A 57,671-nucleotide genomic window follows, 5' to 3' on the forward strand; every position below is an offset into this window, starting at 1 on the left:
TGTTCAAATGGCGATTCAGCGTTTAATTGGTTTTGGGAAAAAAGAAGAGTTTAAGGAAATTTTGGCAATTTTAAGAAAGCAGAATCCTGATAGGATAAGGGTTCTGTGAAATTTGTCGTGTACAGAGGAAATATTTAGTTAAAATTCGGACTTAGCCGATTCAGATGGCAAAAAATCTCAATATTCATACCTTAAAGGTAAAAACCCATACCCTGTAGGTATGAAATAAAAACGATAAAATCCGACATATTACCGATAGAGACATTCGATATGTAGTGATCTACATAAAGCACTGTGTTTAATGCAAATAATACTTATTTCTCAGTTGCTCTATTTCATTCGAGTGGGACAACAGCGATCCAACGTTTCACTTTTTATTTTCAAGTGGATGATTTCTTAGATATAAGTTTCGAGTAAACAGCAATAAAATTCATAATGGGAAAATAGCGCCCTCATTCATCGTTATGGATTATGAACATTTATAATGAATGACGCGTATGCTTAATACACGTACATTGATGACTGACGCGTATGCTTAATACACGTACATTGATGACTGACGTATAAACAAAAACAGCTAAACGTCTTCACCCTCATTCAGTTCACCCCATGGCTGAAGCTCTTAAACTACGCATTGTAATCATTGCAACAACCACAAATAGAAGCATAATCAGGGCCATATTGATCAGCGCTGACCATACTAAAAAGTTCAAAAACACTCCAGCCATTAGACCACAGGCAAATTGCATACTTCCCATGATTGCACTGGCTGTGCCAGCTCGTGAGCCTTGTTCAGACATCGCCAATGCCATGGCATTTGGCCCAGTGAAGCCGATTGAAGCAACACATAAGAACATGCCAAACATTACAACAACGATAGATGAAAGATAAAATAGCCCCGCCACCAATAAGATCAGCACACCACATAATTGAAGTGCATTACCCAAGTGCAATCGATGGCGAACATCCAGTCGATTTGCAAGTTTCTTATTGAGGGTCGAAAACACCATAATCCCTAAAGCATTCGCACCAAATACGTAAGCAAATTGCTGTTGGCTCAGACCATAACCATCCATCAAAATGGCAGATGAGCCACTGATATAACAAAATAAAATTGCGCCAGAAAAACAGCCTGTGAGCATCGGTTTACGGAAGCTTTCGTCCTGTAAAATCGCACTATATAAGCCTAAGACTTGTTTCAAACTTAATTTTAAGCGCCGCTCAACAGGTAGGGTTTCTTGAAAGAAAAAATGTACGCAGAAAAGACAAAAAATACCGACAAGCACCAATACCGCAAATATGTATTGCCATTCAAACACCTGCAAAACCCATGCGCCTAAAGTAGGTGCAATGATTGGTGCAATTGTTGTCACGATCATCATGCTGGCAAAAGCTTGAGCAGAAGCTTGCATACTTAAGCGATCACGAATTGCAGCACGGGCAATCACTACACCGACACAGCCACCCAACGCTTGCAAAACACGAGCAGCGATCAAACTCCATTCACTATTGGCAAAGACACACAGAAAACCGGCACAAATATATAAAACCAAACCGAAATATAGCGGTGTTTTACGCCCAATACGGTCGCTGACTGGCCCATAAATTAACTGCCCAATCGCCAAACCCAAGAAATACGCTGGAAGACTATTGGCCACTTGTTGTGTCGTGACACCAAAATCGTCAGCCATTTGAGGTAAAGCCGGCAAATACATATCGATTGAAAGTGGCCCCAAAGCAGTCAGCAACGCCAACAAGACGATCCAGCATTGAGAAAATTCCTTTTGTGATTCGACGCTTTTCATAAGAATAATTCATTTATTGCAAGCAAGTTTTGCAGACAAGTTTACACTGCACATAGTATTATTTCTTGGCTTCAATGTGAAAATTCACACGATACACATTGCTTACTGCCCCATCGCTTTAGCAAAGGAAAAATTTTGAACGCCTGGCTCGCACGACTGAAACAAGCAACCTATAACACGACCTTTATGTATAACTTGCGCATGGTCATTGCCTTCGCAGGAACAGCCTTTGTCCCATATTTTTTAGATCAGCAATTGATGACCATTCCCCTCACCTTGGGTGTGGTTGCCGCTGGCCTAAGTGATATCGATGACCGCTTTTCAGTCCGCGTGCTCAATCAAATTTATACTTATATTGGGTTCTTTGTTACTGCGGTATCCATTTATCTGTTGTTCCCGCATCCGATCTTATTTGCATTGGGCCTGATTGTGTCTTGTATCGGTTGGATTCTTTTGGGTTCATTGGGGCGTCGCTACGCCACCATTTCTTATGGCTGTTTGGTGATCTCCGTGTATTCCATGCTTGGGGTTGAACTTTTTGAAAATTGGTATACACAAGCAGGTTTATTGGTCATCGGTGCGATGTGGTACGGACTGCTTTCGACTTTGAGCTTTCTGCTGTTTCCTGTGCGTCAAGTTCAGGACAAATTGGCCCAAAGCTATTCGTCTCTAGGTGACTTCTTATTTGCAAAATCTAACTTGTTTGATGTCGATATGACACCGGAAAGTTACCAGCAAAGTTTGATTGAGCTGTCGCTCGAAAATGGCAAATTAATTGGCATTTTCAACGATATGAAAACGGCCTTATTAACGCGTTTAAAAGGCGACCGTGGACAAAAAGATACACGTCGTAGCCTACAATATTATTTTGTCGCGCAAGACATCCATGAACGTGCCGATTCCGCGCATATTGATTATCAAAAATTGACCCGTATTTTTGAACATAGTGATATTTTATTTCGCTTTCAACGTGTGCTTTCGATTCAAGGTAAAGCCTGTAAAGATTTAAGTATCAGCATCTTACAGCGAAAACCTTATCATCATAATCAACGTTTTAAACATGCGTTCCACAATCTAAAATTGTCACTCGAAAAGCTGCGTGAAGAACAAAAATACGACGAAGTTTGGATCAATTCTTTATTTGCTTTATACCAAAATCTAAAAGGCATTGATGCACAATTACGTAACGTCGAAACTGAGCGTTATATTGACCGACAAGCCCTGATTGAAAATCGTTTAAAAGATGATGATTTAAAAGGTTGGGATGACATCGTCATTCGATTTAAACAACATTTGAGTCCTGAATCGGTGCTGTTCCGTCATGCTGTGCGTTTATCGACCGTGTTATTTATTGGTTATATCTTTGTCCAAGTGACCAATATCAGTTATGGCTATTGGATTTTATTGACCGCCCTGTTTGTCAGCCAGCCGAACTTTAACGCCACCAAGCGCCGTCTCTATTTACGTATCATTGGCACCTTGGTCGGGATTATTTTAGGTTATGCAATTTTATATTTTGTCCCTTCTGTCGAAGGTCAGTTATTACTGCTCATTTTAAGTGGCGTACTGTTTTTTGAATTACGCAGTAAGCAATATGCACAAGCTACTGCATTTATTACCATTTTGGCGCTGATCAACTTTAACTTAGATGGCATGGGTTTTGCCGCAGCTATGCCGCGTATGATTGATACACTGATTGGTTGTGCCTTGGCATGGTTTGGTGTGAGTTTCATTTTCCCAGATTGGAAATTCCGTCGCCTGCCTCGAACCATCAGCCGTTCGATTCAAGCGCAGTGTGATTATTTGGCCGAAGTGGTTGAACAATACAAATCTGGTCGTAATAACGGGTTGAATTATCGTGTGGTCCGTCGTGCAGCCCATAATACCGATGCAGAAGTGGCTTCACTGATTTCCACTTTAGCCACCGAACCCGATACCGATCCGACTCAAAAAGCTTTAGCCTTTGAGTTTTTGTGCCTCAATCATACCTTTATTAGTTATATCGCAGCCTTGGGTGCACACCGTGAAAAAATTCAAGATCAACAAGTCTTAACCTTATTGGATAAAGCCACGGATGACATTCAAGGTGCATTGCTGCGTGACGAAGTTCCAGACTTATCTGCGCAAAATATGTTGCAAGAAATCCGTCAGCGTTTGTCACAAAACAGTGAGGAAGATCAAAAATCCTTGATTGTGCTACAACAGCTTTCTTTGATGTTTAACGTGTTGAACCAATTTAGCCAATTGAAACAAAATCTCAGTCATGAGCATGATCAAGCATCGACGGAACTGGCTTCACTATAATTTGGATGATTTTGGAACAATATACTCACTGAATTGGTATAAATAATGCTAAACTTTTTACAGTTTTAAATCTGTTACTTTCACTATGACCGCAAAAAATTTATATGCCTACACGCTAGAGCCAGTGGCTTATGAAATTTCTGAAGAAGAACAACGTTATGCTCAACTTGTTCTGTCTCGCAGTAACTTCAAAATTGGCAAAAAAGCATGGCTAATTATGGGTGCAATTCTTGCACTGGCACTCTTGGGCCTCATCTTTATTAAGAACTATTCAACAGTATTTTGCTGGGTAGCTATTGTCTGTGTTGTGATTTACTTCCTTGTGCGTAAATTCGGTATCGAATGGTATGCGAAACGCAAACTGAATGAAGTCCCTGTACAAGAAATCAAAGGCATTCGTATGGGTGTTCAGCCGCATGGGATCTCTATGCAGCAACGTATGGGCGCAAACATGGGGACGATGACTGTCGGTTGGAAAGACATTCATGAATGGTATGACACCAAAGACTTCATCCTTTTAAACTTTAAAGTGAAGGGTCAAGACGGTGCATACATCTTGCCTAAACGTATGGATAGCAAGAAGTTTCCATTTTCGACCATTCGTAAGCACTTAAATGAAACTGTAGGCCCAGCTAAAGCTATTTAAGCCAAACCGACATTTGTGTATAAAAAACCTCCGCTTTTTGGAGGTTTTTTTATCTGTTTAATTTTCGAATGATCATTGATAATTACAATAATGAGAATGAATATTACTTACTTTTTCCACATTCTCTACTACATCATCGTTTATAATTCGTCGCAATTCAGCAACCTTTTATCAATATTAAATCCATCATGTTTAAGAAAACCCTTTTCCAGATTCACTGGTTCTTGGGGATTAGTGCCGGCTTAATACTCTCGCTCATGGGGGTTACAGGTGCCATTTATTCCTATGAACAGCAAATACTTAAAGCAATCAATCAGGACAGTTATGTGGTTCAGGCTCAACAGCAGCCTAAACTAACTCCTGCTGAGCTTTATCAGCACTTTAGTCAGTCTGATCCTGACATGAAAATTAACAGCATCTCTATTGCCTCAGATGCTACCGCCTCAAGTACCGTGAATATTGTCAAAGAAGGTGCTCGTCGTGGCTATAACATGATGGTTAACCCCTATACAGCCGAAGTTTTACCTGAAATCAAAGGTCAAAAATTCTTCCAGTTTGTACAGCAGCTACACCGTAATTTAACTGTTGGCCCTGTAGGTAAACAAATTACGGGCGCATGTACACTCATGCTGATTTATTTTGTGTTGAGTGGTTTATATCTGCGCTGGCCAAAAAGACATTCTGTCAAACAATGGCTTGCAGTTAAACCAAAACTCAAAGGGCGTAATTTCCTGTGGGATCTACATGCTGTCGTCGGCACATGGGTGATTATTTTCTATCTCATTTTGGCATGTACAGGCCTGTACTGGTCTTATGACTGGTGGCGTAATGGCATGTTTAAAGTCATGGGCGTTGAACGTCCACAACCCCAATTGCAAGAAGGTCCAAAACCGAATGGACAACCTGCTGAACAGGCTGGTGAAAAGCAAAGTGGTGAAAAACAAGCCACTGAGGCAGGACAAACTCGTGGTGAACATCAAGCACGTTCTGAAAGAAATCCTGCAACGTCAGGTCCCTCTGAACACGGCTCGCAAGAAAATAAACATGGTGCTGAAGGTCGCGGAGAAATACGTGGTCTAAAACCAGAACAAGTGAAAATTGCTCTAACACAAAGTTGGAACGGCTTTAATCAAAATATTGGTCGTGAATACTCAAGTGTCACTTTTAATATTCCGAAAAAAGCCAATGGTGAATTAGAAATTAACTTTGTGGATGCCGTCCCTCAACATGAACGTGCGCGCAACAAAGCGACTTATAACTACAAAACGTCTGCTCTCACCGATATCGAGTTATACGAAGATAAAAAGCTAAATGAAAAAATCATGACCAGCATGTTACCTGTGCATCGTGGTAGTTTCTTCGGACCGATTTATCAGTTCTTTGTGGTTATTGCATCCCTCATGATGCCGCTGTTCTTTGTCACTGGATGGATGCTCTATCTCAAACGTCGTAAACAGAAAAAACTGACACAGCAAGCTCGTCAAAGCTTAGCACCTGTTGCCATCGACCCAAACGCACAGCCTTGGTTAATTTGCTATGCATCACAAACAGGTCAGTCTGAACAATTGGCATGGCGTACAGCAACAAGCTTACAAGAGGCTCGTCAGCCCGTCACAGTGAAAGCTGTTCAGCAACTTTCTGCTGATGACTTAACGCAAGCCACTCAGGTTTTATTTGTTGCAAGTACTTATGGCACTGGCGAAGCACCTGACCTCGCTTCAAGCTTTGAACGTAAACTGATGACACAAAGCCTCGATTTGAGTCATGTTCAGTTTGCCGTATTAGCTTTAGGTTCAGAAGAATATCCTGATACTTTCTGTAGCTTTGGTCATGCGATTCATCGCTGGATGCAAAGTAATGCTGCGAAGCCCCTGTTTGACACAATTGAAGTCAATAATGGCGACACCCAAGCCATTCAAGCATGGAATAGCGCTTTAGCCAAAGCGACTAAACTTGAACTTCAGCACATGCAAATTGAAAAAACTTTTGATGCATGGACATTGACCAAACGTGATCTACTCAACCCGAACAGTTTAGGTGCCCCTGCATTTAATATTGAGTTAAAACCTCAACATGAAGCCAACTGGCAAGCGGGTGATATTGCAGAGATTCAGCCGGGTAATAGTGCTGAACGTGTTGCAAACTTCATGCAAAAGTACCAAATTCAAAGTCAACAAGTGGTTGATTCTACTCAGCAACGCATTGAAGATGCATTATGGGATCGTAACCTAAATACGGATGTTGAACCATTTGCCAATCTTGATCATTTGCTCGAACAGCTTCCACCGCTTCCAACTCGCGAATACTCCATTGCCAGTATTCCAAGTCAGCAAGTATTACGCTTAGTGGTACGTCAGCAGTCCAATGCGGATGGTGAGCTTGGTTTAGGCTCTGGTTGGTTAACACAACATGCAGCGATCAACAGCACACTACAACTGCGTATTCGTACCAATGAATCATTCCATCTGATTGCAGATAATCGTCCTGTGATTTGTATTGGTAACGGTACAGGTATTGCTGGTTTACTCAGCTTATTACATACACGCGTTCGTCAGGACTATACGCAAAACTGGCTGATTTTTGGTGAGCGCCAACGCGCACATGATTTCTTCTATCAAGACATCATTGAAGCATGGCAAAACACGGGCTTAGTTCAACGCATAGACCTCACCTTCTCTCGTGATCAAGCGGAGAAACGCTATGTGCATCATGAGCTACGTGATCAAGCGGCCCTATTAAAATCATGGGTAGAACAAGGTGCCGTGATTTACGTCTGCGGTAGTATCAATGGTATGGCAACGGACGTTGACCACGCATTGATTGATATACTAGGTGAGGATGTCGTGGCTGAACTGCGTCAAGCTGGGCGTTACCGCCGTGATGTTTATTAAGTAAGATGTTTTCCAATAAATAGTCCCAACTCAAAACCAGACCTCGTGTCTGGTTTTTTTCACGCTATACTTAGGCCAAATACGGATACTGCTTTAATTTTTTGAATGAAAAGAATACTACTGATTTGTGTAGGCTTGCTACTCTGTGTAGATGCCATTTGGTTGCTTACATTAGATAAAATTCATTTAGGCATTCTTTTACCCTTAGTCATTGGGTGTATTTTTATTTTATCCGGACTATTTTCAACCCAAATCCACAATATTTTAGATCAATACCCTAAACTCAAAAGGCTCTGGCGTGCTACATGGTGGTTGTTTTGGCTTTGGCTATTGAGCCTTTTAATGTTTTTTGCGTATTTACACTTCAATAGCCAGCAATCCAAGCCATTTACTTCCGTCCAAGCCATCATCGTTTTGGGTAGCGGTATTGAAAATGGTCAACCCTCTCCGACCTTAAAGGCGCGTCTCGATGCCGCAGCACCGTATGCCTTGCAACAACCCAATACTATTATGATCATGACCGGTGGTTTAGGCTTTAATGAAAAAATGACCGAATCTTCCGTCATGAAACGCTATTTACTTCAACACTATGACATTTCAGCCGCACATCTATATGAAGAAAATAAAAGTACCAGTACAGAACTCAACCTGATCAACAGTAAATTGATTTTAAAACAACATCAAATTTCGCCTGATGCACCTATAGCCATTGCCAGTAGTGACTTTCATCTCCCACGTGCAAAAGCAATTGCACGAAAGTTAGGCTATACACAAGTGTATACCATTGCAGCACCAACACCGCTGTACATCCGCTACAACTCTTGGTTACGTGAATATTTTGCCTTTTTGAGCGGTTTTGTACTCAATGAATATTAAAAAAACCCTTGTCCGACTAATGAACAAGGGCTTTTTTATGCTGTAAATAAACCATTAATTTAAACGAATACTACGTGGCAAAGGAATTTTAAGGTTTTCAAAGACTTCTGGGCGCTGTTGATAAACTTGATATAAATAATTTTTAATATCTAACAGCATCTTTTCAGGTGCAACCAAAATATTTTGTCCTTCTGGGGTTAAATCTAAAGATACTGTAGTGCTCTCGCTGCGTAAAAACGGAATGACTTTTTCGATAAAGTCTTTTAATGAAATTTCCTGAATTTCATAATTGGACCAATTGTCTTTAATTAATAAACGTGCCAAACCACGGTTTTGCCAAATGGCGAAGGAACGTTGACCTGTAGGTGTCGCACAAAGTGCCCAACCATCTTGATATAACGCAATCACGCCACCTTGAGCGACCATATTTTCAATAAATTGTTTATAGGTTTCTTGAGGATTGTAATTTGTAGTTTGAGTTTTAGACGCTGCCTTGCGCTGATATGGATTTCTCATAGATCACATACAATATTAAAATTATTATAGAGCGGATTCTATGTAAATCAGAAAATTTAGGCAAGCTTTTGGGGAAAGAAGTTTCTATAGAAGAATATGGTGGGCGCTGACGGGATCGAACCGCCGACATTCTGCTTGTAAGGCAGACGCTCTACCAACTGAGCTAAGCGCCCTGAGCGAAGAGTAACAAAGCGAAGCTTTGTCTGAGCGCAAGAGAAAAATCGAAGATTTTTCTAAAGGCATTCTCTTGAACAGAGATTTTTAAGATAAATGGCGCAGCGGACGGGACTCGAACCCGCGACCCCCGGCGTGACAGGCCGGTATTCTAACCAACTGAACTACCGCTGCATCACGTAGTTTCTTTCGAAACACAACCTATATCTTAAAAGATATGGTGGGCGCTGACGGGATCGAACCGCCGACATTCTGCTTGTAAGGCAGACGCTCTACCAACTGAGCTAAGCGCCCTCAAAGGGTACAACAATTATATTCTTTGTAATGGCGCAGCGGACGGGACTCGAACCCGCGACCCCCGGCGTGACAGGCCGGTATTCTAACCAACTGAACTACCGCTGCATCGCAAAAAATATGGTGGGCGCTGACGGGATCGAACCGCCGACATTCTGCTTGTAAGGCAGACGCTCTACCAACTGAGCTAAGCGCCCTCAAAAGGTCTATCATGTAAATGGCGCAGCGGACGGGACTCGAACCCGCGACCCCCGGCGTGACAGGCCGGTATTCTAACCAACTGAACTACCGCTGCACTTACACAATGTCGCTATTGTGGTTCAAACGAATTAAGATTTAAAGTGGCGCAGCGGACGGGACTCGAACCCGCGACCCCCGGCGTGACAGGCCGGTATTCTAACCAACTGAACTACCGCTGCACTCTAAATATCTTAACGCTGAAAAGGTTTGGTGGGCGCTGACGGGATCGAACCGCCGACATTCTGCTTGTAAGGCAGACGCTCTACCAACTGAGCTAAGCGCCCTTTTCAAAACATGTTCATCGTTTGATGAGGTGCATTATAGAGAATCCTCACGGTCTGTCAAACGCTTTTCTAACTCTTTTCCACTTTTTCTGTTTGAGTGATTAAAAAATAAGTTATATTGCGGAAAAATCAGTATTTTTGAACATTTTTTAGCTATAAACCTGTAAATTTATTACTAAAAATATGACTTATATTCTGCATCATTCACATAAAAAACAGTTTTTCGCGTGGACTCATAACTAATCATTCAGCGAACCGACGATTAATTCACCACACACACTGCATTCTAAAACACATTAGTGTACAAAATACATTCAAACCTGATTTTCTGTTAGTTTACGAGCATTATTTCTGACAAAAAATGCCTTTAAAACTCACTTTAATTTTTCAAATCTTTATTTTGATGCCATGAAATTCGGTTTTCATGGCTTGTGCTTTTAACGACGTGTTCAATGTTCAGTGATGTAAACCAGCGCATTTAATGGAATCAGTTGATAAAGTTCTATAACATCGCTGTTTCGCATGCGAATACAACCATGTGACATCGGTATACCCATAGGCTCTCTATCTGGTGTGCCATGAATATAAATATAACGTTGATAAGTATCACAGCCCTCACCTGCATTAAAGCCGGGTTCTAAACCACTGAGCCATAATATTCGAGATAAAATCCAATCCCGATCAGGGTGTGATGCAGCAAGTTGCTCGTCGTAAACCTCTCCGGTCCACTGACGTGCTTTAAAAACTGCATTTTGAGGATGTTGTCCACCAAACTTTTCAGCCACTTGATGCCAGCCTCGTGGCGTCTTTCCACTATTTTCCTGCTCACCAATGCCATTTTTACCCGATGAAATGAGGTAAAACTTATTCAGTTTCGGCAAAGTTAAAGTTTGATCTTTCAAGTTAATCAGGATATCTGCTTGATCTTGGGTATATTCAGACATGCTCTTGCTCTTTCTGCTTATCTTTATCTTGTGGTTGTGTCTGCGGCGATGTTTCAATAGTTCTAATCTTATTTTGCTCTGGTCGAGTCCATAACCAAATGCCAACAACCAACATGGTTAAGTCAGTGAAAATCTTGACGGCAATCGGTGCTGATGTAAAAAGCATAATCATACCACTCACAAACATCATGATCGATGCAAACCATTTTGCTTTGCGTGGGACTGTGCCATTTTCGCGCCAAGCGCGTAAGGTTGGTCCATATTTAGGATGATTCAACAACCAAGCATCCATTTGAGGCCAACCTTTTGAAGCCGCCCATGCCGCTAATATTAAGAAGACTGTCGTGGGCATTCCCGGCAATAAAGCCCCTATAAAGCCTAAAATGACAAAGACAACCACTAAGCTTCGCCAAAACAACGTCTTCATACCGCTACCCTGAACTTTCAATTCAGGTAGTATAAGATGTTTTTAACAATTATCCGTTGTTATTCTGCATTATTCAAAAGGTTTCAATATGGCTGTAACCCCGACAACGTCGTCTTATTTTGAGCCATGGTTGCAATTTAAACAGCCCTTAGTTCGCCAATTAGCTTTCTGTATTGCAAGCCCAAATATTCTGCAGCAAATTCCCAATGAACTCGAAATCCGCTATCCCTTTCATTTTCATCCAAGCGAGCTTTGGCATAAATATTTTCAAGCCTATCTTCCCCGTTTAAAACAACTCGAACAATACCCAAGTGAATTAGTAGAATTTTTACAAAAATTAAAAAGTACTCGCCTTGGTTTACGTTTCGAAATGTTTATGTGGTTTTGGCTTCTCGATCACCCATACCATCCCTACCAGTTACTCGGACATAGCATTCAAAAAATTGATGGCCCTCGTACAGTAGGTGAACTCGACTTTGTTTTAAAAAATACTGAAAGTGGTGAAGTTGAACATTGGGAAGTGGCTTTAAAATACTATCTAGCAGAGCGCGATTTTCAATTACCCTATTGGTATGGCTTAAATCGTAGTGATACTTTGGCTCGAAAGCTTAATCATTTTACCCAAAAACAATTCCAATTTGATGAAGCACTTGGGCAGCAGATTCAACAGCGCTATTGCGTTTTAAAGGGCCAATTATATTTACCTATTCAGCGTACCAGCACATTGCCAAACTGGGTCAATCCTGCGCGTAGAATAGGTCAATGGGGACATGTCATTCCCTCAAAAAGTCAAGGTTACTATCGCCTACAACGACATGAATGGATTTGCGTGCAGCAGCAACCGACAAGTACAACCGCACATTGGTGGACAGATGGTTTATATAAAAAAGACAGTGATGAAAGCTATTATATGTATAGACAGCCACGCTTGGTTTTGCCGCAAACAATTTAAGACTCAATGCACCATTTAGTAGAAATTTACATTTATTTACTCAACCACCGTAAAAACCACCTACTGTTTGATACGGCTATTTTTTAATCTAAATCTCACAACAGAATAATTTAATCCTCTAAAAATTATTCTTTCATAATGGAGATTACATTCAATGAAAAAAATTTTAGCTGCATCACTTATGGTTGCTTTCGTATTGACAGGTTGTAATACAGTAAAAGGTGTTGGTAAAGACGTATCTAAAGCTGGAGATGCTGTAACCAATACTGCTGAGAAAACTTCGGAAGAAATTCGCCGCAATTAATTTCTTTCCCAAGAATTTATAAAACAGCCCTATTTTTTAAATAGGGTTTTTTCACGTCTAAATTTCCCTTCGCTTGTCGATTCGCCTATTATATTGCGACATTTTTGACTTCTGTATTTAGCATGACCTCAACAGCAACTCTTGATCTCAGCCTAGAATTACTGCGCCAACCTTCGGTAACACCGATTGACCATACCTGCCAAAATATTATGGCAGATCGTTTAGCCAAGATTGGCTTTAACATTGAAAATATGCGTTTTGATGATGTAGATAATCTTTGGGCACGTAAAGGGACTGAAGCACCAGTATTTTGTTTTGCAGGTCATACTGATGTTGTACCTACGGGTAACTTGGATGCATGGGGTTCTGACCCATTTCTTCCTGAAATTCGCGACGGTAAACTGTATGGTCGTGGCAGCGCAGATATGAAAACAGCGTTGGCAGCTATGGTTGTAGCTTCAGAACGTTTTGTTGCAAAGCATCCAAATCATAAAGGCTCTATTGCATTTCTCATTACCTCTGACGAAGAAGGTCCTTCGATCAACGGGACCGTCAAAGTTGTTGAAACTTTAGAAGCGCGTAATGAAAAAATGACTTGGTGTTTGGTGGGTGAACCATCTAGCACCAACACACTTGGCGATATTGTTAAAAATGGTCGTCGTGGTTCACTAAATGCCAATTTAACCGTTAAAGGTAAACAAGGTCACGTTGCTTACCCACATCTTGCGATCAATCCAATCCATACTGCGTCAAAAGCACTGGCTGAACTTTGCGATACCGTGTGGGACAATGGTAACGAATACTTCCCTGCAACGTCGTTCCAGATTTCCAATATCAATGCGGGTACAGGTGCAACCAACGTTGTTCCGGGCACGATGAATTTACTCTTTAACTTCCGTTATTCAACAGAAGTAACGGCAGATGAACTCAAAGCACGTACTTTGGAAATTTTAGATCGTCATGGCGTTGAATATGACATCTCGTGGACGTTATCTGGTTTGCCATTCCTAACCCCTGTAGGTGAGTTAGTGAATGCCGCACGTGATGCCATTCGAGAAGTTACTGGGACTGAAACTGAACTTTCGACCAGTGGTGGTACTTCTGATGGTCGATTCATAGCACCAACAGGTGCGCAGGTGCTTGAACTGGGTGTTTTGAATGCCACGATTCACCAAATCAATGAACACGTCAATGTGGCAGAATTGGAACCACTTTCTGAAATTTACGAAAAGATTTTAGAAAACCTATTGGCTTAAATATTCCCTGTATAGTCAAAAAAAGGAACTCCATTGAGTTCCTTTTTTTATATCTCGTTTTTGCAAATATTAAGCCGATTGAAGCCCAATGCTGTTTTGAATATTGGCTAAATTTGGAATATGAAATACCTGATCGGCCATGCGTACATATTGGAAAATATTGGCATCTTTCACGACTTTTTCTTCATCAACCACTTCAGAAATACGCAGACGAATGGTTTTCGGCATTTCATTACACATCAGTGCAAAACGCTGCCCAACATCATCACCTTCAATCACCAAAGCCACACCCTGATTTTTGGCAGGATCATTGACTGAGAAAACAGGCAATTTCAATTCATGCCATTCAACAAAAGGAACCTTGGTTGCACTATCAAGCGCTGATAGCACAATATTTTGTGGCAACAACATTGGCTCTTTACCATGACAATCAATGATATACGCATCGATAAACCCGGTAGATACCGTAATGAGATGTTGCAGTTCCTGTTGATCAATTTTATCGCTGACAATCTGAGAAACAGTATTTTGGCTCATAGATTACCCCTGCTTTTCTGCAATTAAAGCTTCAATATTGGCAAGCAATTCAGCTTCTTGGAATGGTTTACCCATATAGTGAGTCACACCTAAGCTAAATGCACGCTCACGATGTTTTTCACCTGTACGCGATGTAATCATAATGATTGGCAAGTCACGGTGAATGTCGTGGTGACGGACTAAGTTAGTCACTTCGAAACCATCCATACGTGGCATTTCAATATCGAGTAGCATCAAGTCTGGACGGACATTTTCAAGCTGCTCAATTGCATCCACACCATCTTTCGCTGTCACAATGTCATAACCTTGACGTTCAAGTAAGCGTGAAGTCACTTTACGTACAGTTACCGAGTCATCGACAATCATCACTAAACGACGCGCATTGGCTTGACGGCCCAAATCACGCTGTTCAGCTGAATGTTTAACACGCTGCGTAGTTTGAATTTGACGTGCAATATTTTGCCCATCCAAAATCAAACATACATGACCATCACCTAGAATCGTGGCACCTGCAATCGCGGCCACACTGGTAAATTGTTGACCAATTGGTTTCACCACGATTTGAGAACGTGAACCCACCAGCTGATCGACCAATAAAGCAATGGTTTGACCACTGTTGCCTTTTATTAGCAATACAGGCAATGAATGACCGACATTATTTAAACGTGGAATTGGCTGATTACCTACAAACTCTGATAAATACCGTAGTTTGTAATTGGTGTTGTCAATTTTAAACACGTCATCCTTACTATTGAAGTAAGTTTCGAGTGCCGTAGGTGCAATACGGACAATACGTTCAATTTGCGCTAATGAAATCGCATATTGCTGATCGCCCGCTTTCACCATCAAGGCATCGCTGACTGCTACTGTCGTTGGTACACGAATGGTAAAGGTCGTCCCTTTACCTAACTCAGACTCAACGGAAACATGACCACCCAAGGCTTTAATTTCACTTTGCACCACATCCAGACCAACACCACGACCCGAAATTTGCGTTACCGCTTGTGCCGTTGAGAAACCTGGATGGAAGATCAATTGCAAGATTTCTTGTTTATCGAGGAACTGATCCGCTTTGATTAAACCAAGTTTTAAGGCTTTGTCTTTAATTTTGGTTTCATCAATCCCTTTACCATCATCACTGAAAGACACCAGTACATCAGTACCCTGACGACTAATGTTCAAGACGATGCTACCCACTTCTGGCTTTTTCAAAGCCAAACGGTCAGCAGTATCTTCTAAACCATGGTCGACCGCATTACGCAGCATATGTTCAAATGGTGTCACCAAACGCTCTAAGATCGTACGGTCCAATTCACCTTCTGTATTTTGAACAATCAATTCTGCAGGACGGTTCAAGGTCGAAGAGGTTTGACGCACAATACGTTGTAAACGTGGTAACAAACGATCAAATGGCACCAAACGGGTACGCATCAGACTTTCTTGAATTTCTGACTGAATACGAGATTGTTGTAATAACAAACCTTCCGCATCACGGATTTTTTCTGCCAAAGTACTCTTGAAGTCAACCAAATCCGACGCAGATTCGGCTAGAGATTTTGACAATTGGTTAATCGATGAATATTGGTCCATCTCCAATGGGTCGAAATCCGCATAGCGTGAATTTTCAGAACCATGTTTGGCAATAATTTGTGACTCAAGCTCACCATCCATTCGACGTAACTGGTCAGCAAGTCGCTTAATTGCTAACTCCATTTCATTCAAGGTATTGCCTAGCTGACCTAAGTCCATTTCAATACGTGAACGGTTAATCGAGTTTTCGCCTGATAAGTCAATCATCTTCTCGACGAGATCAGCCGAGATACGAATCATCTCATTGCTGTTATCAGAAGAATTGGCTTCAGTCCACTCACCCAACATCGATGGCGGTTCAACACCATCACCCTGAATATATTCAAAGCCTTTGCTGACGATACCTTGTTCCAATTCTGCAACACGGTTTGGCAGTTGAACCGTAACATCCACATATTGAATGGACTCTAAGCTCAATTTGATGCTGTCAAAATTACTATAGTCGTGGTTGAAGATCGCTTCTTTTAACCATGCCAACGTCGTTTTGAGTAAGCCGTCATATGCATTTGAGTTGAAATGATGAACCGCGAAATGCTCAAACGTCGTCTCAAGTTGATACGCAATTGCGGCAACAGGTTCATTTTCAACCATCCGCGCACCACCCTTAATACTGTGGGCAGCACGTTGTAATTGAAGCAATACGTTACGGTCACTACGTTGTTCAGTCCATTGATTTAATAATTGAACGGCTTGTTCAAGAATTTCCTCGGACTCTTCAAGGAAGGTTTCTTCCATGACAGAACGTAGATCGTCATCTGGATGCTCAACATGTTCAGCAACCGCATGTTCAAGATGTTCAACAGCGGACTCAGTGTGAGCAGTCGTTTGAGCTTCAACCACTGCTTCTGCTGCGTCTTCAGCAACATCCATCGGCTCTGACACCGATACATCTGGTTCTACTGCTGTTTGTTCAGTTTCAGCAGAAATAGGGGCCGAAGCCAATGCAATAGCTTCTGAACGCTCTCCTGCCACAATTGACTGAATATTCTTGAGAATATCGATCACATTATTCGCAGGGTAGTCGATCCCTTGGTCACGAATGGTTTGAATACGATCTGAAATATCATCCTGCACCAAACGAATAATTTGAATTAACGCAGGCGTAATCGAAATTTGCTGACGAATAATGCGCTCATAAATCGACTCCAATTCATGCGAAATTAAACCCACATGAGACGCGGCAATCATATTTGCACCACCTTTTAGGGTATGCAAATAGCGCATTAAATTATTCAAAGCTGAAGTATTGGTCTGATCACTTGTCCAAGTACTGAGGTCTTGATCAATCCCCACCAATAATTCTTCTGCCTCTTCAATAAAGATCCCTAAAAGATCTTCATCAAAGTCATTATTCGCATCCGCCGCTTGCATCTGTTGATGATCAAGTTGAATACGCTGACTTAATTGTGCAAAGTCTACTGCTGTTGTATTTGCAACAGCGGCTTTATCTTCTACTGTGGCAACAGGTTCAGCAACTACATGGGCTTCTGGTGTTGTCGTCGCTGCAACTGCTTCAATGTCTTGTTGTACAAATGCAGTCAGCTCATTTAAGAAACGCTGAACCTCTTCACTTAACACTACACGCTGACCCGCAGCTAAAGTGTCAAATAAGTGAATGAACTCTTGATGTGCTTGCGCAAATAACTCATAACCATAATTAGCATGGAGTAATTCAGGCTTTTCAATTAAAGACTGATACGCTGCACGCAGTTGAGTTGTGAAATCATGGATTCCAACAGACGCACGATTATCCGTATGTTCGATCAACTCTAAAGCTTGTTGACTGAGCTGTTGAATATAGTCTGGGAATTCAGCAAGGGCCCGTTTATCAAACTCAAATTCAGCATCCAATAACTGATCAATATTTAATTCGATTAGTTTAGAAACCAAACCTTGTGGATTATCTTCAGGCGCCAATTGATCTTGGCTAGCAAAACCATAATCATCCCAAGCAGCGTTGAAGGTTTCATAAATAGATGCAAGATTTGCCTTATCTCCTGAACGTAGCACGTGTAAATAATCACGAACAAATTCAGCATATTGAATCAATAACGCAGTTTCTTTCGAGCTCGATACGATTTCGTCTTGCAATAAGGTTTTGAATAAGTTTTCAACTTTTGAACTGGCTTCAAAAATCTCTTCGATTTGCGCCATCGACGAACTACCACGCAAGGTGTGTAGCGCGCGAATCAAGCCATTATAATCTTGTGATTTACTGTCATCAGATTGGAGGAACTGATCAATCGTTTGTAGATGTTCTTCAGCTTCTTCAATAAAAATGCTCACTGTCTCTTCGACCAGTGATGCATCTGCATCCACTTGTTCAGGAGCAGGTTCTGATTCAACAACCGCATCAATCGTGTTTTCAAGCACTTCTACAGGTGCTGTAGCTTCAACATCAGTCAGTTCTAAACCAGTGACACCATCTTCAGATTTTAATTGATCTGCCAGTTTTAATAATTCTTCGAGTGCAGGCTCAAGGCTGATATTTTGTTGTAATTGTTGCCCCATTAAAACCAATGGACGTAAGTCTACATCCAATTCGGCAACATTTTTAAACCGTGGATAGAGTTTATATTGATAAACATTTAAAACCGTTTGTGCAAACTTTTGAACGGTCGGCGTTAACTGTACTGAACCCGCAATAACACGATTCAGCGTATCTTCAACTGCCCATGCAGTTTCACCCGCCGATTTTGCCCCGACCATACGACCTGAACCTTTCAGGGTATGGAAATGACGACGAATCGTCGTTAAAGTGTCTTTATCTTTTGGATTTTCCAACCAAGTTGTAAATAAACCCGCCAGCTCTTCAAAGATTTCTTCTATTTCTTCAACAAAAATCTCTAAAATTTCTGCATCTTGATCAAGATAACTATCTTCAGGAAGCGTAGTTGTTTCAACTAAATTTTTTAATATTTCTTTCATAGCTAAGGCTTCTTATGTTTTGCCACCAAGAAGGTTGCTCAAACTTAATTGTAACCATCACCTAAGACTTAACTGTGACGTTAAGTTCACCTTATCGATGTGTTATCTGTAATCGGTGCAGTACCCTAGCCGCAGCTAAGGTACTCCAGGTTTGCGCCTGACTTACTCTGGGAGTTTAAAGTCAGATACAGATTCACGTAATGATTCAGCCATGTTCGCCAATTCAGATACCGAACGTGCAGTATCAAATGTTGCACTGGTGGTTTGCGAGGTAATTTCTTGTACAACGTTCATCGTTGTCGCAATATGACCTGCTGAAGCAGACTGAAGTTTTGCAGCATCCGAAATGTTTGCAATCAGTTTCGCCAAGTTACCCGATACAGACTGAATTTCATCCAGTGCTACGCCGGCATCCTTAGACAAGTTCGCACCACGTACAACTTCCGAAGTCGTTTGTTCCATTGAAATTACGGCTTCGTTGGTATCCGTTTGAATGGTTTTTACCAAGCCTTCAATCTGTTTGGTTGCAGACGCTGAACGTTCCGCAAGACGCTGTACCTCATCCGCTACCACGGCGAAACCACGACCTGCTTCACCCGCCATCGACGCCTGAATTGCTGCGTTTAATGCCAAGATGTTTGTTTGGTCGGCAATATCGTTAATCAGTGCGACAATGTTACCAATCTCTTGAGAAGACTCACCCAAACGTTTAATACGTTTAGACGTTTCTTGAATCTGCTCACGAATCGTGTCCATACCTTCAATTGAACGGTTTACGACATCTGCACCGTTTGCAGCAATTTGTACAGAACGTTCTGCTACAACAGCTGATTCTTCAGCGTTCGAAGATACTTGGTCAATCGACATTGCCATTTCGTTAATCGCTGCAGATGCACCAGCAATCTCTTGCGCCTGATGTTCAGATGCTTCTGCAAGCTGGTTGGTAATACCCTGCGTATTCGCCGTATATTGCGCAACTTCTTGAGAAGTTTCTGTAATACGCGATACAAGGTCACGTAATTGGTCGATTGCGAAGTTAATCGAGTCGGCAATCGCACCAGTAAAGTCTTCAGATACCGTCGCGTATGAACGTAAGTCACCGTCTGCAAGATCGGCAATTTCATCGAGTAAACGTAAAATCGCGTTCTGGTTACGGTCATATTCTTCTTGAAGACGGGTTACACGGAATTTATCCGATTGACCACGTAAAGAAAGAAGTTTGAATACACAGATCAAGAAGGCAGTTAAAGCAAGAATCAACATTACCGCAGGTAAAATGGTTTTCAGACCTGTGCTAGAAGACAATTGATTTAAGTTGTCCAACAATTTGTCTGACTCAGCAAAAATTTGTGAAGATGCTTTACGTACGTTCACAATTTGCGTTGAGTTTTTCAAAATTGTCGCAGCCGCTGATTTTAATACATCGTCATATTCAGATTTAATGCCTTCAAGTGACTCACGTAATTCAGGGCTTTCAATACGTTGTACACCAAGCTCTGTACTACCATCCAATTGGGCATTTAAGTACAAACCGAAGGTTTCAGTATCGGCACTGAAGTCATCTGCAGACTCACGTGAGCTATCAGAACCTGAAAGCACCGAACTGATCGAACGTAAAATACGTTCTGCAATGAATACCTGGTTTTTCGCAATCACCACCTGGTTCGAAGGCATGTCTTGACGTGCCATTTGGTCGACCATCAAGTTGTATTCCGCCTGAATCCCCGGAATGGTTTCACCAATCGCGATGTTCGTGTCGTATAATTTATTAATGATTTTTTGTTGTGAAGTAATCAAGTCAATACTTTTTGAAACTTCAGCCCACTGCGTATCTACAGATTTCAGCGCATCTGTATTTGCATGAATGTCTTTTACAGTTTCTAAGTTTTCTTTGAACGAATCTTGAGAGGCAATTAATTTTTTCATTGCATCTTCAGTACCTGATGCAGTTGCCTCAGTTGCTTGACGCGAAATTGTTTGCGAAAGAAGACGGAGTTCACCCAAACTTTGCGTTAATTGGTTACCGCGAGGAACGCTATAGAATAGGTATAATAAAATAATCGTTGCCAGTACTAATGAACCAATCGCACCATAAATAAATGGTTTGGATTTTTCACTATCACCAAAAACTCGAGATAATTGATCTGTCTGTGATTGCAGTTTTGCCAGAAAAGCATTACCGCCTTTACGACCACTGGTGCTTTCACCCGTATTTTTCTTTTTAAGTTTAAAGCCCATTCAGCTTCTCCCCGATTACGCCTTCTTTCGTTCGTGCGCGACAATTAATTTATAAATTTTATAGATGCGTTCATGTATTTTGGATTTTGCAGTAAACGACTGAAGAGAAATACATTCCACTGCTGGTTATGCTGGTGGAAATACCCCTGACAATATTCCTGCAAATTTCGATCCAACTCATTATCTTTAGAAAAATAACTTTTCTTATTAAAGTGTTGAATACCCAAAACTTGATCGACTATCAAACCGACATAATGGTCATTATGACTAATACATAAAACTTTTTGAGTGGGTGAAAAACTACTTCGATGACCGGTTATATATTGTGCTAGGTCAGACAAAGAAAGTAAGCGTCCCCGAATATTGGCTAATCCCATCACCCAAGGTTGGGTATTGGGAACTGGCGTATATTTTGGTGGGTAGATCACTTCAGCTACTTCACCTAAAGGAGCAACGTAATATTGCCCCATCATCTCAAAAGCAATGCCTGACCATCGGTTTACTTCATTTTCAGTGGAAACGTAGTTTTTGTTTCCTCGTTTTGCGATTCGAAGTAATTCGATAAATCCATTTGCTGCCATAGAGCTTTATCCTGCATTGAGGTGTTGCTTAATCACATCAATTAATTGTTTTTCGTCTACAGGTTTAGTCAGATAATCAGAAGCACCTTGGCGTTTACCCCAAACACGGTCAGTTGCCTGATCTTTGGTACTTACAATGACAATTGGGATATGTTTGGTGGTCGCACCACGTGCAATTTGACGTGTTGCTTGGAATCCATTCACACCCGGCATTACCACATCCATTAAGACCAAATCAGGTAACTCAGCTTGAGCCATTGTCACACCATCTGCCCCATTTGAAGCTTCAATCACTTCAAAACCGTGTTTACCTAAAATTTCTTTAAAACGGAATGTTTCTGTTGGTGAATCATCAACGATTAGGATACGTGCCATGCTTTTTCCCCAAAAAATAAAAAATCTAATTAAGCTGTAACGTGATTACGGATTGCATTCAGCAATTCATCTTTACTGAATGGCTTAGTCAAGTATTCATCAGAACCTACAACACGACCCTTCGCCTGATCAAATAAACCATCTTTACTTGAAAGCATAATCACAGGAATATTTTGATAATTTTGAGAGTTTTTAATCAGGGCACAAGTTTGATAGCCATCAAGACGTGGCATCATAATATCGACAAATACGATATCTGGATTCGCATCTGCAATTTTTGAAAGTGCTTCAAAACCATCTACAGCAGTGACTACTTCACATCCTTCACGCTGAAGCAGCGTTTCGGCCGTACGACGAATGGTTTTTGAATCATCAATTACCATGACTTTTAGATTTTGGAATTTATCGTCCATTTATTGACCCTACCCATTGAGGATGTACAAACAATTAAGTTAGCAGCATTATTATTTACAAGTTATGAACATTTTTAACATATCTTTACTTGCGTTTTCAATGAACATTTTCTGCGCAAACACACAAGATTTCTTGTTTTTATTAACTGCTTCACACTTTCCGATGACCAACGATTTTTTTTTAACTTGGAATAGTATTTAATTGTCTTAATTAAGCATATTATAGCAAGATTATTACTTTAAAATAAGTAATTTAGTCAACTTTAAACTGGGGAGTACAAGGTTGAGTCCGCTTACAAAAAAAATTCACTTGATTGGCCTTAAACATTTCTCAAAAAAAATCATTCTGACGACTTGTTTACTGGCTTATACCCCGCTTTTATTTGCTGCACCAACCAATATACAGCAACCACAAAAGGCGACTTGGTATCGTTACTATGACAGTAAAGGTGTAGCAAACATTAGTACCAATGTGACACCAAATCACATCCGCTATGGTTATGAAGCACTTGATCAAAATATGCAAGTGATTAAACGTAACCGCCCCTACAATGCTGAAGCTGACATTAGACAAGCTCCTCAGCGTGCTGCCCAAGCACGTCAGCAAGCGTCAGATATCAAACTTAAAAAAGCCTATACCAATAGCCGAACTGCAGCCATTAAAAAGCGTGATGCACTGACTGGTATACGTAAACAGATCATGTTTGAACAAGAACAATTAAAACAATTACAAAATGATCGTGTATTATTTGTTCGCCAAGAACGTGAACATTTTCGAAAAGGTGAAACCGTTCCGGCAAAATTAAAAACAATGTTGGATAATAATCAAAAAAATATGGTAGCGAAAAAAGAATACATTCAATCGTTACAAACTCGCTATCGAAATACAGAAGCTGAATACGACAGAATTATTACGCGTTTAAAAGCGATGGAATAAACTTGTTATTCAATTGCTTTTGTAGACCGCTGATATAAGGACCATTATGCACTCTGCACAGCAATCATCCCCATTTTTAAAGCTTAGCCTGCTTTGCATAAGCCTGACTTTGGCTGCATGTCAAAAAGAAGATCCGCAGCAAAGTGTTAAACCAGAAAATAAGATTGAATTGATTCAACAAGATCTGGTCACGATCGAACAAGGCAACGCCATTTCAAAAACAGCCTTTACAGGTACCATTCGGGCGGTCAATCAGAGCAGTATTCAAGCCCAAGTCACTGCGACTGCAACCAATGTTAATGCAGAAGTCGGACAACGTGTCAGCAAAGGCCAAGTGTTGGTGCGTTTAAATAATCAAGACAATGCCGCACGTCTTGCTCAATCTCAAGCAAACCTTGCATCAACGCAAGCTCAAGCCAATCAAGCCAAACTGATGATGGAACGTAAACAGCGTTTGCTGAATCAAGGCTTTATTTCCAAAGTAGAGTTTGAACAAAGTCGTGTCGATTACCAAGCTCAAATGGAAAATGTTCGTGCCCAACAAGCTAATGTCGATATTGCGCGAAAAGCCAGTCAAGATGGTACCATTTATAGCCCTATCCAAGGCGTGATTACCAAACGTGATGTTGAACCGGGACAAACGGTTGCTGCCGGACAAACCCTTTTTGAAATCGTCAATCCAGACCAATTAGAAATTCAAGCCAAATTACCAAGTGATCAGCAAGCTGCACTGAAAATTGGACAAAAGATTGGATATAGCATCCAAGGTAATAGCAATTTACTCACAGCACAAATTAGCCGGATTTCACCGATTGCCGATCAAGCCAGTCGTCAAATTGAATTTTTTGCAGCCCCAAATGAAACTATTACTTCATTAAGTATTGGTGCTTTTGTCGAAGGTCACATCTTAGGCACGGATAATATTTCAGGCCAAAAAATTCCACTCGATACCATTCAAAGTCTAAAAGACCAACCTTACGTCTGGGTCATTCGTCAAAATAAAATTGCCAAAGTACCTGTACAAATTTTGAATCAGAGTTATAGCAATAACACCGCGATTGTTCAGGGCTTACAAAATAGTGATCTGATCAGCCGAATTAAATTTAATGATTCAGATATCAAACAAGATGTAAGTATCAGCCAAAATTAAAAGAATAAGGCAGGACATTTGTTATGTGGTTAACCCGAATTAGTGTGAAATATCCTGTTTTCACCATTATGATGATGTTCTGTCTGATGGTACTAGGACTCGCATCTTGGCAACGTATGGGTGTTGAAGAGTTTCCTGATGTCGACTTCCCTTTTGTTGTTGTCTACACCAACTATCCGGGTGCTTCTCCTGAGTCTGTCGAATCTGAAATCACCAAGAAACTTGAAGATCAGATCAATACCATTTCAGGCCTCAAGCAAGTCATTTCTCAATCCAGTGAAGGTTTATCCACGGTTATTGTCGAATTTAATCTAGATGTCTCGTCCTCTGTAGCTGCACAAGATATTCGAGATAAAATTGCACCAGTAACCGCACAATTTCGTGATGAAATTGATGACCCCATCGTAGAACGTTATGACCCTACTGCCAGTGCGATTATGTCGATTGTTTTTGAATCGAAGGACATGTCTTTACGTGATTTGAGTTCCTATCTCAATCAACGGATTGTGCCACAACTCAGAACAGTTCCCGGTGTCGGTACGGTCAATTTATTGGGTGATGCACAGCGTCAAATTCGTATTCAAGTAAATCCGCAAAAATTACAAAGTTTCGGGATTGGGATAGACCAAGTTATAAACACCCTAAAATCTGAAAATATTGAAGTTCCGGGGGGGACTTTAAAACAAAAGAACTCAGAATTGGTGGTCGAAATTAAATCTCGGGTTATTCACCCAAACTCATTCGGTGATTTAGTGGTTGCCAATAAAAATGGCGCGCCGATTTATCTCAAACAAATTGCCGAAATAGAAGATAGCCAAGCTGAAATGGAGTCGAGTGCTTATCTGAATGGTAAAACAGCCGTCGCTGTCGACATTCTGAGAAGTTCGGACTCTAATGTAATTGAGGTGGTTGATAATACCCGTAAAACCTTAAGTAAAATCCAACAGCAATTGCCGAAAGGCACGACCGCAGAAATTGTGGTTGATTCTTCAAAAGGTATTCGTGGCAGCATTAAAGACGTGGCACGTACGATTATTGAAGGTGCAGTACTTGCGGTACTCATTGTATTGTTATTTCTCGGCTCATTTCGTTCGACAGCCATTACAGGTTTAACTCTACCGATTTCACTACTAGGTACCCTCACCTTTGTTTGGATTTTTGGTTTTACCATCAATATGATGACCCTACTGGCTCTCTCACTGAGTATCGGTCTACTCATTGATGATGCCATTGTGGTTCGTGAAAATATTGTCCGCCATGCCGATATGGGCAAGGACCACGTCACCGCTGCACTCGACGGCACGAAAGAAATTGGTTTAGCCGTATTGGCCACAACATTGACTATTGTCGCGGTATTTTTACCTGTGGCATTTATGGGCGGCATTATTGGGCGTTTCTTCTATCAATTTGGTGTAACCGTCAGTACCGCTGTACTGATTTCAATGTTTGTGAGTTTCACCCTTGACCCCATGTTGTCTGCTCACTGGGCAGAGCGCCACGATCCAAATAAAAAGCCGGGTAAAATTAAACGTTTTTTTAACTGGATTTCGGGCAAGCTCGACAACCTAAGCCATCATTATGAAAAATTACTCAAGCTTGCTTTAAAATTTAGGCTCATTACCCTTTTAATCGCCGTCGCGTCTTTATTTGGCGCATTAGCTTTATCTAAAATGATCGGAACTGAATTTGTACCCGTACCAGACAAAGGTGAAATTCGGATCAAATTTGAAACACCAGTTGATGCAACCCTTGAATATTCGCAGGCTAAGCTTAAGCAAGTAGATCGTATCATTCGCCAACATCCAGAAGTCAAAGCCACTTATGGTGCAATTAATAGTGCCACTGATCGGGGTAAAAACCATGCTAGCATTCGTGTCACTGTTTCACCACGTACGGAGCGTAGTCAAACATTAACGGATCTCAACAATGAATTCCGTACCCGCTTAAAACATGTAGCAGGTATTACCATTACCTCGATTGCCTCAGCTGATGAAACAGTATCGGGCGGCCAAAAGCCGGTAATGATCTCGATTAAAGGACCAGACTTAGATGAGTTACAACGCATTTCTGACCGCTTCATGAAAGAAATTTCGAAAGTCGACGGTATTGTCGACTTAGAAAGCTCACTCAAAGAACCTAAACCGACCTTAGGTGTACATATCAATCGCGTTTTAGCCAGTGATTTAGGTTTATCCGTCAATCAAATCGCCAATGTATTACGCCCTCTTCTTGCGGGTGATAATGTAACAACGTGGAAGGATGATAAAGGCGAAACCTATGATGTAAATTTAAGACTCACTGAAGATCAGCGTCGACTGCCAACTGACATTCAAAGCATGTACATCACATCACAAAAAACCGATGCCGCAGGCTTACCTATCTTGGTTCCATTGGCAAGTGTGGCAAGCTTTGAAGAAACACTTGGTGCTTCACAAATTAACCGTCGTGATCTGGCACGTGAAGTGATGGTTGAAGCCAACACAGCAGGACGTCCTGCGGGTGATATTGGTGCCGAAATCAATGAGATAGAGAAAAACTTCGACTTGCCACCAGGTTATAGTTTTGTCACGCAAGGTGCCAATAAAGATATGGCTGAGTCTGCGGGTTATGCAATGACAGCGATTACCCTCTCTATTGTATTTATTTATATTGTTTTGGGTTCACAATTTAATAGCTTCATTCACCCTGCAGCCATTATGGCTTCATTACCCTTATCATTGATTGGGGTTTTCTTAGCCCTATTCTTATTTAATTCAACCATGAACCTCTTTTCCATTATCGGGATTATTATGCTCATGGGCTTGGTGACAAAGAACGCAATTCTACTCATCGACTTTATTAAAAAAGCCATGGATCATGGTGTAGATCGTTATGAAGCGATTATTGAAGCAGGTAAAACCCGTTTACGTCCCATTTTAATGACCACCAGTGCAATGGTGATGGGTATGGTTCCGCTTGCACTTGGTTTAGGTGAAGGCGGTGAACAAAGCGCGCCAATGGCACATGCCGTGATTGGCGGGGTGATTACCTCTACCCTACTAACACTTGTGGTTGTGCCGGTGATTTTTACCTATTTGGATGATTTCCGAAACTTCCTTGCACGTCAGGCCAAAAAAATCATGTCATAATGACAAAATCTAAAATGAGGTGACTTTGGAAAATGTTCACCTCATTTTTTATTGTATACTCTCCACTTTAACGCTTAATTTTTTAGGACAGTTTCCATGCGCGCGAGTCGCTTTTTATTTGCAACGTTAAGAGAAACCCCAAACGATGCTGAAGTTATTTCACATCAGCTTATGCTTCGTGCCGGGATGATTCGTAAATTGGCTTCAGGTTTATACACTTGGCTGCCGATGGGCGTTCGCGTATTAAATAAAGTTGAAGCGATTATCCGCGAAGAGATGGATCGTGCTGGTTCACTTCAAGTCCTGATGCCTGTCACTCAACCCGCATCTTTATGGGAAGAATCAGGTCGTTTCGTACAATATGGTCCAGAACTTTTACGTTTTAAAGACCGTCATAACAATGACTTTGTACTTGGCCCTACACATGAAGAAGTGATTACAGATCTTGCTCGCAATGAATTGAAAAGCTATAAGCAATTGCCTGCAAACTTCTACCAAGTACAAACCAAATTCCGTGACGAAATCCGCCCTCGTTTCGGTGTGATGCGTTCACGTGAATTCATCATGAAAGATGCCTATTCTTTCCATGTTGACCAAGCTTCTTTACAAGAAACCTATGACAAGATGTATGCAGCTTACTGCAAGATTTTCACGCGTTTAGGTTTAAATTTCCGTCCAGTTCAAGCGGATACAGGTTCAATTGGTGGTTCTGGTTCACACGAATTCCACGTCCTTGCGTCTAGCGGCGAAGATGACATCGCATTCTCTACAGAGTCAGATTATGCTGCTAACGTAGAAATGGCGGAAGCAGTATTAGTAGGTGAACGTGCTGCTCCGACTAAAGCACTTGAAATTGTTGATACACCAAATCAGAAAACCATTGCTGAGGTTTCTGAATTCCTTAAATCAGACCCTACTCAATCTGTCAAAGCATTATTGGTCCAAGGTGTTGCTGAAGAAGGTAAAGCTGCACCAGTGGTTGCCTTGTTCCTACGTGGCGACCATGAACTGAATGAAATTAAAGCAGAAAAACACCCATTAATTGCTGCTCCTTTAACTTTTGCAACTGAAGCACAATTAGCTGACTTAGGCTTAACTGCTGGTTTCTGTGGCCCTCAAGGCTTAACCGAAAAAGGCATTACCGTTATTGTTGACCGTGCAGCGTCTGTACTTTCAGACTTTGTTGCTGGTGCAAACCAAGTCGATAAACATGCTGTAGGTGTAAACTGGGAACGTGATGCACAATACACCGAAGTTTATGACCTTCGTAATGTTGTTGAAGGTGACCCTTCTCCAGACGGTCAAGGTACAATCTTGATTAAACGTGGTATCGAAGTTGGTCATATCTTCCAGTTGGGTCAAAAATACTCTGAAGCGCTTGGCTGCAAAGTTTTAGGTGAAGATGGCAAACCTCTCGTTGTGACTATGGGTTGCTACGGTATTGGTGTAACTCGTGTTGTTGCTTCTGCGATTGAACAAAACTTCGATGACAAAGGTATTATTTGGCCGTCTGCAATTGCTCCTTTCGAAGTTGCTATTGTGCCAATGAATGCGCATAAGTCACCACGTACAATGGAAGCAGCTGAAGCACTGTATGCAGAATTAACTGCTGCTGGTTATGATGTTCTTCTTGATGATCGTAATGAGCGTCCTGGTGTTAAATTCTCTGATATCGAGTTAACAGGTATTCCACACCGTATTGTCATTGGCGAGAAAGGTTTGGATGCTGGTACATTTGAGTACAAAGGTCGCCGTGATGAAGAATCAAGCAACCTCAGTAAAGAAGACCTTTTAGCGAAAATTGCAAAATAATTTGCGCTAAACATAAAAAATCCCGCTACGTGCGGGATTTTTTATGTCAAATATTTTAAGCCTTAACAGAATTTCAGCCCCCCGAAGCAGTTAGAACGAAACTCCTGTCCAGAAAGTTTCAAATTGGTTAATGGGAAATCAATTAATGACGGGTTTTTAATCTCTTTAACATCTAAAGCCGAACCTGCAACACAACCAAAGAGTAAATCTCCACAGTTACGAACATTGGTACTTAGGTCATGGTTAATTCCGGCGATCGTTTGTTTCAACACTTCATCTGTAATCGCCACTTTATCTGATGGTGTAATACTGCCCAAATCAACTTCATCTTCCATCGCCAACCACCACCCTCTTTCTGCTGCGACTGCAGCACCAGGCCAGAGTATTTTTTGAGCTTGCAAAGAAAGCGAAGCAGGGTTATTTAAATATAGTGCGTGAATCAAACCTAAACTTTGATTTACCGTAATATCGGTTTTTAGCCCAGTAAGATACCCCGTCACATCTTTATCCAAATTAATGTTTAAACCGAGTAGAGAGATTTGAGCTACTAATGGACCACTAAAATCTAGACGATCAACAGTTCCTGTACCCTTTAACTGTACATCTGTCATTCGATTCCCACTTACAACAGTGGCTGGAATCGTAAAAGGAGCTGTGGTTGATTTTAAATTAAAGGAATAATTATCTGATTTGTAGTGAAGCGGTAGATCAACTTCAGCACCAAATAATGTCCCCTTAACTGCTCCTTCAATATATTGCTGCGTAGAAGCATAGTCCATCACACGCTCGGCAGTTGTTGCAACACCCGCAGACGCTTTTGTTTTCATATAACCACTAAAGGTATTGATACCATTGGGTGTATTGCTATTTTCTGTACCTAACGTCATTAATCCAGAAATTTTTTCAGCGCTCAAACGAAAGCCCATCACTTCACGTGTTGCAGCTGATTTCGGATCTTTAATTGCAATTTCGATAAAAGGATTGGTCAGCAAAGCAGAAGTTGCCGCACGTTCATCCGACGTATAATTGCTATTTGCAGGCAATCCACTCAGTGAAATATGATCAATATCAATATCACAAGCACCTGAGCCATTTGCACCACCACAACCCAATTGGAGCTTTTTAATATTAGCATTGAGCTCCATTTCAGCTTCCAAACCAAGTTTATAAAAGCCAACTTTGGATTGGTCAACGGCTTGTCCACTCTCATCCACAGAATTATACCCCTGCGTATATTCCATGGAGAGTAAAGCTTGACCATCAACTTTTGATAAGCTTTCATCATCTAAAGCCATCATTGCATGAGATAAGCTACTCATCGCAAATGTCGAGAATATCAAACCTCTGATTAACTTCTTTTTCATAACAAATTCCCTGTTCGTTATTTTATTTATTTCTTATTGATTTAATTTTACTAGCGTGGAGTAATCCCCATCGTACTTCGCATTGTTCCACCGGTTAGGGCAATATCCGCCATCTTTTGCATATTGCCATTTGTTAACATCGAAACTTCTGCACGAAACGCTTTAGACATATTATTGGTTGGATTGAATTTTACCTGATTATCAAACTCTACCGAATCTTGTTTCATTTTAATTCGAGCATCAAAGCCTAGATCGCCCTGCATTTTATTAATATTGATACTTGAAGCTGAAACGACACCGCTGGCATTTACATCTTCATTCATCAAACTTAAATAGCTTCCCATAACTTTTTGATCTTTCTTTTCAGCATCAGTTAATGCTTTAAATTCAAAGCTTCCACGGAAAGATAAATAATTATTTTCTGCACTGTCATTTAGACCCGGTACTATAAATAGCTCACCTTTACCATCAAGTTTAAACGCAATATTCGTCAACACATCATCACGTTTAGAGAAATTATCTAAAGGTACTGTAGTCCCACATTTGGCAGAAGCTGTAGTCGCACAGTTATAGGTTGAACCCGGAAGTTGACCAATCGCTAACTCGGCATTAGCTGCAATCAATAAATTATCTGCACGTACATAGATGCCATCATTTTCATAACCAATCACACCATCAGATTGAATAAGTGCATTGATGTTTCTTAAGCCTGCATAATAATTGACTTCTTGACCATTAATACCTTTTTTACCATCAATCAAAATAATGGATGTTGTACTTGGCGTTCCTGTTTTTTTATCAACACCATAACCATCTGTGCTCATCACAAGGTTATAGCCAATACCTGATTTTTCAGCCGCATTTTTATAACTGTATTTTTTCTCTGATAATGCAACGTTGGCATTCATATTATAAATCGGGATACCAATCCCCCAACTGTTGTCATTACTTGCAATTGCAGCAATTGAGTTATCCGAAATAAATCGTGCGGTACGCGCGATGGACTGAAAATCCATACCACGAATCGCCACAAGTGCAAAATTTCCACCCGCCGTTTGATTTGACAGATTCTGGGTTAAAACATTATTGGTTAAACCTAATGTCGCTTTTAATTTATCATTTACCAGAAAATCAAGGCTTTTTGCTTGAATGGTATTGATATAAATATCGCCAAAATCAATATAGGCATTTTTATCAGCAACTAAAGACGTTAAATTAGAAAATTCAATGGCATAACTACCAATACCCGTATGGCCAATTTCTAAGGTTGTCGGTGCTTGACCTGCAACAAGACTCGGATCATCTTTTGAAGTGAAATCCGCGCGCACACCTAAATGTAAACCACCTGAACCAACGGACTCATATCCTGAAGCTTTCGTTGCTAGACCAAAATCTTTAATTCCTTCTTGATTGGCATTTAAGGCAACTCGTGCATTAGTGACAGCACCCGATGCTCCCATACGAATTAAATTGCGCTGTGCACCACCATCGGTACCGTATCGTAAATCGATATTAACGCCGGGGTTTGTAGCATCGCTACGTGAGCTATGTACATCTGAAGTGTCCTTGACCCGCCCCAAATTGACCGTATGGTCTTTGCTCCCTGTGGATTTTGTGGTGAGAACAATGCCTTCATCAGCTGCAACATACATGTAACCTGAACCCGCAAAGTTAAAGTTAAAGTCCTTTAAGGTTACACTATGTCCATTCATACCATGACTAATGCTGGCATTTTGCAATTGAAATTCCATATACGCCGTATCATTACGGTTAAATAGACCATTGCTGGTTTCAAGTAATACCTTTAAAGGTGAAGATGTTGCAATCGTAAGTGAACCTAAATTTTGTGTAGGCGTTTGGCACGTTGTGCCTTGACACAGCAACATAATATTTTGTGCAACAGCCGTAAATGGGCTGACACTCGCAACTATACGCATGCCTACACCAGCATCCGTAGTCCCGACATCAAAATCTAATTTTGATGTAATGGTGCTTTGTCCAACGCCATCTATTTGCACATTGTGCAAACCCATTTTCATCTTATTTTGGTCAGTTGGGTCAACCCAATTTAACTGATCAACTTTGACTCTAGAAACTTCATGGGTAATCGAAATACCATCTTGGCCAGTAACTGCACCCAAGCTTTCATCGGTCATCGCTTCAAAAGCATAGGCGTGTTGAGCAAGTAAAATACTGGTTGCGAGTGCCGTTAAAGTTGTTATTTTTTTCATCACTATATCCTTATATTCAGTCACAGCTGATTAACAGCGACCTGCACCATTTCCAGTGCAGTTAAAACTGAAGATGTTTAACTTTCCACTCATGTGCATGTTGCCATGCACATTAACACCCATAAATCCTTGTTCTGAACCACGATCAAAATCAGGCACTGCTAAAGTTGAAGTTGTTCCATCAGCTTTCTTTTCGGTATAGGTCGTATAAGTACTGGTATTTTCATAACCTTCCTTACCTGTCGTCCCTGTTTCCACCGCCAACGTAGCAAAACCTAAATTTCTAATTTTTAATGGCTTATCATCATAAAATGTCAACTGCATAGCCGTTTGTGGATTGCCTTCACGATTGATAATCGTCACACCATCTAGTGAAAATTGATCGATCTGTAACGTTCCTTGAAACTGTTTAAACACCAACCATTTCTTATTACCATTTGCATCCACATGATTATTGGGCGCAAGTGCTAAGCGACAAAACTCATTGGATGAACATTGATATCCATAAAAAGCTTGAGTCGTTTTTCCATTCGCATCCATGATAGAAATGTGGTTTTTCGACATATCATTGGCGTATTGATGGTTTAATGAAAGTGTCCAACTGAGATCAGCACCGCCTTGACCTGTTGCAGCAGTGAGTTCGGTATTATCCATAGACACTAAGCCTGCATGAGTTTGTGTCAGTGCAGCACAAACAACAGCGCATAAAATTTTATACATTTAATTTCTCCTACAGCCCTGTTGTTCTTATTTTTAAGTGCTGAATCAATACGCCATCTATGGCAACAGATCCTAAATTCGTGCTTTGTCCATTGACACCTTTAAAGACCACACCTGTCGCCGTATCCGTACTTTTTGCATTCAGCAGATTACCAGGCAAGCGCTCTACTGTACCGATTGCAATACTACTATGTGTTGCATTACGCCCTTGATATAGTGCTGTCGCATCTGAAGAGTTTGCTTTTAACTCCGTACCACAACTATAGACGTTACAGGTTGAACCTTTAAAGTCAGCAGCGGTTAAACCCGATGTACCTGTGGTATTACCCGGGATATCCGTATAGTAAGTATAAATTTTACTGTAAATAGAAGGTACATTTGGAATACGAGTTACTTCCAGAATAATATTTCGACCTTCTGAACCCACAATAAAGGGCTGATACATATTTCCTAAAACTAAATTGATATTTGGGCTATATAAATATAGACCTTCAGTTTCATGAAAGATTGGAGCTGCAGATCGATCCATCGCTGGTGTCGCTGCAGTACCATCATCCAGTTCGGAGCGTGCAGCTGTACTGATACGCATACCGCGAGCATCCAAATCACCGTCATTGATACTCAGTGACTCAGCACGATCATTGGTATTAATACGAATTAAACTGGCTAAACCTAAAGTTTGGTTATAGTTGGTATTTGTTGATTTTAGGGTTTGAAAAATTCGAACTTGTGAACCATTAAAACTCAAACCATTCGCAACAATTTGAGTCCGTAACCGATAATCTTTATCTAAGCCACTGGTCGGCGCACCGGTAATCGGATCGACGACATTACTTGAATTTAAAGACCGTGAAAATACATCCATCCACAAACCAAGCTTGATGTTGTTAGATGCATCATCTGCCGCAATTTTCTTTAATGGTGCCTCAATCGCTAAGTAACCAACATTCCCCTTATTATCTTTCGCAAATTGTTCAACATCTTGATTCCCCGCATGGAAAAGCCATGGGTTTTCTGCTGTACCCCAATTAAATCCTTGGTCTGTATAGCGCGTTGCTAATGAACTTTTGCCATTTTTATCTTTGCTATTGGACAGGGCTAAACCATATATAAATACATCTGCTTTCGATCTGAGACTCGATACGGTCGCAGTCGAAGCAATTTGTTTTGCTGTAATCTCAGCATTTTTCTTCACGGTTGCTAATGCTGCATCGCTTGCCTTTTGAGCTTCAAGCTTGGCATAGTCCGTTGCCAACTGATTGAGGGTTTCTGCAGCTTTGGCATTTAACTGAGCATCTTTTGTTGTATCAATAATATTTGAACGTGTAATTTTTCCCGAGACATAATTTTTATAAAATGTCGAAGTGGTCGGTAAATTACCCGTACTATTGTTACCGTATAGTAACTCAATCATTTCATAGGTATTTTTTAAAGCGGCAGCTTGAGACTTTTCTTTTAAGAACGGTGTAATTGATTCTTTCGTTGTGCCATCGTTTTCAAAAGATAAGCCAGCCGATGAACCATCATAATAATCTGCATAACGCTGATCGTAATATGCCTTCATCGTTGGTGATTCAAGATAAGACTGTACTAATCGGCCACGATATTCTGTTGAATATGTTGCTATGGTTTCATTGGTAATACGTGTAGCATTATTGGTCTCATAGGTGCTTTTAGAACTTAAGAAAGTGGAGTCATAAACACCGTTATAGCCCGTAACTCGGCCTTGCTGATAAGCATCAACATAAGCTGCTTTGTAGATTTTATCGTAAGCACGCTGCCCTAGTTGTTCATAGTTTTCACCTGTAGGAATAATCCGAATAAAACCTGTATCGTTTTTCCCAGGATCAACCATACCAGACGCATAACTAGAAGCCGTAGAACGGTCATTTGGCCCTTGAAAGACCATTTTGAAATTCTCTAAAGTGAGTGCAACACCTTCACCAGTTGTGGCTGAAAGTGCTTCATCTGATAAATCTTGAAGCGCATAAACAGATGGTGCAGCAAAAATGCTGACTGCGGCTGCTAAGCAACTCTGGCGGAATAACTTAGCCTGGGTGAATTGAGTCATCTCGACCTTCCTTTTATCAGATGCTCTGCATCTCTCTTATATTTATTCCTGAGAACTGGCTTTGATGTTATTGTCCATTTATTCCTTAAATGGAGACTTGTGATAGACCAGTCACTTAACTTTTTATTATGCTGAATAATTACTCAATTGCAAAAACTTCCCCACCGAATGGTCTATTTTCCGATGAATGACCCAACAAAAAAGCGGGCTAATTCGCCCGCTTTTTTAAACTCAATCCGAAGGATTAAGCTTTCGGTAATGTCACACCGGTTTGACCTTGGTATTTACCACCACGGTCTTTATAAGAGGTTTCACACACTTCATCTGATTCGAAGAACAACATTTGTGCGACACCTTCACCCGCGTATATACGTGCAGGTAAGTTGGTTGTATTCGAAAATTCTAAAGTCACGTGACCTTCCCACTCTGGTTCAAGAGGCGTCACATTGACAATAATACCGCAGCGCGCATAGGTTGATTTACCTAAACAAACGGTTAACACATTACGTGGAATACGGAAATATTCGACTGTACGTGCTAGTGCAAACGAGTTTGGCGGAATGATACAAACGTCTGATTCGATATCAATAAAGCTTTTATCGTCAAAGTTTTTAGGGTCAACAATTGCTGAATGAACATTGGTAAAGACTTTAAATTCACGAGCACAGCGCACGTCATAACCATAGCTCGACACGCCATACGAAATAAGCTTTTCGCCATTTTCATCATAACGGACTTGGTTTTCTGCATACGGTTCAATCATGCCGTGTTTTTCGCTCATTTCGCGAATCCAACGATCAGACTTAATAGCCATTTATCTCTATCCAAAAACTTAAATCAATTATTGCGTGGTACTTTAACTGAAATCCGACTTAATGAAAATAAGCTTTGCCGAACTAAGCGGATTTAGTCATTTTCAAATCAATTTAGAGTTTTAAAATCGCAGAATAACTCAGTGGAATCGAAAAACTAACCAAGACCAATGACGCTGTTCGTTGTAAATTGGCTTGATTGAGCCAACTAATTTTATTCGACGCCAAAACTGAACCGAGGAAAGTCCAAAAGAATGCTATTGGAACGATCAACAGCAAGAAAATCAGCATGTGTGCTACGTAATACTGCACATTTTGCCAAGCCAATGCAGGAAAAATCGCAGATGCAAATAATAGTGCTTTAGGATTTAATAAAGTTGCAACAAACAATTCGCGTGCACGAATACCCTTTTGATTAAAATTTTCAGCAACAGTTGCTGTACGCCATAATCGCATAGCCAAAAATAGAATATAGCCGGCACTAAACAATTTCAGAATGGTCGGCAGTAAAGGGAGATGTACGGAAATTTTACCAATGAGAAAACCCCATAGGCTAATCGAAATAAGATAACCAAAAGCTTCCGCTGGAATGAGTCGGAATGATTTACGTAGCCCAACTTGAATACCCGAAGATGCGAGTAACGTATTGGTTGGTCCCGGCGTTAACAAAATACTGATAACTAGACCAATAAAAAACCATGAAATCATACTTTGACCTCAAACTTAATCCGCGAAGATTAATTCAGTTGTTTCGTATTAGCAAAATAAAAAATAGAAACGCTTATAAAAAACTCCTTATTTAATTATAAATTCAGTAACTTAAATAGAAAAACAAAACCTTAGCTGAACAGTCATTCAGAGCACCTTACAATTCAAAGAAATATCTTGAACTTATATTTATTAATAGAAATTTCACATGATTCCATGTATACCCTACAGTTTTTACACGTAACAAAATATTATTAAAATAAACGATATAGCTCAATGCCATTCTTACGCATAACCATTATTTATTGGAGACTAAAAAATCAAAAAAAAATACTTTTCAAAAATAATTGATTAAGTTATGTTCAATTGAGTAGTGGAAATTAAAATTAAAGCTCATCAAATCAATATTCAAAATTTATGTGTAAAAGGACGTTTCTATGAACCAATGGACAAAACTCACGTTACTCTCGGTTACTTTGGCGTGTATTACTGCTTGCTCAAATGATCAATCTACTTCAAAAAATACCACGGAAGGAAAAAGCGCAGAAACTGCTACATCTGACAAACTTCAAACCAAGTTCGTAACCATTGCAACTGGTGGGGCATCAGGACCTTACAATGTGATTGGGACAAGTCTTGCAGAAATTTATAACAAAACCTTTGGTGTAAATTCTAAGACTCAAACTACAGGTGCATCCGTCGAAAACTTAAACCTTCTGAAACAGAATAAAGTTGAAATGGCATTTGTTATGAGTGACAGCTTAACAGAAGCACTGAACGGAACAGGAAGTTTCGCAAATGGTAAAGTTGAGAATGTCAGCCAAGTCGCAGCGCTTTATCCCAACTACGTACAAATCGTAACCTCTAAAAAATCAGGGATCAAAAATATCGAAGATTTGAAAGGTAAACGTATCGCTGTAGGTGCACAAAATTCAGGTGTAGAAGTAAATGCACGTACACTGTTGAATGGTTTTGGAATCACCTATAAAGATATTAAAGTTGATTATTTAGGCTATGCTGAAGCCGCTGATGCTTTAAAAGGTGGCAAGCTTGATGCTGCATTCCTGACTAGTGGCATTCCAAATTCATCACTCATGGAACTTCAACAAAGCTTTGATCTACAGTTAGTTTCAATCAATGCAGATAAAGTCAAAGAAATAGCTAAAGATCAAAGTTATTTCTTACCGATGATTATTCCAAAAGGCACATATGGCAATACTGCGGACATTCAAACTGCCGCAATTAAAAATGCATTAGTTGTTCGCACAGATATATCGGATGATGATGTCTACAAACTAACAAAAACTTTCTTTGACAGTTTGCCTCAATTGGCAACTTCACACCAAGCAGCAACAGAAATCACGCTTGAAGGTGCTCAACAAGGCCTTGTAGCGCCTCTACATCCAGGCGCGAAACGCTACTATGATGAAGTGGCTAAAAAATAATAAGCTTCAAAAAAATGCAGTTTATACTGCATTTTTTATATTGTTCTTCTTAATCTATGCTAGCTATCCAACACTGTATACGCAGGTTAGAGTTGAAACTGATATATGCAAAATTTCAACTGATCAATTTGATTTACAGTGGAAGCATTCAGTAGAAAAGACGGCTTGGTCTGAACAATATCAGCGTCAAAAGAATAAGTTTTTACTGCGCCACACCGATTTGATTTCATTTGGTGCAGGTACACCCTCAAATTATCCCATTGAGTTTCAAAAAAATGGTGTGATTAGAATGCGGGTCAATCAAAATATAGATGAAATCAACTGGGTGATTTCTAGAAATATGCAAGGCACGATCCTCGCTGACCAAAAAATTTGGTCTATTTTTCAAAGTTACCCAGACTATAGTTTGGTCAACATCTCGGTTCAATATCAACCCAAATGGAAGTCTTGGTGGATTGGAGAATGCCTATGAATTCCAAAGAAGATAAAGTTGTATTAGAACAACTCGATGAGAAACAACAACAAGCCATATTAGAAAAATTTGATCGGGAATCTGTTACTCGAATCAATATGAGCAAATCTGTTACCTACTTTGTTGCATTTGTAGCGATCTTTTATTCATTATTTCATTTATTTATTACGTTTAATCCTTTACCTGAGTTAATACAGCGTGCAGCCCATGTCGCTATTGGCCTAGCACTCATTTTTTTACTCTATCCAGCTCGTCAAACAAGCTCCCGACAGCATATTTCACTTCTCGATTGGTTCTTGGCTTTGCTTTCCATCTTCAGTTTTTTATATTTATGGAAAGAATATCAATCTATTATGACCACTCGAGGTGGTATTCCAAATACCTTAGATATCGCGTTTGCAATTATGAGTGTGGTATTAGTCATAGAAGCAACTCGCCGGGTCATGGGGTGGATGTTGCCCATTTTAAGTTTAATTTTCCTGACCTATACATTTATCAGTCACTTTGATTGGATGCCAGATCGATTACTTACTCGCCCTTATACAATCAGCGACATTTTCGGACATATGTATTTAAAAACCGAAGGCTTATATTCTTCGGCAATTGGTGCATCCGTCACCTTTATTTTCTTATTTATCCTTTTTGGTGCTTTTCTTGCAAAATCAGGTATGGGGAAATTATTCAATGATCTTGCCATGGCGCTGGCTGGACATAAACAAGGTGGGCCTGCCAAAGTTGCTGTAATTTCAAGTGGATTTATGGGCAGTATTAATGGCACTGCTGTTGCCAATGTTGTTGGTACAGGCTCATTTACTATTCCATTGATGAAAAAGATTGGTTATCACAAGAATTTTGCTGGTGCCGTTGAAGCCAGTGCATCCGTTGGTGGACAAATTTTGCCACCAGTCATGGGTGCGAGTGCCTTCATTATGGCCGAAACAACTGGCGTGAGTTATGGCACAATTGCACTAGCCGCCTTATTACCTGCTTTATTGTATTACCTTGGCGTCATGGCTCAAGTTCATTTCCGTGCGGGTAAAGATGATCTGAAAGGCGTACCTAAAGCTGATTTACCTAAAGTAAAAGAAGTTCTAAAAGAGCGTGGACATTTACTTATTCCAATTTTGGCACTGGTCTTTTTCTTATTTCAAAATATTCCTGTGAGCTATGCTGCTGTCTACACCATCGTCCTGACCATCTTTGTAGCAGCTTTAAGAAAATCAACACGAATGGGTGTAAAAGATATTTTAGATGCGCTCGTTGATGGAGCCAAACAATCATTATCTGTGATGGCTGCTTGTGCTGTCGTTGGTATTATTATCGGCGTAGTAAGTCTGACAAGTTTTGGTTCAGTAATGACTTCTTCAATTATGAGTTTAGGTGCAGGTAGTCTCTTTCTCACTTTATTTTTAACCATGATTGCATCGATGATTTTAGGCATGGGGCTTCCATCTATTCCGGCCTATATCATTACTGCCACCATGGCAGCACCAGCACTCGCAAACTTTGATATCCCTGTATTAGTCGCGCATATGTTTGTGTTCTATTTTGGTTTATTTGCAAACATCACCCCACCAGTTGCCCTTGCCGCCTTTGCGGGCGCAGGAATTGCAGGCGGTGATCCAATGCGCACTGGGTTTCAGGCCTTAAAACTATCTCTTGCTGGTTTTATTGTTCCATTTTTATTCGTTTATAACCCTGCCATGCTGATGATTGATACCACCAATGTTGCAGTCAATGCTCGAGAATTTGCCTTTCCTGCATGGACAACTATAGTGAGTATTACTGTCACTTCAGTGATAGGAATTCTCGCTTTAGGCTCCGCAGTTGAAGGTTATTTCAAGACTTATCTCAACTGGTTCTGGCGTATTTTTTTAGGTGTGGGTGCGCTGTGTATGATTATTCCAGAAACCATTACAGATATTGTAGGCATTATCATGGTCATCATCGCAATTACGGTGAATATTATCACTGCTAAACGTAAAGCAAACCCGTCTCTTTCCTCCTAAAAAACCAATTAAAAAGCCCGGTAATTACCGGGCTTTTTAATTTCTTAGACTAAGGCGTACCCTCATTTGATGGGTGGGTTTTAATGACTTCAAATAATATTTAAAATTATTTGTTCCTCTATATTTTTTCAATGCTAAGCCCCTTGTAACAGAGGACATTTGGCAAAAAATCTAAGACACAATGCGTTTGTACAGTTACTGCCGTTCAAAGAATTGATCCTAGCCAAAATAATAGAAATATCGTGAAAGCTATTTTGTAAAAACTAAGTACAAACGCGACATCCTTTGATATGCCTCAAGAATTTTATCCTTGGCAGACGGCTTATAATCGCAGGAAAAATAAGAAATTGTGCAAATCGTTTTTTAGATGTGTAATTCATAGACATCGTTGAATGTCTAAAGTTCAGTACTCATAATTTTCAAACACTCCCAATACCACGTTATAAAAAATCTGGCACGAGGCCAGATTTTAATACGATCAACTTAAATTTCAGTTCACCCTTAGAAAATACGGTTTTTATCTTTTTCAGCCTGAGGTAATGCATCTGCAACTTTTTGTGCAATCGCCATGTAGCTTTCAGCAGCATCATCACCAGCAATCACGGACGGTTTCCCTGCATCGGCATTTTCACGAATTTGTACGTTCAGCGGTAAACGGCCTAAGAGTGGAATGTCGTATTGGGCTGAAAGTTGGTCGCCACCACCTGTGCCAAAGATTTGCTCTTCATGTCCACAGTTTGAACAGATATGGGTCGACATATTTTCAACCACGCCCATCACGGGGATGTGTACACGGTTAAACAACTCAATACCTTTGGTTGCATCCATTAATGCAACGTTTTGTGGTGTCGTCACAATCACAGCACCTGTCACCGGTATACGCTGTGCAAGCGTCAACTGAATATCACCTGTGCCTGGTGGCATATCAATGACCAATACATCCAGATCAGGCCATAAAGTTTGGTTAAAGAGCTGCATTAACGCCCCTGTCGCTTTTGGCCCACGCCAAGCCACTGGCGTATTGTTATCTCCAGTTAAGTGACCAATTGAAAGCACAGCCATACCATAGGCTTCGATGGGAACAAATTGCTCAGCTTCAATCATAGGCGTACGGCCAGCGTTACCGAGCATAGTTGGAATACTTGGACCATAGATATCCGCATCTAAAACGCCAACTTTTAGCCCCAATTGCTGTAATGCCAAAGCTAAGTTAACTGTCGTGGTTGACTTACCCACACCACCTTTGCCTGAAGACACTAAAATTACATTTTGAATGCGTGGATGTTTCGGTACATCACGCTGTTGTGGAGCGGCTTTTTGAATCGGTGGGTCATTCGGATCAACTTCGGCAGGTGCTTCGGGTGTTTTCGCAGACGCATCCACAACTGGAGGTAACTGGCTTTTTGCTGCTGAACTTTCAGCTTTTTCTTGGCTAGAACAGCTTTCACCTTCTGCATGGTGATGACCGCAACCACCCGATGTATGTCCAGTCTTTTGCTGAATCACGTGCATATTTAATTCTGTGATGCCACATTTTTCCAATGCATCGGCCAAATCATCATGAATTTTTTGTAAGTCATCGGCTTCTGAAGGAAAGGTATTAATCGTGATCTGCAAGATCTGACCTTGCACATTTACCTGTGTAATACGGTCTTTTAAAGCATTATTTGAATTGGGAAGTACATAGTTTTGTAAAACCTGTTGGATTTCCTCTTCTTTCACCTCTTGGGAGGGTGAAAACACAGATTTTAGAGAAGAAAGCCACGACATTATGTTGTCTCCAAACAGGAACATCAAAAGATAATAGCGATAGTTTACCTGTTCATCTGCCCCAGAGTAAGAGGGAGATGAATGACTTATCCCTATAAGCTTATAAAGTTGAGTAATTTAGTCAGCTTTCAAGCAAGTTTTCAAGCGTGCGCCACTTAAAATGCCCTTGTAGTTGATCTATGCGGCTAAACCAAAGCCATTAAATTTTAAATTGATTACATATCAACCATACTTTTACAGCGTAATTTCAGTTTATATTTCAGTCGTTTCAACAGAATAATCATAGTAATGGATGTGCTATCTAAAGGCACATTTTGTGCTTTTTAGTTTTTAAAATGGGGATGACGATGTATCCGAAGACTATCTATAAGAAGAATATTTATAAAACGACTTTATGTGCCTTGATGCTCCTGACTTCAGCAGCCTATGCAGAAATTGCGACTGAAGCCATTCAAACACCTGACCGACAAACTGTGGCGATTGGTGATAGCATCGATCTCATGCGCTCGCGTATGCAAGCTTCTCCGATGAAAATGGTGTCTTATCCGCTGCAAGAGAAAAATCTGCCTGCGAAACTAGCGGTAGATTACACCTATGAAATTTCCAATATGCGCTATGTGATTACCATAGTCGATGATCAAGTCAAAAATATTAAGACAGAAAATTTAGATGGATTAAAACAATGAAATTTAAAAAAGCCGCTCAAGATAGAGCGGATTTTTTCATCAAACCTAATTAAGCTTGGTCATCTTTTTTAAACTTATGCAGTGTGTCAGAGGCTTTCTTTTTTAACTCGTCAAATTTCTCTGTCGCCTGCACTTTTAGTTCATCAAATTTTTCGACAGCCTCATGTTTAAGTTCGGCGGCTTTGACTTTGGCTTCATCTAATTTGTGACTGGCTTCAGCCTTGAGATGCTCAAATTTATCTTTGGCTTCATTACTCTGCTCGGTATGTTCATGCTTGGCATCATTTAAGGCTTTTTCGCCTTCGAGTTTTAACTCTTCAGCTTTATGCTTTGCACCATCGAGGGCTTTTTCACCTTCAAGCTGAGCTTCTTTGGCTTTGAGCTTTAGATCATCACCCAATTCTGACGCTTTATCTTTCAATTGATCAATTTTATTTTCAGTTGTCATCGTTCTCGCCTCTTCTCTGTTATTGTCTAACAATAGTTATAACGTGCTTTGACGGGATGACCTTAAAAATATGCATTTAGAAACAATTGAGCTACATGACGTTGCATTTATACTTTTTGGCATAAGTTTAGGATTTAAAATTGATCCGAGTTTAAATGTATTAAATCATTGAAAAATATAAAGGCTATTTTTATTGTATTGATATTCATCAATATAAATTAAGCAAAAGGAATAACGGTAAAGCCCCTAATGACGCACTTTACCGCTACATAAAAAGATTATTTGCTGACTGTGCTCATAAAACTAACTGCTGCAAATAACCAAATAAAGAGTACAAAGCTACGACCTTGATTGAAATGGGTAAGCTCTGTTCCATGTAAAATATTATGGCGCGTCATCGCAACTGTTGAACTGCTATCCATTTGATAAGCAGCTAATTCAGCAAAATAATGATTCAGTTCATTGGCAATTTTTGCTTTATGCCAAAGACTCTTAATTTCACTGCCTTTAAGCCCCGGTACAATTTTATAGACATCGACAAACTTGGTACCGCTCTGCTTTAAAAAGCCCGTTTGAATCAGTACATCCGTTAAAATGCCTTCTAACTGTGCATACAAGACAGGGATACAACCGGCATGGAAATTCAGCTTATACAGTTTAAAAGCTTCAAGTAGAACCAAACGACGTTGCGCTTTATTTTCACCAATCTCTAAGGCATCAAAGGCTTTCAACATTTCTGTCTGAAAAAACTCGGTGTTAATCGCATCGAGTAAATGAAACTGTTTTTGATCTTCATGTTGATGAAGCAGTTGCCAAAAATACAATAAATTTAAAGCATCATTCGCTACTTTCATTTCTATGGGCTGATCTAGTTCATCGGCCAAAATATCGAAATAAGGCTCATCTTGTGCCAAATGACGCAGGGTTTGAATCAGTAAGGCATGCTCATCTGCAGAAATCTGTTCTAAATATTGCTGCGCATCTTTAATAATGTGATGCCCCAATTTATGACGCTGTTCATTTTGAGGAATACGAGTGATTGGCTGATCGTCATCATAGTCATCTTCATACATGGGCTTGTTACTCTTAGGCATCACAGTTATGCCTATTATCACTGTAATTGTGTCAGCAATATAGATTTTTTTACTTTTGCAAAGATTTCACCTATTCCCTTGTGCAAGTACTGGCTATCTCATGTAAAATTACAGCCCATTGCATAAATACGAATGAGAGAGTCATATCCGTGCGTAATATTTTAGTTACTAACGCCCTTCCATACGCGAATGGCCCAATTCATATGGGTCATTTACTCGGTTATATCCAAGCTGATATTTGGGTTCGTGCCATGCGTGCAATGGGTCATAACGTGACTTATGTATGTGCGGATGATGCTCACGGCACAGCGATTATGCTACGTGCGGAAGCCAATGGTATTTCGCCTGAACAGCAAATTGCCAATGTGCAAAAAGAACATGAACGTGACTTTGCTGGCTTTAGAGTTGACTTTGACCATTACGACTCAACTAATAGCCCTGAAAACCAAGCACGTGCTTCTGAGATTTATATCAAAAACCGTGAAGCGGGCAACATTGCAGTACGCCCTGTGACGCAATTGTTTGACCCTGAAAAAGCAATGTTCTTGTCGGATCGTTTCATTAAAGGTACATGCCCGAAATGTAAAGCGGAAGACCAATACGGCGACTCATGTGAAGTGTGCGGTACAACCTACAACGCAACTGAGTTACTCAATCCAAAATCGACTTTGAGCGGTGCGACACCTGTAGAAAAATCTTCAGATCACTACTTCTTTAAACTGCCAAACTTTGGTGAATACCTGCAAAAATGGACAAGAGACGAAGGCCGTCTGCCTGTGTCAATTGCCAACAAACTCGATGAATGGTTTGAAGCAGGTTTGTCTGATTGGGACATCTCACGTGATGCGCCTTACTTCGGTTTTGAAATTCCTGATGCGCCAAACAAATACTTCTACGTTTGGGTTGATGCGCCAATTGGCTATATGTCGAGCTTTGAAAACTACATCAAGACTAAACGTCCTGATTTGAGCTTTGACGATTACTGGAAAAAAGATTCTAAAAATGAGGTGTATCACTTCATTGGTAAAGACATCGTTTACTTCCACGCGTTGTTCTGGCCTGCAATGCTTGAAGGTGCAAACTACCGCACCCCAACAAGCTTATTCGTCAACGGTTTCTTGACTGTAAATGGTCAAAAAATGTCTAAATCTCGCGGTACGTTCATTAAAGCGGAAACATATTTAGAGCATTTAAACCCTGAATATTTACGTTACTACTTTGCATCTAAGCTTTCTGACAAAGTTGAAGATTCTGACTTGAACCTTGATGATTTTGTTCAAAAAGTGAATTCAGACCTTGTTGGTAAAGTGGTCAACATCGCAAGCCGTTGTGCGAAGTTTATCAATACGAAATTTGATAACAAACTTTCTGCAACTTGTGCTGAGCCTGAGTTAGTTCAAAGCTTTATTGATGCAGGTGCATCAATCGCTGCTCAATATGAAGCACGTGAATTCTCAGCGGCAATCCGTGAAATCATGGCGCTTGCTGACAAAGCCAACCAATATATCGACGAGAAAAAGCCTTGGGCTTTAGCGAAAATTGAAGGCGAAGAACAACAAGTACATGACGTGTGTTCAGTAGGTATTAACCTATTCCGTCAATTGGCTGTTTACCTTGCACCAGTACTTCCTACCTTGGCAGCAGAAGTTCAAAGCTTCTTAAAATTAGAATCTTTCGACTTTGCGTCTGGTAAAACGATTTTGGTGGATCATGAAATTGCTCAATTCCAACCATTGATGCAGCGTGTAGACCCGAAAGCGGTTGCTGCTATGGTTGATGCATCTAAAGATTCTTTAGCTGCACCTGCGGAAGCACCAAAAGCTGAGAAGAAAAAAGAGAAGAAAGCTGCTGAGAAAAAGCCTGAACCTAAAGTCGGTGAAGCTGAAATTATTGGCATTGAAGACTTTATGAAAGTTGACTTACGTGTGGCTGAAGTTTTAGAAGCAGCTCACGTTGAAGGTTCTGACAAGCTACTTCAATTGACTTTAAATGTCGGTGAAGCTGAACCACGTAACGTGTTTAGCGGTATTCGTGAGTTCTACCAACCTGAAGACCTTAAAGGCAAATTGGTGGTAATGGTGGCAAACCTTGCTCCACGTAAGATGCGTTTTGGTATTTCAAACGGTATGGTTTTAGCTGCGGGTAATGGCGAAGGTGTTTGGGTGATTTCACCTGAAACAGGTGCTAAAGCTGGCGATAAAGTTTCTTAATTTTTAGACACTTACAAGAAGCCCTGCTATATTCTTAGTAGGGCTTTTTATTTAAGTAAATCAAATGAAATTAGAATTAAAAAAAATCAATGAAGCAATAAATGCTATTTCTTATTCAATTGATATTGAACAATATGATGAAGCATTGTTAGGTTCGGAGATGATGTTAATTGAACTTGGAAAGTATGAAACTACCGAAACAGTATTACATTTATTATTTAATTTAGCAGGGCAATTTATAGATGTAGGTACATCTTTAAGAAATAAAAATGCCGTTTCTAAAGGAATCCAAATTTTAGAAAAAAACTCAGAGTATTATGAAATTCAATCTAATATGAACTATTATTATAATTTAGCAAATGGAAAATTATCCTTAGCAAATGACTGTGGCTATTCCGAAGAAAAAGTAACTTTTAATAATATAGATTTATACAATGATGTAAAAAACCTATATTGGAAAGCATATAAATTAATTAAAAAAGAAAATGACTACGATTTATATCAGCAAAATATAATTAATCTTGCAAATACTCTAAAACAACAATTTCGTTTTTCGGAAGCCTTACAACTCTATAATTCCGTAATTCAAAAAAATACTCCCTATCCTCAAGCATGGCTAAATCGAACATCATGTTTAGAGCAATTCGATCAATTATTAGATCATCGCACTGAAAAAATGATTATTGAAATATTAAAAGGATATAGATTTGCTAGCGAATCTCCGTTAATCCCTAAAGCTTGGATACCCTATTACAATCACAAGATAGATTATTTAACCAAACAATTAAGTTCCAAAAATTTAGATATTGACGAATTAGAGACATCTAAAGAAATTTCCTCAATGTCTGAATTCCGACAATGGTGTATCAAAGAAAATTTAACTTTGAATATTCACGGCATGTATTGTTCATGTATAGCCAATGAGCGAGATAGTTTGACATTACTTGAAGGAGTTATTTCTTCTCAAAAGATTCTCAAATACGAACAATACTTAAACCGAATTAAAGCTGAATTTTCATTGGTTAGAGTTCTCTACTATGAATCTAAATTCACCGAGAGTTCCAAGCTTGATTTTGAAAGCTGTTATTCAGAATTAGATGAACATGAAATCATAAATATAAGATCGGAGAAACTTAGAACTTGTTTTAGATTATGTTTTTCTATTCTAGATAAATTAGCAATTTTCCTTTGCCAATATTTTGGGTTAACAATTAATAAAAATACGGCTTTTAATAATTTTTGGCATACAAACAAATTAGAACTTGAAGAAAAAGAAAATTTTGCTTTGATTGCAATTAATAGTCTTATATACGATCTGAATGAAAAAAATGGACAATTTGGATTTTATAAAATTTGGAGAAATTCTCTAGAACATCATATTTTATTTTTAGTTCCAAACTCATTTGAGTTATCTAGTGATACGACACATACTTATGTAAAAATAAGTGAGTTTGAAAGTAGTCTTCAGAATTTACTTCAATTTACGAGATCTGCTATTTTTTCGACTGTATTCGCCATTGTTGAAGATTTACGCCAAAAACAACCATCTGATCGAGAGAATTCAATAGAAATTACGGTTCACAAGAAAGATTTTGATCAAATTTACTAAAACCCATCCCCCCTTGCAAAGCAAGTGCTTCTCAGCTCCTAAAAGGAGAGAGAATTTCATGGTAAATTTAAAAATAAACCCAATAAAAAAGCCTCTATCAAAGAGGCTTTTTTGCTTCGTTCAATCACTTCATTCCAAAAATCAGCTTTAACCCAAGCACTGTCATCACTGCCCCAGCTGCCCGATCAAAACCCGCTTTAAACTTCAAATACACTTTGCGGGGTTTTTCTGCTGACAAAGCCACAGCGACCAATGAGCACCAGCCTGCATCGATAAAGAAACACAAAACTGGCAATACAAAGTAGAAATAAGTCGGAATCTCTTTCGGTAAAAGTGCCGTAAAAATACTGGCTAACATAATTGCAATTTTCGGATTCGACAACTGGGTAATTAAACCAGTGGTAAATGCACGACGGAGTGACATTTGCGAGCTGCTGGCATCACCTGCTTCAATCGGTTCTTTGGCATGTTTTATAATTTTAAATGCCATCCAAAGCAGATATAAACCACCACAAATTTTTAAAGCCAAATATGCAGAAGGTACAGCCAATAAAAATGCCTGCAAACCCAATACCGCTAAAAGCCCAAATATTGCAGCGCCCAAACCTGTACCAAGTGCAGTAAATAAACCGTGTTTACGTGAAATCGCAATGGAATTCTTCGCCACATAAATTGACGTTGGCCCCGGGCTCATTGCACCAAGTAATAGTGCTGCCGCAATCGAGCCTAATATCCAAAATGATTCCACTGTCACACCGTTTTCACTTAAATTCGTGGCAATTTTACAGACAGAATCTCTGAATTTCTCCCTATAATTTGCAGTGTTTATTTTAATTGACCAAATTTTTCACTATAAATAACTTGAATACTGCATTAATCCATCGCATGATCGCTAAAAGTACAAATTAATATCAAGACAATGAAATTAGCCGAAGCCCTACTTTTACGCAGTGACTTACAAACTAAATTGGCCTCGCTGCAACAACGAATCAATAACAACGTGCTCATTCAAGAAGGTGATGTACCTAGCGAAGAACCAAATGCTTTAATTCAAGAAGCATTTGCAGTAAATACAGAACTTTATGGTTTAATTGAAAAGATTCACGCCACCAATGCACAAGCTAAAACCGGTTCAGGACGCTGCATGCTTTCAGTGCTCAATGAACGTGATTTATTGACCCAGCAGCATCGTATCTTGCAACAAGCGATTGACAGCTCACGCCGTGAAAATGGTCGTTATAGCTCGAGTGAAATCCGTTGGATTAAAACCATTGCAGTGGCAGATTTACAGAAACAGGCCGATAGCATTAGTCAGCAACTTAGACAAAATAACTTAGAAATTCAGGCATCCAATTGGCAAATAGACCTGATAGATTGACCTGATTTAAGCATTTGAACCACGGTTCATTCCAGTTCGGGCATACTGGGCGAGTACAGAGCCTTTTTAAATGTTTGTAAGGCTTTAATCCAACAAACTAAACTGCAGAAGTAAGACGTCTACTTCAAAATGTTCACACATCTGACGTAGCACACTGCATCTGTGACTCTTTACATGTCACGTCTCACTACCGTGTACTGACAGTATGTCCACCCTAATTTTTTTACGGATCTATCTGCTAATCGTCATCTGCAGCGGCTTCATTGAGCGCAACATCGTCACGCGGTAATTTATAGTCATGGTCATTTACAGGGACACCGCCAATGATCATGGTGCGATGTTCATTTTGAGGACGATGCAATTCGTCTGTCGTATCACAGCCAACCATCCAAAAACTGCACAGGCACAGCATAGGCAGCACAGCCCGACTTAATTTGCGCATTGGACGCCCTCCATTTTTATAATTATCTTGTTTATAAATTCAGCATAGCATTTTTGTGCAGATATTCACCTTATTTATCTGCCGATTTAGGGTCAATTGTCAGTAATTATGTCTCGACGGTCTTTCCAATGCGGATGCAGATTGATGCCGATAGAAAAATATTTCCTTTTAAAAATAAATAATTGATTCATTTTATTTAACTACATAGAAGACAAGTTACAAAACTGCTATCGAATACGATTTTACTTCGGACACTTTTGTCCGTTTAATATCTAGATAAATTTAAAATGATGCTGTCAAAGAATAATGTCCACACGTCAACAACTCGCTGCACAAAATCGTGAAATCCTTTTAGAAGCTGCGATTGAGGTATTCCGTATTCACGGAATCAATGCGCCTCTACAACTCATCATGGATCAGGCTCAAGTTGGACGTGCGACGTTTTATCGTAATTTTAATGACCGTCGTGAGTTGGTACTCGCCTTAATGCAAGCTGCCTTGAACCGACTTGAACAGCGTGCGCTTAATTATGCACAGTTCGATGATGGATTTATTCGCCTCATTCAAGACCATATTTATAATATTCCCTATCTCACGGCTTTAATGGAATATTGGCGTGTGATCGATCGGAATGATCCCGCCATGGTTGAAATATACCAACGACGTGATGCCATATTGCAACCGATGATTGATCAGGCCATTCAAAATGGTCGCTGCCGAGCAGACTTTAAACCGGCGGACTATGCCATGGTCACCTCTATTTTGCGGGCAGCTTTGCAAGGCCATACCGAAGCAGATCAGGAAAAACTCGCCAAACGTGCCGTGGAATTTTTACTACTTGGTATTTGCGGGTAATACGTCATGTCCAAATCTCCACGTTTATTGGAACCTGCTCCGGATTGGACACCCGAAGAAAAACCGACTTTGCCCGGCTCTCCGGCTGCCATTGCACATCCCACCTATAAGCGATTTTTATACTTCTTTATCGGTTTATTTGTTGCGATCTCGGGGAGTTTAAGTAATGGATTTATCACGGCAAATTTACCCCTTCTACAAGGTGAATATGGTTTAACGCCTTCAGAAGCGGCATGGATTCCTGCGGCATTTGTTATGGCAAATGTCAGCTCTAACCTGATCTTATTTAAAGCCCGTCAACAATATGGACTTAGGCTATTTTCAGAAATTGGTTTGGTTTTATTTATCGCGGTGATGGTGCTGCATTTATTCGTCCATACCTATGAAATGGCAATTTTTGCACGGGTGATTAGCGGCTTACTTGCAGCTCCACTCAGTTCGCTTGGGATGTATTACATCATGCAAGCGTTTAAACGTGCTCATTTTGGTCGTGGGCTTTATCTAGCTTTGGGCTTTCAGCAGTTGGGGATTCCGCTGGCCTGGATCATGTCGCCTTATCTGGTCGATGTCAACGATTGGTCTATTTTTTACACCTTTGAATTAGGACTTGCCTTATGTTGTTTGGCGATGGTGGTCTCTCTAAAACTGCCACGAAGCCTACGTATCGAAGTGTTTGAAAAGCAAGATTTATTCACCTTTGCATTATTAGCACCCGGCTTTGCTTTGCTATGTATCGTGCTAACTCAAGGCCCGATTCTTTGGTGGTTTGAGGCTGAATGGTTGGCCTATTTACTCATCGCCGCTTTGATTCTTTTAGTTGTCGGCCTGACCTATGAACATTTTCGGGTCAATCCCCTGATTGTCACACGCTGGCTCGGAACATCGTCTACCGTGAGTTTTATTATCGGTGCCTTTGCCATTCGCTTCCTCATGTCAGAACAAAGCTATGCAGCCGTGAATTTTTTGAAAACCATGGGCATGGGACCCGACCAATTTGTTTCCTTTTATACCGTCGTGCTGATCGGGATTGTCTTAGGAACAGTGTTTAGTGCCCTGACCTTTTCCAAAGAAAAAATTGTGCTTCATCTGCTCGGTGCAGCAGGTCTCGTGCTCTTTGCCTGTGCACTGGATTATCACCTGACCAGTGATGTTCGACCGCATGATTTTTATTGGAGTCAGTTTTTGGTGGGCTTTGCCAGTGGCATGTTTATTGGCCCACTTTTGCTTACAGGCATTGTCAGTGCTTTACAAAAAGGCCCATCGCACATGGTGACGTTTATCGTGCTGTTTTCTGCAACGCAAACCTTTGGGGGATTGGTCGGATCATCGTTCTTTTCGACCTATCAGCAAATGCGTACCCAAACCTATCAGGCACAGATTTATAATGATTTATCGCAAACCTCACCTATAGTGGAACAGCGCCTACAACAATTGGCGCAAAGTGCGCATCAATATTCTTTAGACCCTAATTTAGATCAACAACAAGCCATACGTAGCCTTAATCAAACCATCACTCGAGAAGCCCAAGTTCGAGCCTATAACGATGTGATTTTTTTAAATGGCATATTCGCCGTTTTATTGTTGCTTTGGGGTTTATTGCTGATGGGCAAAAATAAATATCAATTACGCCAACAGCAACGCACGGATAGTAGTTAAAATTTTCCCGACTTAAACAACATAAGCAACCGCCAAATGACCTAATCGATATTGAGAACAACATGACCGAAGACCATAAACCCACTGAGCAAGCAGCACCGCAGCAACCACAAACAGCAACCGCTATGCCTGCGCCATCGAGCAAGATTATTTCTACGCCGCAGCATACCCTGATTTTCATGTTGATCATCCTCTTGTTGGGAATTGCGCTGATCTTATGGGCGTGGCGGATTGGTCCATTTCATAACAGTATCGAGTCGACTGAAAATAGCTATGTCAAAGGCAAAACCACGGTGCTTTCATCACAAATTAATGGTTATGTGAAAGATGTTTTGGTGACGGATTTTGATCATGTGAAAAAAGGTCAAGTGCTTATGCATATCGATGCAACGACCTATGATCAAAAAGTCACACAGGCTGAATCTGGGGTGGAACAAGCACAGAACTCACTTGCCAATCAAAGCCAGGCCATTGAACAACGCAGAGCAGATATTACGGCAGCCGAAGCGAAAGTGGACCAATCACGTGCGGCCTATGAATTAGCTCTTGCACAAATGACGCGCTACCAACAACTCGGCAATACTGGCGCTGCATCGAAATCAGAACAAGATAAAACGATTGCAGACGCTAAAAATAGTTTGGCCCAACTTCATCAAGCAGAAGCCAATTTACTAGTTGCCAAAGAATCATTCAAAACTGCACAAGTTGCAGCGACAGGGCTTAAAGCGCAAGTGAATAGTGCCAAAGCACAATTTGATCAGGCAGTGACCACTAAAGACTACAGCACGATTGTGGCACCTATGGATGGTCAACTTGGCGAAGTCAGCCCACGGATTGGTCAATATGTTGCGGCAGGCTCTCAACTGATGTATTTAATTCCACAGCAGCGCTGGGTGACTGCCAACTTTAAAGAAACGCAAATTGCAGATATGCATATTGGTCAAAAAGCGTGGTTCAGCGTCGATGGCATGAAACATCAAAAATTTTACGGCAAAGTTGAGCAAATCTCCCCTGCGGCTGGTTCTGAATTTAGTGTATTGAAACCTGACAATGCCACAGGAAATTTCACCAAAGTCGTGCAACGCATTGCCGTAAAAATTGCGATTGATCCTAATCAACAAGGTTTAGAAAACTTAAGACCCGGTATGTCTGTCGTCACCTCCGTTGATGTTGCTAGTTAGCAGATATCGACAGTGAAGTGCTATAAGCAGAGTTGAACTGGCCAAGATGCAAAGGATTTTATCTTCTGCACCTCCCGTTTTACAATGCCTACCTATTTGAACTCTAACCACCAAGATAACGATTACCAACATGTTTGAATCTATCGCCCACGCCATCCCTGAGCAGACTATTCAATATCAAGGGGTTGATTTGTGTATTAAGCGTTTGGACTTGGTACACCCACAAATATCAGGCAATAAATTTTATAAACTCAAATATAATTTTATTGAGGCGCAGAAATTAGGGTTTAAACAGGTGCTTAGCTTTGGTGGTGCTTATTCAAATCACATTGCAGCCACAGCATATGCTGCACATTTATTTGGATTCGGTAGTCTAGGCATCATTCGTGGAGAAGAATTACAACATCAATCCCGAAATCCTACTTTAGCCACCGCCGAACAGTTTGGTATGCAGCTCAGTTTTGTCACACGCCAACAGTATCGGGAAATGAAACAAGTTGACGCTTTAGCGCAATTACAACAGCAATATCCCGAACATTATGTCATTCCTGAAGGTGGAACCAATGCATTGGCTATCCGTGGCTGTACGGAAATCTTAAGCCATGAAAATCAACAAAATTTTGATCTCATCTGCTGTGCCGTCGGTACAGGTGGAACCATAACGGGCTTGATTGAAGCCAGTGCTGAACATCAACATGTACTTGGTTTTTCTGCGCTCAAAGGAAATTTTCTTTGCGACGATGTTGCTCAGTTGACACAGAAAACCAATTGGAACATCAGTGATGAATTTTGCTGTGGCGGCTATGCCAAAACAACGCCGGAACTTTTACAGTTTATGCATGACTTTGAACATCGCTATGCGATCCCATTAGAACAGGTTTATACGGCTAAAATGCTGCGAGGTATTTTCAGCATGATTGAGCGTGGTCAGATTACAGACCATCAGCGTGTTTTAGTGATCCATACTGGTGGCCTACAAGGTCGCTTGAAAGGTGCAACCGAAACGCTAAAAAGCGTATAATCCTGCGTCCTTTCTTCCACGCGGAAACTTACCATGTCGCAAAATCAATATGATGTCCTTGTTTTAGGTGCTGGTGCATCAGGCTTAATGACGGCATATAAAGCGGCACAGCGTGGACGCAAAGTTTTGGTGGTTGAAAAAGCTAATAAAGTTGGCAAAAAAATCCTAATGTCTGGCGGCGGTAAATGCAATTTCACCAATTTGTATGTCGAACCAGAAAATTATATTTCACATAATCCACACTTTGTTATTTCAGCATTAACTCGCTATACCAACTGGGACTTTATTGGTATGGTCTGCGAATATGGCATTGAGTACGAAGAGCGCAAACATGGGCAATTATTTACCCAAAATGGTGCAAAAGAAATTCTCGCCATGCTATTGGCAGAATGTGACAAAACTGGTTTGGTGGATATTAAAACCAACTGTGAAGTAAAAGCAGTCAATGCCTTGCCTGAACAAGGCTTTCAAGTGGCAACCAATCTAGGCTTTTTTGAAGCAGAATCCGTGGTTATTGCCACTGGTGGTCTGTCTATTCCTACTTTAGGTGGTTCAGGAATTGGCTATGAAATTGCCAAACAATTCGGACATTCCGTCTACCCCACTCGCGCAGGCTTAGTACCCTTCACTTTCTCAGATAGTTTTAAAGAAGTCACCACACGCTTGAGCGGCAATGCTGTTGAAGCCACGTTATCGAATGAGTTAAATAGTTTTACCGAGGCTTTACTCTTTACTCACCGCGGTTTAAGTGGCCCAAGCTCATTGCAGCTTTCAAACTACTGGGATGTCGGTCAACGCTTTAACATCAATTTCCTGCCAACTTTAGATGTTTTAAATTTCCTCAAATCTAAGAAATCTAGTCAACCAAAAGTGTTACTGCGCACACTGTTCAATGAACACTTACCGAAAAGCGTGGTTGTGGAATTACAAAATCTGATTTGGCCTGAACAAGCTGAATTAGCCATTGGCAATATCAGTGATGAAAAACTAGAACTCATTGCAAGCCGTCTGGAAAGCTTTGAAGTGAAGCCATCAGGCACTGAAGGTTACCGTACTGCTGAAGTTACACTGGGTGGTGTGGATACCACTGAAGTCTCATCAAAAACCATGGAAAGTAAAAAACAGAAAGGTTTGTACTTTATTGGCGAAGTACTTGATGTAACAGGTCATTTAGGTGGATACAATTTCCAATGGGCATGGGCTTCTGCGCATGCAGCTTCTGAATACGTCTGATCTCGACTTAGAATTAAATAAACATAACGTGCAGATGAACTCTGTATAAAAAGGGCTGATTCATTCAGCCCTTTTCTTGCCCAATCGGACTTATTCAAGATAGTCGGTTTTAAATAATGATACCGACGACCTCGAAGTTCGTTGAATCGTCAAATCCATTTTTTCAACGGCAACTGAAATATGTTGTGGTTGCACGCTTGCGGTTTGTTTGAGTGTCGATACTAAAGTATTGAGCATTGAAATTACCCCCATTTTGCCATTCCTTTGCACAGATCATAAGTGTCATTCATGACAGCAATATGAATCCTAAGTTTTTATATTTTAAGTAATATTCCATATATCACTATTACTTAAAATACCAATTTTCGGGTAAATTTCAACCATTATTTTTGGACTGATTGGTATAATTTTTTTCACTGTTTAGCGGTGATTGTTCTGTCTGCTCCAAATCAGTGCGTTTTGGTTTTGCAAAAATAAAGCGTCGTGCGCTCGCCAAAAAACCCACCGTGATCCCTGCAATAATCACTGGGGCTAAAAATTTATTCGGTGCTTTTGCCATACAATATTCCTTATAGAGCATTAAAATCGACCACCTAAGCGTGGCCGATTTTGTAAAGACAGAACAGGTTAATTAGGGTCATTCGGTTTTGGCGG

The 57,671-nt window shown here is 40.4% G+C and carries 47 protein-coding genes and 8 tRNA genes (1 of these 55 running past the window's edge); 23 read left to right on the forward strand and 32 right to left on the reverse strand.

Going from position 1 to position 57,671, the window contains the following annotated elements:
- Nucleotides 1-602 precede the first annotated feature (602 nt).
- Entirely contained in the window at nucleotides 603-1,805 is a 1,203-nt protein-coding gene (locus tag FTV27_RS09180) for a multidrug effflux MFS transporter (RefSeq protein WP_180078149.1), read from the reverse strand.
- 135 nt (nucleotides 1,806-1,940) lie between these two features.
- Here FTV27_RS09180 and yccS point away from each other — a divergent pair, with 135 nt between their 5' ends.
- The 4 genes from yccS (at nucleotide 1,941) to FTV27_RS09200 (ending at nucleotide 8,522) form a co-directional block, all read left to right on the forward strand.
- Nucleotides 1,941-4,109, forward strand: a complete 2,169-nt coding sequence (gene yccS, locus FTV27_RS09185; RefSeq protein ID WP_180023177.1) for a YccS family putative transporter — start codon at nucleotides 1,941-1,943, stop codon at nucleotides 4,107-4,109.
- A gap of 85 nt (nucleotides 4,110-4,194) precedes the next feature.
- Nucleotides 4,195-4,755 carry a YcxB family protein gene (locus tag FTV27_RS09190; RefSeq protein WP_078191438.1) on the forward strand — a complete coding sequence of 187 codons (561 nt, stop codon included), beginning with the start codon at nucleotides 4,195-4,197 and terminating at the stop codon, nucleotides 4,753-4,755.
- Nucleotides 4,756-4,943: 188 nt separating this feature from the next.
- Nucleotides 4,944-7,646, forward strand: a complete 2,703-nt coding sequence (locus FTV27_RS09195; RefSeq protein ID WP_180078151.1) for a sulfite reductase flavoprotein subunit alpha — start codon at nucleotides 4,944-4,946, stop codon at nucleotides 7,644-7,646.
- Between the two features lie 105 nt (nucleotides 7,647-7,751).
- Nucleotides 7,752-8,522: a YdcF family protein gene (locus tag FTV27_RS09200; protein WP_180078153.1), complete on the forward strand. Its 771-nt coding sequence runs from the start codon at nucleotides 7,752-7,754 to the stop codon at nucleotides 8,520-8,522.
- A gap of 54 nt (nucleotides 8,523-8,576) precedes the next feature.
- On the opposite strand, the gene FTV27_RS09205 is transcribed toward FTV27_RS09200, so the two are convergent.
- From FTV27_RS09205 to FTV27_RS09255, 11 genes are all read right to left on the reverse strand, one after another.
- Nucleotides 8,577-9,038: a DUF2750 domain-containing protein gene (locus FTV27_RS09205; RefSeq protein WP_180007534.1), complete on the reverse strand. Its 462-nt coding sequence runs from the start codon at nucleotides 9,036-9,038 to the stop codon at nucleotides 8,577-8,579.
- Between the two features lie 97 nt (nucleotides 9,039-9,135).
- Nucleotides 9,136-9,211 (reverse strand) — tRNA-Val (locus FTV27_RS09210).
- A 98-nt stretch (nucleotides 9,212-9,309) separates the two neighbouring features.
- Nucleotides 9,310-9,386, reverse strand: a tRNA-Asp gene (locus FTV27_RS09215).
- A gap of 44 nt (nucleotides 9,387-9,430) precedes the next feature.
- Nucleotides 9,431-9,506, reverse strand: a tRNA-Val gene (locus FTV27_RS09220).
- A 31-nt stretch (nucleotides 9,507-9,537) separates the two neighbouring features.
- Nucleotides 9,538-9,614 (reverse strand) — tRNA-Asp (locus FTV27_RS09225).
- A gap of 13 nt (nucleotides 9,615-9,627) precedes the next feature.
- Nucleotides 9,628-9,703 (reverse strand) — tRNA-Val (locus FTV27_RS09230).
- A 21-nt stretch (nucleotides 9,704-9,724) separates the two neighbouring features.
- Nucleotides 9,725-9,801, reverse strand: a tRNA-Asp gene (locus FTV27_RS09235).
- Between the two features lie 47 nt (nucleotides 9,802-9,848).
- Nucleotides 9,849-9,925 (reverse strand) — tRNA-Asp (locus FTV27_RS09240).
- A gap of 29 nt (nucleotides 9,926-9,954) precedes the next feature.
- A tRNA-Val gene (locus FTV27_RS09245) sits at nucleotides 9,955-10,030 on the reverse strand.
- A 449-nt stretch (nucleotides 10,031-10,479) separates the two neighbouring features.
- Nucleotides 10,480-10,974, reverse strand: coding sequence for a cell wall-recycling L,D-carboxypeptidase ElsL (gene elsL, locus FTV27_RS09250; RefSeq protein WP_180078155.1), 495 nt, complete (start codon nucleotides 10,972-10,974; stop codon nucleotides 10,480-10,482).
- Nucleotides 10,967-11,401, reverse strand: coding sequence for a YbaN family protein (locus FTV27_RS09255; RefSeq protein ID WP_180078157.1), 435 nt, complete (start codon nucleotides 11,399-11,401; stop codon nucleotides 10,967-10,969). The genes elsL and FTV27_RS09255 overlap by 8 nt, the downstream gene beginning before the upstream one ends.
- A gap of 88 nt (nucleotides 11,402-11,489) precedes the next feature.
- Here FTV27_RS09255 and FTV27_RS09260 point away from each other — a divergent pair, with 88 nt between their 5' ends.
- The 3 genes from FTV27_RS09260 to dapE all read left to right on the forward strand — a co-directional run bounded on the left by FTV27_RS09260 (nucleotide 11,490) and on the right by dapE (nucleotide 13,913).
- On the forward strand, nucleotides 11,490-12,353 hold the full coding sequence (locus tag FTV27_RS09260) for a DUF1853 family protein (protein WP_180078159.1): 864 nt from the start codon (nucleotides 11,490-11,492) through the stop codon (nucleotides 12,351-12,353).
- A 154-nt stretch (nucleotides 12,354-12,507) separates the two neighbouring features.
- Complete coding sequence (locus tag FTV27_RS09265) at nucleotides 12,508-12,657, forward strand: entericidin A/B family lipoprotein (protein ID WP_078191053.1); 150 nt, start codon at nucleotides 12,508-12,510, stop codon at nucleotides 12,655-12,657.
- Between the two features lie 122 nt (nucleotides 12,658-12,779).
- Entirely contained in the window at nucleotides 12,780-13,913 is a 1,134-nt protein-coding gene (gene dapE / locus FTV27_RS09270; RefSeq protein ID WP_180078161.1) for a succinyl-diaminopimelate desuccinylase, read from the forward strand.
- Between the two features lie 69 nt (nucleotides 13,914-13,982).
- Here dapE and FTV27_RS09275 read toward each other — a convergent pair whose 3' ends face one another.
- From FTV27_RS09275 to pilG, 6 genes are all read right to left on the reverse strand, one after another.
- Nucleotides 13,983-14,450: a hypothetical protein gene (locus tag FTV27_RS09275; protein ID WP_180078162.1), complete on the reverse strand. Its 468-nt coding sequence runs from the start codon at nucleotides 14,448-14,450 to the stop codon at nucleotides 13,983-13,985.
- Nucleotides 14,451-14,453: 3 nt separating this feature from the next.
- Nucleotides 14,454-18,968, reverse strand: a complete 4,515-nt coding sequence (locus FTV27_RS09280; protein WP_180078164.1) for an Hpt domain-containing protein — start codon at nucleotides 18,966-18,968, stop codon at nucleotides 14,454-14,456.
- A 162-nt stretch (nucleotides 18,969-19,130) separates the two neighbouring features.
- Nucleotides 19,131-21,206 carry a methyl-accepting chemotaxis protein gene (locus FTV27_RS09285; RefSeq protein ID WP_180078166.1) on the reverse strand — a complete coding sequence of 692 codons (2,076 nt, stop codon included), beginning with the start codon at nucleotides 21,204-21,206 and terminating at the stop codon, nucleotides 19,131-19,133.
- 44 nt (nucleotides 21,207-21,250) lie between these two features.
- Nucleotides 21,251-21,787, reverse strand: a complete 537-nt coding sequence (locus FTV27_RS09290; protein WP_111884922.1) for a chemotaxis protein CheW — start codon at nucleotides 21,785-21,787, stop codon at nucleotides 21,251-21,253.
- A gap of 6 nt (nucleotides 21,788-21,793) precedes the next feature.
- Entirely contained in the window at nucleotides 21,794-22,162 is a 369-nt protein-coding gene (locus tag FTV27_RS09295) for a response regulator (protein WP_078191059.1), read from the reverse strand.
- 29 nt (nucleotides 22,163-22,191) lie between these two features.
- Entirely contained in the window at nucleotides 22,192-22,575 is a 384-nt protein-coding gene (gene pilG, locus FTV27_RS09300) for a twitching motility response regulator PilG (RefSeq protein WP_078191060.1), read from the reverse strand.
- A gap of 343 nt (nucleotides 22,576-22,918) precedes the next feature.
- Here pilG and FTV27_RS09305 point away from each other — a divergent pair, with 343 nt between their 5' ends.
- The 4 genes from FTV27_RS09305 to FTV27_RS09320 all read left to right on the forward strand — a co-directional run bounded on the left by FTV27_RS09305 (nucleotide 22,919) and on the right by FTV27_RS09320 (nucleotide 29,602).
- Entirely contained in the window at nucleotides 22,919-23,512 is a 594-nt protein-coding gene (locus FTV27_RS09305) for a hypothetical protein (RefSeq protein ID WP_373687148.1), read from the forward strand.
- A gap of 46 nt (nucleotides 23,513-23,558) precedes the next feature.
- Nucleotides 23,559-24,662: an efflux RND transporter periplasmic adaptor subunit gene (locus tag FTV27_RS09310; RefSeq protein ID WP_180078171.1), complete on the forward strand. Its 1,104-nt coding sequence runs from the start codon at nucleotides 23,559-23,561 to the stop codon at nucleotides 24,660-24,662.
- 23 nt (nucleotides 24,663-24,685) lie between these two features.
- Nucleotides 24,686-27,790 (forward strand): efflux RND transporter permease subunit, encoded by a 3,105-nt coding sequence (locus tag FTV27_RS09315; RefSeq protein WP_180078173.1) that lies wholly within the window; start codon nucleotides 24,686-24,688, stop codon nucleotides 27,788-27,790.
- 96 nt (nucleotides 27,791-27,886) lie between these two features.
- Nucleotides 27,887-29,602 (forward strand): proline--tRNA ligase, encoded by a 1,716-nt coding sequence (locus FTV27_RS09320; RefSeq protein WP_078192260.1) that lies wholly within the window; start codon nucleotides 27,887-27,889, stop codon nucleotides 29,600-29,602.
- Between the two features lie 62 nt (nucleotides 29,603-29,664).
- Here the strand turns inward: FTV27_RS09320 and FTV27_RS09325 are convergent, their stop codons facing one another.
- The 6 genes from FTV27_RS09325 to FTV27_RS09350 form a co-directional block, all read right to left on the reverse strand.
- Nucleotides 29,665-30,966: a hypothetical protein gene (locus tag FTV27_RS09325; protein ID WP_180078176.1), complete on the reverse strand. Its 1,302-nt coding sequence runs from the start codon at nucleotides 30,964-30,966 to the stop codon at nucleotides 29,665-29,667.
- Between the two features lie 50 nt (nucleotides 30,967-31,016).
- A complete protein-coding gene (locus FTV27_RS09330) occupies nucleotides 31,017-33,197 on the reverse strand; it encodes a DUF6160 family protein (protein ID WP_180078178.1) in 2,181 nt (726 codons plus the stop codon).
- Nucleotides 33,198-33,227: 30 nt separating this feature from the next.
- The gene (locus tag FTV27_RS09335) at nucleotides 33,228-33,917 is read right to left on the reverse strand and encodes a hypothetical protein (protein ID WP_180078180.1); all 690 of its coding nucleotides are present in this window, start codon (nucleotides 33,915-33,917) and stop codon (nucleotides 33,228-33,230) included.
- Nucleotides 33,918-33,927: 10 nt separating this feature from the next.
- Nucleotides 33,928-35,988: a hypothetical protein gene (locus FTV27_RS09340; protein WP_180078182.1), complete on the reverse strand. Its 2,061-nt coding sequence runs from the start codon at nucleotides 35,986-35,988 to the stop codon at nucleotides 33,928-33,930.
- Nucleotides 35,989-36,232: 244 nt separating this feature from the next.
- Nucleotides 36,233-36,802 carry a dCTP deaminase gene (gene dcd, locus FTV27_RS09345; RefSeq protein ID WP_005008040.1) on the reverse strand — a complete coding sequence of 190 codons (570 nt, stop codon included), beginning with the start codon at nucleotides 36,800-36,802 and terminating at the stop codon, nucleotides 36,233-36,235.
- Between the two features lie 112 nt (nucleotides 36,803-36,914).
- Entirely contained in the window at nucleotides 36,915-37,508 is a 594-nt protein-coding gene (locus FTV27_RS09350; protein ID WP_180078183.1) for a LysE family translocator, read from the reverse strand.
- A gap of 437 nt (nucleotides 37,509-37,945) precedes the next feature.
- On the opposite strand from FTV27_RS09350, the gene FTV27_RS09355 reads away from it, so the two are divergent.
- Genes FTV27_RS09355 through FTV27_RS09365 form a run of 3 tightly spaced genes read left to right on the forward strand, consistent with a single transcriptional unit; the run spans nucleotide 37,946 to nucleotide 41,434 of the window.
- A complete protein-coding gene (locus FTV27_RS09355) occupies nucleotides 37,946-38,953 on the forward strand; it encodes a TAXI family TRAP transporter solute-binding subunit (protein ID WP_168379308.1) in 1,008 nt (335 codons plus the stop codon).
- Entirely contained in the window at nucleotides 38,931-39,425 is a 495-nt protein-coding gene (locus FTV27_RS09360) for a DUF1850 domain-containing protein (protein WP_227591861.1), read from the forward strand. The genes FTV27_RS09355 and FTV27_RS09360 overlap by 23 nt, the downstream gene beginning before the upstream one ends.
- Nucleotides 39,422-41,434, forward strand: coding sequence for a TRAP transporter permease (locus FTV27_RS09365; RefSeq protein ID WP_180034517.1), 2,013 nt, complete (start codon nucleotides 39,422-39,424; stop codon nucleotides 41,432-41,434). Before FTV27_RS09360 ends, FTV27_RS09365 begins: the two co-directional genes overlap by 4 nt.
- 501 nt (nucleotides 41,435-41,935) lie before the next feature.
- Here the strand turns inward: FTV27_RS09365 and apbC are convergent.
- Nucleotides 41,936-43,204: an iron-sulfur cluster carrier protein ApbC gene (gene apbC, locus FTV27_RS09370; protein ID WP_180078185.1), complete on the reverse strand. Its 1,269-nt coding sequence runs from the start codon at nucleotides 43,202-43,204 to the stop codon at nucleotides 41,936-41,938.
- Between the two features lie 347 nt (nucleotides 43,205-43,551).
- On the opposite strand from apbC, the gene FTV27_RS09375 reads away from it, so the two are divergent.
- Nucleotides 43,552-43,890: a hypothetical protein gene (locus FTV27_RS09375; RefSeq protein WP_180078187.1), complete on the forward strand. Its 339-nt coding sequence runs from the start codon at nucleotides 43,552-43,554 to the stop codon at nucleotides 43,888-43,890.
- Nucleotides 43,891-43,939: 49 nt separating this feature from the next.
- Here the strand turns inward: FTV27_RS09375 and FTV27_RS09380 are convergent, their stop codons facing one another.
- Together FTV27_RS09380 and FTV27_RS09385 are read right to left on the reverse strand one after the other, a co-directional pair.
- Complete coding sequence (locus tag FTV27_RS09380; protein ID WP_180078189.1) at nucleotides 43,940-44,338, reverse strand: hypothetical protein; 399 nt, start codon at nucleotides 44,336-44,338, stop codon at nucleotides 43,940-43,942.
- Between the two features lie 278 nt (nucleotides 44,339-44,616).
- A complete protein-coding gene (locus FTV27_RS09385) occupies nucleotides 44,617-45,411 on the reverse strand; it encodes a hypothetical protein (RefSeq protein WP_180078298.1) in 795 nt (264 codons plus the stop codon).
- Between the two features lie 170 nt (nucleotides 45,412-45,581).
- Here FTV27_RS09385 and metG point away from each other — a divergent pair, with 170 nt between their 5' ends.
- Entirely contained in the window at nucleotides 45,582-47,642 is a 2,061-nt protein-coding gene (metG, locus tag FTV27_RS09390; RefSeq protein ID WP_180078191.1) for a methionine--tRNA ligase, read from the forward strand.
- A 64-nt stretch (nucleotides 47,643-47,706) separates the two neighbouring features.
- Nucleotides 47,707-49,251 carry an LA2681 family HEPN domain-containing protein gene (locus tag FTV27_RS09395; RefSeq protein ID WP_180078193.1) on the forward strand — a complete coding sequence of 515 codons (1,545 nt, stop codon included), beginning with the start codon at nucleotides 47,707-47,709 and terminating at the stop codon, nucleotides 49,249-49,251.
- A gap of 124 nt (nucleotides 49,252-49,375) precedes the next feature.
- Here FTV27_RS09395 and FTV27_RS09400 read toward each other — a convergent pair whose 3' ends face one another.
- Nucleotides 49,376-49,999 carry a LysE family translocator gene (locus tag FTV27_RS09400; protein WP_180078195.1) on the reverse strand — a complete coding sequence of 208 codons (624 nt, stop codon included), beginning with the start codon at nucleotides 49,997-49,999 and terminating at the stop codon, nucleotides 49,376-49,378.
- A 171-nt stretch (nucleotides 50,000-50,170) separates the two neighbouring features.
- Between FTV27_RS09400 and FTV27_RS09405 the strand changes: the two genes are divergently transcribed.
- The gene (locus FTV27_RS09405; RefSeq protein WP_180078197.1) at nucleotides 50,171-50,629 is read left to right on the forward strand and encodes a DIP1984 family protein; all 459 of its coding nucleotides are present in this window, start codon (nucleotides 50,171-50,173) and stop codon (nucleotides 50,627-50,629) included.
- 238 nt (nucleotides 50,630-50,867) lie between these two features.
- Here the strand turns inward: FTV27_RS09405 and FTV27_RS09410 are convergent, their stop codons facing one another.
- Complete coding sequence (locus tag FTV27_RS09410; protein WP_078192274.1) at nucleotides 50,868-51,071, reverse strand: NF038215 family lipoprotein; 204 nt, start codon at nucleotides 51,069-51,071, stop codon at nucleotides 50,868-50,870.
- A gap of 306 nt (nucleotides 51,072-51,377) precedes the next feature.
- Between FTV27_RS09410 and FTV27_RS09415 the strand changes: the two genes are divergently transcribed.
- The 5 genes from FTV27_RS09415 (at nucleotide 51,378) to FTV27_RS09435 (ending at nucleotide 57,017) form a co-directional block, all read left to right on the forward strand.
- Nucleotides 51,378-51,926, forward strand: coding sequence for a TetR/AcrR family transcriptional regulator (locus FTV27_RS09415; protein ID WP_180078199.1), 549 nt, complete (start codon nucleotides 51,378-51,380; stop codon nucleotides 51,924-51,926).
- 6 nt (nucleotides 51,927-51,932) lie between these two features.
- The gene (locus tag FTV27_RS09420; RefSeq protein ID WP_078192276.1) at nucleotides 51,933-53,582 is read left to right on the forward strand and encodes an MFS transporter; all 1,650 of its coding nucleotides are present in this window, start codon (nucleotides 51,933-51,935) and stop codon (nucleotides 53,580-53,582) included.
- Between the two features lie 62 nt (nucleotides 53,583-53,644).
- Nucleotides 53,645-54,763, forward strand: a complete 1,119-nt coding sequence (locus tag FTV27_RS09425) for an HlyD family secretion protein (protein WP_180078201.1) — start codon at nucleotides 53,645-53,647, stop codon at nucleotides 54,761-54,763.
- A 130-nt stretch (nucleotides 54,764-54,893) separates the two neighbouring features.
- A complete protein-coding gene (locus FTV27_RS09430) occupies nucleotides 54,894-55,784 on the forward strand; it encodes a 1-aminocyclopropane-1-carboxylate deaminase/D-cysteine desulfhydrase (protein ID WP_180078203.1) in 891 nt (296 codons plus the stop codon).
- A 33-nt stretch (nucleotides 55,785-55,817) separates the two neighbouring features.
- The gene (locus FTV27_RS09435; RefSeq protein WP_180078205.1) at nucleotides 55,818-57,017 is read left to right on the forward strand and encodes an NAD(P)/FAD-dependent oxidoreductase; all 1,200 of its coding nucleotides are present in this window, start codon (nucleotides 55,818-55,820) and stop codon (nucleotides 57,015-57,017) included.
- A gap of 90 nt (nucleotides 57,018-57,107) precedes the next feature.
- Here FTV27_RS09435 and FTV27_RS09440 read toward each other — a convergent pair whose 3' ends face one another.
- The 3 genes from FTV27_RS09440 to FTV27_RS09450 form a co-directional block, all read right to left on the reverse strand.
- Nucleotides 57,108-57,269 carry a hypothetical protein gene (locus FTV27_RS09440; protein ID WP_180078207.1) on the reverse strand — a complete coding sequence of 54 codons (162 nt, stop codon included), beginning with the start codon at nucleotides 57,267-57,269 and terminating at the stop codon, nucleotides 57,108-57,110.
- Between the two features lie 124 nt (nucleotides 57,270-57,393).
- The gene (locus tag FTV27_RS09445) at nucleotides 57,394-57,576 is read right to left on the reverse strand and encodes a hypothetical protein (RefSeq protein ID WP_111884901.1); all 183 of its coding nucleotides are present in this window, start codon (nucleotides 57,574-57,576) and stop codon (nucleotides 57,394-57,396) included.
- Nucleotides 57,577-57,644: 68 nt separating this feature from the next.
- Nucleotides 57,645-57,671 carry the 3' portion of a mechanosensitive ion channel gene (locus FTV27_RS09450; RefSeq protein WP_180078209.1) on the reverse strand. 1,752 nt of this gene lie beyond the right edge of the window, so 27 of the gene's 1,779 nt are visible here — the last part of the coding sequence; the start codon falls outside the window, past its right edge; it ends in the stop codon at nucleotides 57,645-57,647.

The organism is Acinetobacter sp. YH12251 (genome assembly GCF_013417465.1).
GTDB classification, from domain to species: Bacteria; Pseudomonadota; Gammaproteobacteria; order Pseudomonadales; family Moraxellaceae; genus Acinetobacter; species Acinetobacter amyesii.

Bases quoted from the DNA above. Each gene is read 5' to 3' on its own strand.
- FTV27_RS09180 (WP_180078149.1), bottom strand. From the start codon at position 1,805: ATGAAAAGCGTCGAATCACAAAAGGAATTTTCTCAATGCTGGATCGTC.
- FTV27_RS09190 (WP_078191438.1), top strand. From the start codon at position 4,195: ATGACCGCAAAAAATTTATATGCCTACACGCTAGAGCCAGTGGCTTAT.
- FTV27_RS09195 (WP_180078151.1), top strand. From the start codon at position 4,944: ATGTTTAAGAAAACCCTTTTCCAGATTCACTGGTTCTTGGGGATTAGT.
- FTV27_RS09200 (WP_180078153.1), top strand. From the start codon at position 7,752: ATGAAAAGAATACTACTGATTTGTGTAGGCTTGCTACTCTGTGTAGAT.
- FTV27_RS09205 (WP_180007534.1), bottom strand. From the start codon at position 9,038: ATGAGAAATCCATATCAGCGCAAGGCAGCGTCTAAAACTCAAACTACA.
- elsL (WP_180078155.1), bottom strand. From the start codon at position 10,974: ATGTCTGAATATACCCAAGATCAAGCAGATATCCTGATTAACTTGAAA.
- FTV27_RS09255 (WP_180078157.1), bottom strand. From the start codon at position 11,401: ATGAAGACGTTGTTTTGGCGAAGCTTAGTGGTTGTCTTTGTCATTTTA.
- FTV27_RS09260 (WP_180078159.1), top strand. From the start codon at position 11,490: ATGGCTGTAACCCCGACAACGTCGTCTTATTTTGAGCCATGGTTGCAA.
- FTV27_RS09265 (WP_078191053.1), top strand. From the start codon at position 12,508: ATGAAAAAAATTTTAGCTGCATCACTTATGGTTGCTTTCGTATTGACA.
- dapE (WP_180078161.1), top strand. From the start codon at position 12,780: ATGACCTCAACAGCAACTCTTGATCTCAGCCTAGAATTACTGCGCCAA.
- FTV27_RS09275 (WP_180078162.1), bottom strand. From the start codon at position 14,450: ATGAGCCAAAATACTGTTTCTCAGATTGTCAGCGATAAAATTGATCAA.
- FTV27_RS09280 (WP_180078164.1), bottom strand. From the start codon at position 18,968: ATGAAAGAAATATTAAAAAATTTAGTTGAAACAACTACGCTTCCTGAA.
- FTV27_RS09285 (WP_180078166.1), bottom strand. From the start codon at position 21,206: ATGGGCTTTAAACTTAAAAAGAAAAATACGGGTGAAAGCACCAGTGGT.
- FTV27_RS09290 (WP_111884922.1), bottom strand. From the start codon at position 21,787: ATGGCAGCAAATGGATTTATCGAATTACTTCGAATCGCAAAACGAGGA.
- FTV27_RS09295 (WP_078191059.1), bottom strand. From the start codon at position 22,162: ATGGCACGTATCCTAATCGTTGATGATTCACCAACAGAAACATTCCGT.
- pilG (WP_078191060.1), bottom strand. From the start codon at position 22,575: ATGGACGATAAATTCCAAAATCTAAAAGTCATGGTAATTGATGATTCA.
- FTV27_RS09310 (WP_180078171.1), top strand. From the start codon at position 23,559: ATGCACTCTGCACAGCAATCATCCCCATTTTTAAAGCTTAGCCTGCTT.
- FTV27_RS09315 (WP_180078173.1), top strand. From the start codon at position 24,686: ATGTGGTTAACCCGAATTAGTGTGAAATATCCTGTTTTCACCATTATG.
- FTV27_RS09320 (WP_078192260.1), top strand. From the start codon at position 27,887: ATGCGCGCGAGTCGCTTTTTATTTGCAACGTTAAGAGAAACCCCAAAC.
- FTV27_RS09325 (WP_180078176.1), bottom strand. From the start codon at position 30,966: ATGAAAAAGAAGTTAATCAGAGGTTTGATATTCTCGACATTTGCGATG.
- FTV27_RS09330 (WP_180078178.1), bottom strand. From the start codon at position 33,197: ATGAAAAAAATAACAACTTTAACGGCACTCGCAACCAGTATTTTACTT.
- FTV27_RS09335 (WP_180078180.1), bottom strand. From the start codon at position 33,917: ATGTATAAAATTTTATGCGCTGTTGTTTGTGCTGCACTGACACAAACT.
- FTV27_RS09340 (WP_180078182.1), bottom strand. From the start codon at position 35,988: ATGACTCAATTCACCCAGGCTAAGTTATTCCGCCAGAGTTGCTTAGCA.
- dcd (WP_005008040.1), bottom strand. From the start codon at position 36,802: ATGGCTATTAAGTCTGATCGTTGGATTCGCGAAATGAGCGAAAAACAC.
- FTV27_RS09350 (WP_180078183.1), bottom strand. From the start codon at position 37,508: ATGATTTCATGGTTTTTTATTGGTCTAGTTATCAGTATTTTGTTAACG.
- FTV27_RS09355 (WP_168379308.1), top strand. From the start codon at position 37,946: ATGAACCAATGGACAAAACTCACGTTACTCTCGGTTACTTTGGCGTGT.
- FTV27_RS09360 (WP_227591861.1), top strand. From the start codon at position 38,931: ATGATGAAGTGGCTAAAAAATAATAAGCTTCAAAAAAATGCAGTTTAT.
- FTV27_RS09365 (WP_180034517.1), top strand. From the start codon at position 39,422: ATGAATTCCAAAGAAGATAAAGTTGTATTAGAACAACTCGATGAGAAA.
- apbC (WP_180078185.1), bottom strand. From the start codon at position 43,204: ATGTCGTGGCTTTCTTCTCTAAAATCTGTGTTTTCACCCTCCCAAGAG.
- FTV27_RS09375 (WP_180078187.1), top strand. From the start codon at position 43,552: ATGTATCCGAAGACTATCTATAAGAAGAATATTTATAAAACGACTTTA.
- FTV27_RS09380 (WP_180078189.1), bottom strand. From the start codon at position 44,338: ATGACAACTGAAAATAAAATTGATCAATTGAAAGATAAAGCGTCAGAA.
- FTV27_RS09385 (WP_180078298.1), bottom strand. From the start codon at position 45,411: ATGTATGAAGATGACTATGATGACGATCAGCCAATCACTCGTATTCCT.
- FTV27_RS09395 (WP_180078193.1), top strand. From the start codon at position 47,707: ATGAAATTAGAATTAAAAAAAATCAATGAAGCAATAAATGCTATTTCT.
- FTV27_RS09405 (WP_180078197.1), top strand. From the start codon at position 50,171: ATGAAATTAGCCGAAGCCCTACTTTTACGCAGTGACTTACAAACTAAA.
- FTV27_RS09410 (WP_078192274.1), bottom strand. From the start codon at position 51,071: ATGCGCAAATTAAGTCGGGCTGTGCTGCCTATGCTGTGCCTGTGCAGT.
- FTV27_RS09415 (WP_180078199.1), top strand. From the start codon at position 51,378: ATGTCCACACGTCAACAACTCGCTGCACAAAATCGTGAAATCCTTTTA.
- FTV27_RS09420 (WP_078192276.1), top strand. From the start codon at position 51,933: ATGTCCAAATCTCCACGTTTATTGGAACCTGCTCCGGATTGGACACCC.
- FTV27_RS09425 (WP_180078201.1), top strand. From the start codon at position 53,645: ATGACCGAAGACCATAAACCCACTGAGCAAGCAGCACCGCAGCAACCA.
- FTV27_RS09430 (WP_180078203.1), top strand. From the start codon at position 54,894: ATGTTTGAATCTATCGCCCACGCCATCCCTGAGCAGACTATTCAATAT.
- FTV27_RS09435 (WP_180078205.1), top strand. From the start codon at position 55,818: ATGTCGCAAAATCAATATGATGTCCTTGTTTTAGGTGCTGGTGCATCA.
- FTV27_RS09440 (WP_180078207.1), bottom strand. From the start codon at position 57,269: ATGGGGGTAATTTCAATGCTCAATACTTTAGTATCGACACTCAAACAA.
- FTV27_RS09445 (WP_111884901.1), bottom strand. From the start codon at position 57,576: ATGGCAAAAGCACCGAATAAATTTTTAGCCCCAGTGATTATTGCAGGG.